The organism is Cohnella soli, assembly GCF_042655525.1.
Classification (GTDB): domain Bacteria; phylum Bacillota; class Bacilli; order Paenibacillales; family Paenibacillaceae; genus Cohnella; species Cohnella soli.
In genome coordinates, this window is record NZ_JBHSMI010000067.1 from 863,867 (window position 1) to 921,537 (window position 57,671).

Below are 57,671 nucleotides of genomic sequence, written 5' to 3' on the forward strand. Positions count from 1 at the left end.
TTATACTGCGCAAGAAAATCAAAAGGCTGCTCCAGCCTTTCCGGCCGGGTATTCGAGGCTTCGCCATTCTTGCCGATGCCCGCGGCAACCACTTCTTTCAGTTGCTCTGTCCGCTTGCGTTCCGCCGCGGTCAACTCCCGGTAACGAACCGACTCCGTCCACGGTTTGAGGCTGCCCAATTTGATCCACAGAAAGTCGTCTTCCTTCAACGTAAAAGACAGCCGTTCCTCCGTCCAACCAAGCAACTGCAGCAGCTGTGCAACCGGTAGCAGATGCCAGTTGTCGCGGATAATCGTTATATAACCTCTTTCCTGCCACTTCGCTTCGATGTTGACCGCCGGTTCCGCAAGCCCGAGCGCAGCTGCCGCCTCCCGAATTTGCGCAACCGTGGCACCGAGCACTTCAGCGATTTTGCCAACCGGCACCAAACCCCAATTCCGCCAAATAACGGCCTGGTAACGCACCGGAAAATGCGGCAGCGCCAGCGCCGGATTATCCCGATTTTCCTGCAGTTCGAGTATCATCTCGCACACTCCATCAGTATTATCTTAATGCAGCTTCTCCAAGCGCGATTTCGAGCCCGCTCCCGCACGAAGCGACAATTGCGTCGGCAACCTCTATCCCGTGCACGGCGTCGTCGAACGAAATGACTGACGGCGCTTCGCCCTTGACCAGACAACGGCAAATATAAGTCAGCTGCTCGCGCAGGCTGCCTACCGTTTGCCCGTGCAGCTTCGCGTGAATGTTCGTATCTGGCGTCAGCCTGCCGCTGCCGTCCCACATTTGCAAACCGGAATTGCTCGTCTCGAAATGAGCAATCCCATTGCGCCCGATCACCTCGATTGCATCGGCGATTTCGACGCCGACAGCGTCCGGCGTCATCCAACTGCTCTGCAGTACCGCGATCGCCCCGTTCTCGAATTCAAGGTTCGCCCAAAGCACTTCCGGCGTACTGTTGCCGGAGAAAGATTTTCCGTAAGCTTTAACTTTCGTCACCCGACAACCTGCATACCAGATCGCCAAGTCGATGTCGTGGATCATCAGCTCGAAAACCGTGTGCACGCGTTTAAACGTTTCAAACAAAAATTGCTCCCGTGCACGCTTCATGAACATGCTGACCGGCTCGCCGACCCGGCCGCCTGCTGCGGTCGCTTCTTTAATCGCCGCGTAGCGGGGGTCGAACCGGAGCAAATGGCCGGGCAGCAGCAGCTTTCCGCTGGCTGCGGCGGCCGCCTGCATGTCCCGCGCTTCCGCCGGCTTGGTCGTCACCGGCTTCTCGACGAGCACATGCTTGCCCGATTGCAGCGCTTTCAAAGTCGGCGCCAAGTGCTGACTTTCGAATGTAACGACACTGATTAAATCGATGTCTTCATGCTGCAGCAGATCGTCCGCGTTGGCATACAGTTCTTTAACGCCATATTCCCGGCCGGCACGCGCAAGCCGCTCGGGCGAGCTGTCGCAAATCGCGACGACTTCCGCTTGCCCGAGAGCGCTGAACGTCTCCAAATGGCACATCCCCCATCTGCCGAGACCGAGAATACCCACTTTCACTTTGTCCATCTTTTCCTCTCCCCCTCTATAAATTCGGCGGCACATCAAGCCGTTCAAAACAGCCGTGCGCTTTTTCAATGTAAGTCCAGGCGTCGTTCAGAACAAACGTCCCATGGCCGGGAAACAAGCTATCAATGCGGAGCGCATGCAGCTTGGCCATCGTATCCGCATACTCGGGAATGATGGAATCCCACGTATTCTGGATAACGACTTTCCCGCCTGCGAACACCGAATCTCCGCCAAACAGCAGCTTCCGCCCATCCCGCTCGATCAAGAAAGAAATGTGTCCCCTCGCATGTCCCGGCGTCTCCACTACCTTCAGCACGATGTCGCCGACAACGATTTCATCGTTTTTATTGACACCCCTGGCAACCGGACAAGCCGGATATTCATAGTCTGGAGGGTATACTCCCGCCCGAATCGCCGCCGGTACACTGAATTTCTCGAGATCCCCGGCCGCAAGCCACTGCGCCACTTGCTTGGAAGCGATTACACAAAGATTGTACCGCCGATGAAAAAAAGCCGCCCCGGCCGCGTGATCGCCATGCCCGTGCGTCAGCAGCAATAACTTGAGCTGTCCCGGATCGATCCCTGCCCGTTCGATGTTCCCCACGATCCGCTCCGGATTTACGCCGCCCCCGGCGTCGATTAATGCGTATTCCCCGTTCCCGCCATCTACGACGTAGACGTTGCAGTCCATAGGATCGCTGATCTGCGCCCCATGTTTGCCGCTGCCGACCATGTATATGCCTTCGTCCAGTTGGATCATGACGGGATGTAGGCGATGCATTCAATTTCGACTCTCATGCCGGGAGGAAACTTGACGATTTCAAACGTGCTTCTTGCAGGCGGTTCATCTTGAAAAAAGGCACCGTAAGCAATGTTATATGTTTGGAAGTCATTCAGTTCATCGATAAATGACGTCATCTTCACGACATGGTCCAATGAAGTGCCAGCAGCCAGGAGTATTTCCTGGATATACTCCAGTACGATTCTCGTCTGACGCTCCATATCGCCGGGGAATAACACATCCCCTGTTTCGAGATCAAACGGACAAGTTCCCGCCACGTACACCATGTCACCCAGCTTAACCGCCTGAGAATAAGCGCCACTCGGCTTTGGTGCTTTATCCGTATAAATGATTTCTTTTTTCATCGTACTTTCACTCCTTCTGGCCGGCCGTATAGCTGCACGCTAATTGATAATAAAATTCTGCTGCCTGCACCACTTCCGATACTGGAACATATTCTTCGGCGGAGTGCGCCTGTTCGATGGACCCCGGTCCGAATACGATCGCGGGAATTCCTTTCCAGTCTTGAAGCTTGCTGGCGTTGCTGCCGTATGTTACGCCACGCAGTGACTTGTTCATTCCGAGTCGACTCGCCACTGACTGCGCCGCTTGAACAACCTCAGCATCATGCGGCGTATTCAAAGCCGGATCAAGCAGCAACGGATTCACGGTTAGCTCCAGGTGCGGCAAATCCGTCTTCATTCGTCGCTCAAAGTCGGCCAGAACCGCTTCCGCTGATTCTCCCGGCACGATCCGCCGATCGACGCGAATATCGCACGTCTCCGGCACGATGTTGATTTGGCTGCCGCCGCCAATCGTACTCACCACGATCGTGGGCTTTCCGCACAGCGGGCTGTCGATTCCGTCCAGCCCCGGCTCCACCGTCTCCCGCACATGGCGTACGACGTCCATCATCGCATAGATGGCGTTGTCGCCCTTATGCGGAACGGAGCTATGCGCCGACTTGCCGTGCGTCCGCACCGCGAACCGCGTGCAGCCCTTATGTTCCACGACGATGCCAAGCTCCGTCGGCTCGCCGACGACGGCGCCCGATATCGGCATATTCAGCGACATGAACGCCGTCAGTCCGATAAATGCATGCTCCTCGTCTACGGAAGCGCAAAACACAAGATCGGCGTTCAGCCGCTCCGGATGCTGCGCGCAGCGCTCCATCATGTGGATCATGCCCGCCAAAGCACCCTTCGTGTCGCAAGCGCCTCGGCCATACAGCCGCCCTTCACGGTAAGTCGGCACCAGCGCGTCTCGCATGCTGCCGATCGACACCGTGTCCATATGAGCCTCGAACAGCAACGCCGACTCCGGTTTTCCGACACGCAATTCCGCGATAATGTTGTCGCGGCCGTCCGCGACAGGCTGCCGGGTAACCTGCAGTCCCGCGCGAAGCAGCCGCGCTTCGATGTAATCGGCAACGTCCCGTTCGCCACGGGCATCAGCGCCGTAATGCGGATTGACGCTTTGAATGCGCACCAGGTCGTCCAGTATCCGCACGGCAGGGTGCGCCGCCCCCCTAGCTTCCATTCCTCTCACTCCTATAGCCAGTTGATGTCGTCGTAAATCCAGTCCTTTGCTTCAGGTAATTCCCTGAACTCGTTGAACGAACGAAGAATATGCATGCGCATGATCTTCTCGGCATGATCCGGATCTCGGCGTACGAGCGCATCGATTAACTCCGCATGCTGGTCGACTTCCTTCTGCTTCGTCGATACCCGGCCGAGGATGCGTCCGGCGAGCGAAATATGGAACGTAATAGAATCGTAGCTTGCGCTTAAACGGGAATGATTCGACAGCCGAATAATGCTCTGGTGCAAATGTATGGATTCCTGAAGCAACGACTCTACGTCTTCGTCGACCATCTTTCGTTTCATTTCGTCAAAAAACCGCACAAGTTCCTCGATCTCCTCGTCGGCAGCATGCTGGACGGCCAGACGAATGGCCAGCCCCTCCAGCATGGATCGAAGGGAATATACTTCGAAAATGTCTTTCATGTCGAATGTCCGCACCATTGGGCCCTTGTTCGGTACGATCGTAATAATGCCTTCGCCGGACAGCTGCCGGATCGCCTCGCGAACCGGCGTCTGGCTAATGCCGAGTTCCTTCGCGACCTTCGTCTCCACGATCCGATCGCCGGGATTCAGCATTCCGTCAAGAATTTGCTGCTTGATATATTCCACCAAATCGACGCTCATGCTCTGCTTTTCCATAAAGGTCTGTCTAGTTATTGGTTCTTTCATGGCTATACCAGCTTTCCATCGCGTAATTAATTCCATATCTGTATAATACCTTATATAGAAAAGAGAGTATAGGATGTTCACACGATGGCCAATTAACGAAAGCATCCCGGTTAAGGCTTCAGCATAATTTTCCCGCTCGTTACCTTACCCGCGGCCAATTGCTTGAACGCCTGAAAACCTTCGGTAAGCGGGCGAACTTCCGTCCATCCCGACTCTGTGACTTTTCCTGCCGTCAGCAATTCGACCGCATCCTGAAAATCCTGTCTTGTATAGCAAAACGATCCCAATATTTCAATTTCGTTGCGGATCGCATAGTTGATCGGCAGTGTCGTATCATCAATGCCGAGGCCGATATTCATGAACGTTCCGCCGGGATTGAGCAGCTTTACAGCCATCTCTCTAGTCGGCTGGAAGCCGGCTGCATCGATCACGACATCGATTCCCTTCGAGCCGAACGCTTGCTTCGCCCGATCCGCCAAGTTGTTCTCGCGCGCATTCGCCGTCTCGTCAATGCCGACGCTCCGGCACATGTTTAATCTTTCCTCGTTTGTATCAATAATCATGATTTTGGACGCACCAAGCAGCGCAGCGACCTTTGCGCAAAGCAATCCGATGCCCCCGGCTCCGAAAACAGCTACGCTCGCAAAGGGATGCCGCTCCATCGCCCTGCGCGTCGCCCGCAGCGAGCAAGCAAGCGGCTCCGCGAGCGCGGCTCGGAATGCGCTTATCGACTCGGGCACTTCGATGACCGCCGAAGCCGGAACGACCGCATATTCCGCAAATGCGCCCGGCCGGTGAATGCCGATAATTTGCCGAATCTCGCACAATTGCGTTAAGCCTTTGCGGCATCGGTCGCACTGACCGCAGAAGAGCAACGGATTGACGACGACTTTTTTACCGATTAACGCGTTATTATCCGAACAACCCGCCGACTCTACTATGCCGCAAAACTCGTGACCCATGATTAGCGGAGGCTTGCGCAGGCTGTTATGTCCCAGATACCCTTCGATTTCCGATCCGCAAATGCCAACCGCCTCAATACGTACAAGCACTTCGCCCGCCAAGGGAACCGGAAACTCCCGGTCTTCCCAATCCATTTGTTCCGCCGCATTCCATACTAACGCCTTCATCTCAATACCCCCTATTCCACGAATAATCTCCTCAATCTACAACGATGCTTTGATTCCTATTCCAATATATCTCCAAAGCATCAAACAGCTTATCGATATCTTCCTCATCGTTAAACAAATGAACGGACACCCGAAACCGGCCGTCCCCGCCCCACACGTATACGTTATGTTCGCATAAATGATTGGCAATCGCTTCACCATCTTCGAAAACGACGCTGATGTTGCCCGCCCTCTGGTCCGGCTCCGTTGGCGTCATCACCTCGTAGCCGCATGCTTGAAGCCGTTCAATCACCTTGCCGCCAAGCTCTAAAATATGTTTTTCAATCCGGTCAATTCCATGCTCAAGCAGCAATCCCGTAGAGAAGTTCGCCGCGTAAACCGTCGGGTAGCTCGGATAGCCGAGTTCGAACCTGCGGGCATCTTCATGAAAAGTGAAAGATTCAAAGCGGTTCGGTCCAAACATATCGGAAACGCTTCTCCAGCCAACCGAACGCGGTTTAAAGTCCGCGACCCTCGAGGGATTGACAGCTAGCACGCCCATGCCGTGCGTTGACAGCAGCCACTTGTAAGAACTGCATACAACGAAGTCGGCGTTGTTCATGTCAACCGGTATTGCGCCGAGCGACTGTGTTGCATCCAGAAAAAGCAGTGTCGGAGTGTGTTTGAGCCGCTCATACAAAGCGCGGTAATCCAGACGAGCACCGGTCAAGTAGCTTACATGACTGGTCAATACCATTCTTGTTCGCTCATCCACCTGCGACATAATGTCATCCACCGTAATTCTCCACTTCGTATGGCGCACGACGCGGACTTCCAGACCTATTTGCTTCTGCAGCACCATCGGAAGAACACCAGAGGGAAATTCCAAATCATTGATTACAACATTATCGCCTTCATCAAAGTCCAAAGAATGCGCGATCATGGAAATGACTTCCGATGAATTGGACAGCAACGCGATATCGGAAGGCACGCCGTTTAACAAGCTCGCCAAATTCAACTTGCACGCCTGCTCGATTTCGGCATTTCTTTCGCGCCCGTGGGGCCCCTTTGCCCGTGCGTTAAAGTATTCTGTCACGGCTTCCAAACAGCCCTTGTGTGGCGGTACTTCCGCGCCGCTATATAACCACGTACAGTCTTCCAATCCGATAAAGCGATTTTTATCGATAAGTGCTTTCATTGGTCGTCTCGTCTCCTTCTCCCTATCCTTTAACCATTATCTTCTCTAGTATCATTATTCTTTAACGCTTCCGATGACGATGCCCTGAATGAAGTACTTTTGCAGGAACGGATACACTACCAATATAGGAAGCGATCCCAAAAAAATTTGCGCGGCTTTCAATGTCCGGTCATTGATTTCGGCCAGCATTTTAATCTCCTGTTCCGAGATGGATGTAAAATTTTTCTGGATGACGACCGTTTGCAAATAGCTTTGCATCGGATAATGATCCGGCGAGTTCATCAAGATCAGTCCGTCGAACCATGAATTCCAATGCCCTACGACGGTAAACAAAATTAACGTGGCCAACGCGGGCATGGACAAAGGAACGAATATACGGAACAATGTCGTAAAATGGCCAGCCCCGTCGATGAATGAAGCTTCTTCCAACTCCTTGGGCAAATTGCGAAAAAAGTTCAACAACAAAATGATATTAAACACCGGGACTGCGCTTGGAATAATCAAAGCCCATACCGTATCCAGCAAGCCCGTTGCCCGAATAGTCATATACCAGGGAATAAGGCCGCCGCTGAACAAAATCGAAACGAACAGCACCCACACATAAATCGTACGCCATTTGAAGCTCGTTACTTCCTTGGATAACGGATATGCCATCAGAATCGTCAGGAACATATTGATTACCGTTCCGATCGCAACGCGCTCTATCGTGATCCAGAAAGAATCAATAAATTCTTTTTTGGCGAGCACAAATTCATAGGACTTGAGCGTGATACCGACCGGCCACAGCTTGACGACGCCAGCCGAAGCTTCCGTATTGCTGCTAAGCGACACGGCGAACACATGAATAAGCGGCAGCAAGCAGAGTAGAGAAATGCCTATTAGAAAGGTGTAGTTGCACACATTGAATATTTTTCGGCTTAAAGAGGCTCTGTGAGGCAAAACCTAACCCTCCTAAAAAATACGATATTTGGCGAATCGATATGCAAGGTAGTAAGTCATGGATATTAAAATGCACGCCACGACCGAACTTAACAAACCTACCGCGGTAGCTGGTCCGTATTGCGCATCGATAAGCCCCATCCGGTAAACGAACGTATCGATAATGTCTCCACTTTCATACACTTGCGGACTATATAAATTAAATACCTGATCGAATCCGGCATTTAAAATACTGCCTAAGCTGAGCGTTGCCATTAACACGATAATCGGTCTCATGCCAGGTAGAGTGACGTGCCACGTCTGCTTGATCCGGCTCGCGCCGTCGATAACGGCCGCTTCATACAAGGTAGGGTTGATGCTCGTCAAAGCTGCCAAATAAATGATCGTACTGAAACCAAATTCTTTCCATAAATGAGACAGAACAAGAACGTAAGGGAACCACTGATTGTCACCCAGAAAGTAAATCGGTTTGATTCCGAACATACCCAGGAAATAGTTGACGATTCCGCTTGATGGCGACAATATATCGATTAGGATGCCGCCAAGGATGACCCACGACAGAAAATGCGGCAAATAAATCAATGTCTGAATGCCGCGTTTGATGGATTTATGCACGATTTCATTAAGCAATAACGCAATTGTGATAGGCGCGATGAGCCCAGTAATAATTTTAAACGATGCGATAAACAGCGTATTCTTGAACACTTGCAGCGTGTCCGGTAAGCTCCAAAAAAATTTAAAGTTATCCAGCCCGATCCATTGCGAGTCAAAAAAACCTTTGGCGGGAATGTACTTCTGAAACGCGATGACGATGCCGAACATCGGGCCGTAACTGTAAATAAGGACAATGATCAACCCTGGCCACAGCATAAGATGCAAGGGGAAACTGGATGTTCTGCTTTTCAATCTAACCCCACCTTCAGCAATGATGATCGGCGAGGGAAAAACAGGGAAGGGCAAACGCATTGGTACCGCTTCCCGCAGTTCCCACGACCAAACCGATTAATTATTGTTTGCCTTCCATTCGTTTACTTGCTTCGTAACCTCTTCGCCGCCGAATTTGTTCCAATTGCCGACGAAGGTTTCGAATCCGTCGATCGGCGTTTTGCCCATAATGATTTTCGTGATCGTCTCGATTTCCAGTTTGGACAACGTCGGACCCTTATCCACCGATGCCGATACGGCCGCGCCGTAGAACGCATTTGTTTGGTACAGGTTGTTTTTGCGATATTCGTTCGCCTGTCCGAGCGATCCTTCCACGCCATACACTTTGTTCCAACCCCACAATGTACGATCGCCGTTTAGCGCGGATTGCACTTTCTCAACAATCGATTTGTCACCGGCGCTAATGTTCGAGGTATCTCCCGACTTTAATGCTCCCGAAACTCTTAGCCATTGATCGGAATTTCCGAACGACTTGCTTGCGATAATCGCATTCATTTGCCATATTTCCGAGCCGTCTTCTCCAACACTCATCTCCGATATGACCTTCGGATCGATGCTTTCGTTAAGCGTGAGGTAATAATCCAGCATCTTAAGCATGGCTTCAGGATGCTTGGCACCTTTCTTGACAACCCAATAACCGAATGACGGATTTACACCAAGCTCCGCCTGAAATTTAGCTGGCTCGGAGTCAACGGACACGATCGGATAAAATTGCCATTCGGCTTTCGGGTCTTTGTCCGCGCTCGTTTGAAGCGGGTACATAGGCGCCCAGAACGGGTTGTAGAGCATTCCGATCTTGCCGCTCGCGATATCTTCCCCAACCTTGTCGAACGCTTTGGAGCCGAACTCCGGATCGATTTGGCCTTTTTTGAACATTTCCTGCAATACGCCTAATGCCTGTTTCATTTGTGGTTGAATCGAGCTGTATACGAGTTGGCCGTTGGCGTCTTCCAACCAGATACCTTTATAGGCATGGAAGCCGTTCAGAAAGCCATTGATAGCGGCATAATCTTTATCCAGCGCTAATCCGAACGTATCGTTTTTGTTATTGCCGTCCGGATCCTGCGTCGTGAACGCTTCGGCAATCGCCAATACGTCCTGCATCGTTTTCGGGGCGGGCAAGTTCAGCTTCTTCAGCCAGTCGGAGCGGATCCAGATCATTTCGGCCGCTTCCCTTGTAGGAAAAGTGTAAGGGACAGCCATCAGTTTCCCGTCGAACGTTGCGGACTTCATAACAACATCTCCCGCATCGTCCATAACAGATTTCACGCGGTCGGTAGCGTATTTATTGTATACTTCGGTCAAATCCTCTATCAGATCGGCATCGCGCAGCTGCTTGAACTGCTCTTGGTCGACTTTGAAGAAATCGGGCAGATCGCCGGATGCGATCGTCAGGTTCATCTTCTGTTTATACTGAGCCTGATCGACCTCCCATAAGTATTTCAGTTTAATTCCGAATTCCTTTTCATAAGCCCTTGTCCAAGGATTGTTTTCAAGACTGTCGCCGTCTTTATATTTAACGGTAGGTTTTTTGTCCGTTACGGTCGTAATCGTGGCTATCGGATCGTACTTGCCGTCCTTTGTTCCGTCGTCCGACGCGGATTGCGAAGGGTCAGCGCTTTGAGTCTGCGTTGCCGACTGCGTTGGTGGCTGAGATGCATTGCTTGTCTCTTCTTTTTTGCTGCAAGCCGCCAGAACTACGGTAACTAATAATAGGAACGTGAATGTCACTGCCATCGAGCGTTTCATAGAACGTTTCATTGAGTTGCCCTCCCTGTTTTGTACATTCGATTTTTGAATTCCCATCTTTCGTTTGGTAATACTCCCCCTTGTTTTGTATTATATATAATATATGATATTTAATTTATCAGTGTGGAATCATCTTGTCAACATCTAATTACAACGCTTTCAATGAAAAAAATTCATCCCACACACCGACGAAATTGTACACGTCCAATACCGGGTGGCATTCGTCCTCTATTGCCCATAACATTGCTCTAGTGTCTTCCCACATGCGCCGCGATTGCTCATCTTCTCCTTTATATAGCTGCTCCAAAATTCGGGTCATTTCCGTCCAAATTTCCGCATGCAGCTTAAGGTAACGCCATGAAGAATCATGACATCGATTAGCCTGACGAGCATTTTTTCCGATTACAGGCTCGAACTCGCGAATAAGCGAATATATTTCGTCGAAAACGGACGAGAGTGCAGATTCTTTCCGGACGGCGGCCGCATTTTCCAAATGGAGGTCGAAATATAGCTTTGACAGCTCTGCTGAATAATTCAAAACAAGCCGTCCATCTTCTCCATATGCCGCAGCAAAATAATCTTCGGCAATCTCCCCGAACTCCAACTCTTTATTCCATAAAGTCCGAGCCATTACGTTCATGCCAAGTCCGGATGGAAAAAACGACCGTTGAACCTGGCAGCTAACAAATCCGTCCAGACCGAGCCGATTCAGCCCGCGAATATCCTCATACACGATTCGCGCGATATGGACATAGCCGGGATCCCGTTGATGCGCCCACATATAATGGTAGTCGAAATCGAAGCTGTCGCCGGGAAAATCCTTTTTCCAGGCTTGAAGAAAACTAACGTTCCCTTCTGCGGTTAACGGCAGCTCCACCCGATTTCTGACGAACGGCGGTATTGCGGGAACGCTGCCCATCGTCTCGAATGATTGTCGGTACGTTCGCGTAATCGGGGAGAATTGCAGTACGAAGCGGTCTGGTCTCATGATCTTCTCGCGCTTGGGCGGCCACAGCAGCTCATGATAAATAAGAAAGGCAATACGGGTTTCCAATCCTCGAGCCGTCAAAGCTTGGTCGAGCTCGTTCATTAACAGAACATACAAATCGGACGGCGCCGAGAGGACGCACGTCTCGCATTCGCATTGATTGTTGAAGCCGTCCGAAAGCCACACATGCAGCAGATCCACCTCAGGATTCTCGGAAGCATACAGTACAATTTCCTCGATCATTTTACCGCGTGCTTCGACATTCGAATAACAGAGCTCCGTATTTATGGGAATGTCTTGCCACAGTTGGCGTTTGCCGTCCACTTGAGCGAAATACCGGGTAATTTCGGAGCTAACTTCATGCTCCCACTTTTCCCAACTTAACCCTTGGATGCCAAAGGGAGTGCAAGTCCATCCGTGTCCGACGGCTTGATAGATCATTCCTCTTTTTCGAATCTCGCGCTTCGCAGCCGCAGCGAATCTTCTTGCTGTTTCCACGTTAAAATCCCCGGAAGGACTTTTCAGCGGATTGTTCAAATGCTTGTACCATCTTTCGAAGAAAAAGTAAGCTTCCCTGAACTGTATAAAATAACTGTTGAAGCCGACTTTCGCCATCCAGTCAATCATGTCGGTCACATGCTTTACGCTTACCGCTCCTTCTATACAGACGCCTCTGTACTTATAGGCGGCGGCTTCTTGTACTTTAACCGTGCAATGCTCAACGTCTCTTTTCGGTACAATCTCACCGTCTACGCCCGGCCTTACCCATCTACAGCCGATTTCGGTTAAAAAACGGTATACCGACATCAGCACGCTTCGCGGATTTGTTCCGCTAATCGATCCTTTTCCGCATGAAACGTCGATCCAGACTGCGTCATCGTCCGTTTGTCCAGAAACGAATCGCGGAGCATTGGGAAGATCAGCCGACAGACCGATCCATATCCCTTCATTTCTTTCGTTGCAGAACTCTTCTTTTTGAACGATCCATCCACTAGCTGTTATCGCTTTCAAATATTGGACCAATTCATGCGCGGCAAAGAGAATCGTCTCGTTGTCGTGTGCAATGACGTGAACGCAGCCCCTATGAAGCAGATCAGCATTTTTGCTCATGTAACCTCTCCTTATTTTTTATATTATGGATTATATATAATTTTATTTTACTGTCAACACCTGACCTATTCGTATTGACAAATCGAAATTTATGCAGTTAAAATCGTTTTGTATTATATATAATATAAAATATATTATGCGCACATGAGGAGGCGATGCCTATTGCTGGCTTTTTTAGGACCTCAACCCTATTTGTTTTGTAAGCGTTTTCCTTTTTTTGTATTCATGCTGACTATTTCAAGAATGGAGTGAGTGTATGCACGTTCACCGATTTTGGCGCAAACTCTTTATGGTCTCATTTTCGCTGTGCCTGATTTCATCAACTTTCGGAGCTTGGACTGGCGGCAAGCTGGCCTTAGCGGAAGAACGCGTGAAATACAACGCAGCGTCCGTTTCCCAACTTTCCGACGTGTCCGGCCACTGGGCTGAAGATCAAATACTTGACTGGTATAATAAAGACTTTATTAAAGGGTATCAGGATCGAACGTTCAGGCCGAACAACAAGCTCTCACGAGGCGAAATGATGGCGCTCGTAAACCGTGCTTTCGGATTCGAGGGAGAAGCGCCGATTTCTTACAGCGACGTTGAGAACGGCAGTTGGATTTACTCCGAAGTGGCCAAAGCGGTAAAAGCGCAATACGTGACAGGCGACTCGAACGGGAAGATGAACCCACAGCGCGATGTTACACGCGAGGAGGTTGCAGTCATGATTGCCCGGCTGCTGAATCTGGATGGCAGCGAACAGCCTGCGGAGCAATTTAGCGATGTCGGCACCTTTTCTTTATGGAGTAAAGCGCAAATCTTCGCAGTAGCTCATAAGAAAATCATGGTCGGTTTTAAAGACGACAGCTTCCGGCCGAAAAATACGATCACACGCGCGGAAATCATCGTCGCCCTGGATAGGGCTTTAAAATACAGAAACGATCACTTTGCCGCGAACGGAGGAACTTATGGCCCTTCGACTGGCATTCAAACGATCGAAGGAGACTTCACGGTCGACGCCGAGGGCGTCACGCTTCAAAATATGGTGATCATAGGCAACTTAATGTTGTCGGAAAAAATCGGCGAAGGGGACGTTTATTTGAAGAACGTCGAAGTTCGCGGACATACGGACATTAGGGGTGGCGGCGAGAACAGCGTCCATCTCGACGATTGCATCATGCCCACAGTGACGATAAATAAAAAGAACGGAACTGTACGTATCGTTCTTGCGGGAAAAACGAGTATCGCAAAATTGACTGCCCTTACGCCAGCGATCTTGGACCTGAGCGCCACTGCCTCCATCTCCTCCCTTTTCGCCGAAGCTTTGATTAAAGCGCTTGGCCAAGGTACGATTGAAAGCGCAGTTTTAGGGGAGAAGGCGAAAGGTTCTGTTTTCGAAAAGCAACCTGGCAAAATAAGCGGACCTGGAGCGCCTGCCGCCGGTCAACCGATTGGTTCCGGAGGATCCGGCAATCCTGCTGTCCCTGGAACGGTATCTGTCATTGCGAACGGACAAACGAATGCCGTAATCGTAATTGCCGATGACGCATCAGCAAAAATAAGTGCTGCGGCAAACACTTTAGTTGAGTATGTCCAAAAGTCGACAGGCGCGCAGTTGTCCGTCCAGACGGAAACGCAGTACGACCAAAGTACCGGCAAAGAAGGAATGATCCCGATTTATATCGGTAAAGCCGCGCCTGGTCAAGAAAACAATGCCGCTAGCATGCTTGACGGGATGTTGGACGACGGCTTCGTCATTCTTCCCCGTCAGAAAGATATTACGATACTTGGAGCAAAGGAAACCGGCACGGAATTTGGCGTTTACGAATTTCTGGAGCGTTACGTCGGCGTCCGCTGGCTTTTGCCTGGCGAGTACGGCGATGACGTTCCGCAATCGGCCACCTTGGCTATTCCGATTACGAACGTGAAGCAACAGCCTGCTTTCCATTCCCGCGCGATGTGGCCGCTTCAATACGTGAACGAAGGCGGCAACGACCCTGCGCAGTACGAGTGGGGCGTTCGCAACCGGCTGCGCGTTCAAAACCCTGGATTTGAGCATTATTTGTGGTGGATGTTTCTGCCTACCATAAACTATGAGGATCATCCAGACTTCTATCCGCATGACGAAGAAGGCAATCCACTCATCCCGTCCTATTATTACGGCTGGCAGCCTTGCTTCAGCAATGAAGCTACTGTGGATTTCGCTGTCGACTGGATTAAGAATTATTTCCGCGACAATCCAAACGCATCGTCGATTTCGCTTGCTGTCAGCGACAATGGAGGCTTTTGCGAAGCGCTGCCGCATCATCCGAACTATACGGATAAATTAAATTCTCTTGGGCTGCCGGATATGTCCGATATTTATTACGGCTGGGTTAATAAAGTCGTCGAGCGAGTACTGGAGCAATACCCTGACAAGTGGTTTGGGCTTCTCGCATATCAGGAAGTTTACGATCCTCCTTCCTTCGCGCTCAACGAACGCGTCGTGCCTTACCTGACGAAGGACAGACTCGCCTGGAGCGATCCCGAGGTGCGTGCGCACGATCAGACGGTCGTAGATAAATGGCTACAAAAAGCGTCATATATCGGATTTTACGATTACAATTACGGAACACCGTATGTGCTTCCACGTATTTACAATCACTTAATGGCTGACAACTACCGGTACGCGATCGACAATAATGTCATCGCCAGCTACGGAGAACTGTTTCCGAACTGGGGCGAAGCACCAAAAATATGGCTGATGACGAAGCTGCTCTGGGATCCAGAACAGGACGTCGACGTCTTGCTTGACGATTGGTATAAACGGGCCGTCGGTCCTGAAGCCGCTCCATACTTAAAAGCCTATTACGACCATTGGGAAGATTTCTGGGAAAACAGAATCAAAGAAACGGATTGGTTTCAAGGCCGGAAAAATATCGTTTATTTTATGTACAACTCTGCAGCCTATTTATCGGCGGTAACGGACGAGGAAATCGCCCAGAGCAGAAGTTGGCTGGAATCGGCCGTAGCAAAGGCGCAGACGAACGACCAGAAAGCACGGGCCAATCTTCTGCTCAAGGCGTTCGAATATTATGAAGCTTCGGCATTAAGTTATCCGAAAGCTGTTGGAGCGCTATCTGATACGAATGCTGCATTGAAACTGCTGGAATATTCGCTTGATTTCGAGCCGAAAATGGCCTATGCCAAAAAACGCATCGAGCTTGTCGAGCAGTACAAAACCGATAACTTGCTGAGACATCAATGGGATCCGCGGAGTGAAAGCACATTGCTATGGTCCGGCCTGAACGCTAACGCTTTCTGGAGGCTTGCGGATTATATTAAAGCCTACGAAGAAGATGGAGGGCCGGTCAGACAACGACTGAGTGAACTAGCTGCTCCCAGTCAGCCTGATATGTCTAGGAATTATGCTAAACTGCTGCTAAGAGCCGTTGATGAAGGTCCGATCAATTTGAATCCTTCCTTCGAAGACGCCGGCAATCCAGACGACCCCAAAGTGACGGCCAAAGATTGGGGAGCGGACATCGTGAATTTCGGCAAATTCGAGCGGAAAGAGTTCGCCCCGCAATCGGAAGAAGTCAATTCGGGCACTGCAAGCATTCATGTTCATAACTTCTATTACGGCGATATTAACCAAATTGTCGACGCCAAGACCGGATTGGTCATCTCGCGGCTCAAATATTTCGTAACCGAAGATACGAGAACGGTCGGCGATATTTGGATCGAGTTGAATCTGCTGGACGAAAACGGGCAGAAGCTGACCACGATCAAAAGTGAGCGGCAGCCCTTCTACTTGTCTCTGGGTAGATGGGAGAACATTCAAATCATGGATAAAATCCCGGCCCGCGTAAACGGCATCCCCGTCAAAAAGGTGCAAATGGCGGCAATCGTGAACGGTTTCTTCGAGGGCGGCACGATGTACCTTGACGATTACGAACTGTATCAGGCTAGCGAAGCTTTCGGACTCCCGCTGTTGTCCTCGGCGCAAGCGGAGGAAGGCACAATCGACATTGTGTTTAACGAAGCGCCGGATCAAGCGCCAACCGCCGCCGATTTCTCGGTGCTGCAAAAAGACGGTATCGCTACGACTGAAGTTGAAGCAGCTTTGGTATCATGGAACGCCTCCTCGCTCACGGCAAAGTTGTCCATTCCCGCTCTTGATAGCAAACCTTGGGTACAGAGGGTGACGTACAGTGTGTCCTATCGGGATATCGATACGATATCCACCAACGATATCGCGATTGATCGGTTACCTGGTTACACGACCGTCAGCAACGATCCGTCCTTCGAACAATGGAATGCTTCAACCGGACTTCCCCAGCATTGGTGGTATTCCGCCGAAGGGATATCCCGTTCCGAAACGATAAAGCGCTCGGGACAATCCGCCGTAATGGCACAGTACCGCTACGCGGGTGGCATCGTTCAGGATCTGTCCGCATTGGAGCCGGGAAATTATATCGCAGTACTACATTACAAGACCTCCGCCGCTTCGAACGGCAAATTGCAGTGGGTCATTACGCCCAAGAATGGGGCAACGCCGCTTACTGCGCTCGTCTCGTCACCAAGCCGGGGCTCGGATTCCAACGGCGACTGGAAAACGCATACTTTCGAGTTTAATTTGGCCTCCGACTACAACGGCCAAACGATGACAGACACGCAATTGCTCGTTCTGCTGTCAGATTTCAATGCGGGCGACATCATTTACCTGGATGACGCGGAGTTGATCCGCGTAGATGATGCTCCGGTTGATCAGCCGTCGGTCTCTTCGGTTCATGCGGAAGAAGGCTTCCTTAACATCGTCTTTAGCGGGGCGCCCGCTCAGGCTCCGACGGATGCCGATTTCACGGTGCGGCTGGTTAACGACGGTCAACCGTCCGATGTCGACCACTCTCTCGTGTCATGGGATGCGAATTCCTTAACGGCGAAGCTTGAGGTTCCCGGTATTTCGAAGCAGCCATGGGTACAACAAACAACATACGAAATTGTTTACCAGTCCCAGGAGTCGGTCTCTTCCAATACCGTAGCCATTCCGCGATCGGACGGATATACTGCCGTCAGCATCGATCCGTCCTTTGAACAATGGAATGCTTCAACCGGTCTTCCCGAGCATTGGTGGTATTCCGCCGAAGGAATATCCCGTTCCGAAACGATAAAACGTTCGGGACAATCCGCCATAGTGGCGCAGTACCGCTATGCAGGCGGCATCGTTCAGGATTTGCCTGCGCTTGCGCCGGGACGTTACATCGCGGTGTTCCATTACAACACGTCCGCCACTTCGAACGGCAAGGTGCAATGGGTCGTCACGCCCAAGAACGGTTCCACGCCGCTGACCGCTCTCGTTTCCAATCCGAGCCAAGGTTCGGCATCCAGAGGAAACTGGACGACTCACAGCTTTGAATTCGAAATTACCTCCGACTATAACGGTCAATCGATGACAGATACGCAATTGCTCATCCTGTTATCGGATTTCAATTCAGGCGACACGATCTACTTCGATGACGCGGAAATTATTAAAGTAAACTGAATGGAATCGGTGGGATCCCCCTCCCACCGGTCTTTTTTACATTTAATATTCAGAATTGCAAAAATATTCGGAAGAGGATGTGTCGATTATGCTCAAAAGAGGATTTATAACGAGAGCCATTGCGTCCCTATTGCTCCTAATTTCGCTCTTACCCCAACAATCGTTTGCATACGTCAATAACGATTTCAAAATCGGTGTGTATTGGCCGCCGGTCGAAGCTCTTACGAACGCGACACAATACGATTATTTGCAGGAAGCGAATATCAATTGGATTATCAATACCGCTTCTACGGGTTTACTTTCCGAAGCCATTAACCAAACGATGCTGGATTTGGCTAAAGACAGAGACATGAAAGTCATCGTTTCCGATAGTCGGTTCAACGATATTTTTCTGAATACGGCGACCGATGCGCAAATCGATGCCATGGCCGACACGTATAAAAATCATCCTGCTCTGGGCGGCTACTACATCATGGATGAACCCCATGCCAATCAAATTCCATACGTCGTCAACGCCAACAGCCGATTTTTGCTCAAAAAACCGGACGCCGTCAATTTCATCAATATGCTTCCGATCAATCCGACTTCTGTCGAGAAGGAAGTCTCCCCTACGCTTGCGCTGGCCCAGAATACGACAGGCAACGGCTATTTCGTTACAAGCACCAATCCGCTCGGACAAACGTTCATGACGCCTTCGGACGTGACGTATATTGATACGATCGAAATCAATTTGGATGTGTATCAATGGGGAAGCGGCGAGGCGCTCACGTTGAAATTATGGAACTCCCCTTCCAAGACAGCTTTGATCGCATCCAGCACGCTAACCGAAAGCACCGACACGTACCCGAAATTTCCGGTCCGGGCTGCTGTTTCGGCAAACACGGCATACTACTGGGAATTAACGCACAATGGCGGCGGCGACAATACGATCGGCTGGGTCAGTTCCTCCTCGACGGATGTGTATTCGAACGGTTCGGGTTATGTGAATGGCTCCCCCGTAACCGGCGATTTTTATTTTCGTTTATACAAAGCGTCGCAGAAAGCTCCCTATCCGATCATGAGCCAATTCGAGACGGGATCGGGATATTTCGTTTCGAGCGCAAACCGGTTAGGGCAAACCTTCTTTACGCCCGCGGAATTTACCTTCGTCGATATGATCGAATTAAACATCGATAGCAGTCAATGGGGAAACGGCGAAACGCTGACGCTAACGTTATGGAGTTCGCCGGCCAGAACAACACAGATCGCTTCGGCTTCTTTAACGGCAACCAACAACGGCTATTACCCCAGGTTCCCCATTAAAGCTGCAGTAACGCCGCTTACGTCCTATTATTGGGAGCTAACGCACAACGGGGGCGGTGACAATTCTGTTGGATGGGTAACGGCATCGCCGCAAAATGCATTATATGGAGACGCATACGAAAATGGGGCGATCAAAAACAACGACTTTTATTTCAGCCTATATTCTACTCGGTCTCCTTTATTGATACCGTCGTTTGACGAAAGCGGCAAGCTTGCTCAAGCCGACTCCCTTGTCGCGCTAACGCAAGCACAAGCGGGCTCCGGCAGCTTCGTGACGAGCGCGAATTCCGTCGGGCAATCGTTCACCGTCCCTGCCGATTGCTCATATATCGACTCCATCGAACTGTATCTGGATCCGACAAGTTGGAACACCGGTGAAGCTCTTACGCTCGTCCTATGGGATTCGCCAGCCAAAACAACAAGAATATCATCCTATACATTGACGGAACCCCGCGAAGGACAGTTTCCGCGGTTTTTGGTCAACACAAGCGTTGTGCCCAACACCACTTATTACTGGGAGTTGTACCATAACGGGGGCGGCAACAATTCGATCGGTTGGGTAACCCGCTCCACTACCGATGTCTATGCGGGGGGAAGCGGATACGAAGGCGGCAAAGTCAAATCCTACGATTTTTGGTTCAATGTATACAAGGACCGCCTATCTACAGACAAATCAGTCAACCAGACAACAAGCGGCACCGGCTCCTTCGTCACATTAACCAACAAATTGGGTCAAACGTTCAAAACACCTGCCACACTGGATCGTGTTTTGCAGTATATTGAATTGCAAATCGATTCCTCATCCGCACAATGGTCAACGGATGAGTATCTGACATTAACGGTTTATGACAGCACGTCGAAACAGCACATATTGGGGAAATCCACATTAAACCGTTCTTTCAACAGCGACCGCCCAAGATTCTACGTATGGGCCGATCTGAAGCCGAATACAACCTATTACTTTGAGCTGACCCATAACGGCGGCGGGAACAATTCAATCGGCTGGGTAGGCCATTCGAGCGCCAACGTGTACAGCGACGGAAACGCTTATGTTAACGGAGCTGCGCAAGGCAACGACCTTTATTTCCGTGCGGTATTCAGTTCGCGATATCAGGACTATTTGCAAGCACTGGTCGACGGGGCGGGAGCAGCAGATTTGGGCTACTTGACCTTCGACCACTATCCTTTTATTTATAGTACAGGGTTGAGCACCGGCTACTACCGCAACAGAGAGTTGATCCGCTCCATGGGACTAAAAAAAGGGGTGAACACAGCCTCCTTCGTGCAATCGTTCGGCATCTACGGTAGCTACAAGCGCCCGGATGCCAATGAGCTAAGGTTTAACGTGTATAGCAGTCTCGCCTATGGAAACAAAGCGCTGTTCTGGTTTACGTGGTGGTCGCCGACGAATCAAGGACAGATTAAGTTCGATACCAGCATCATCGGCCCGAACGGCGTCCCGACGGATTTATTCATCCCGGTAAAAAACTTGAACGCGGAAGTAAAAACTTGGGGACCGACGCTGATGGGCTTAACATCGCAAGCCGTCTATCATTCAGGCATCGTGGAAGCAGGCTGCCAGAGCGTGCCGTCGACATTTTTCTGGCAGCCGGGCAATGGCTCAAACAACTTGATCGTCTCCTACTTCAAGAACGCGAGCAACCGAAAATATATAATGGTAGTCAACAAATCACTGGATACAACCAAGACATTTACTTTTATCTTAAATCAGAATCCCGTGACCGTAACCGAAGTATCAAAGTCAACGGGGCTGGAAGTAAGCACGAACTACAATGCGACTACTGGAATGCTCTCGCAGCAGTTGCTGCCCGGCGAAGGCAGACTGTATGCCCTCCCAAACGGATACTAATTTAGAAAAAGGCGATGACGGATCCCGACTACGTCATCGCCTTTTTTCATGGCCCCCCATTCTTGACATTCGACTCTCCGATATGATGAATGCGTAAGCTGATCCTGTAGAAAGATATGGGTCCCGAATGAATATATTGGGACCATCGCCGGCCCTAGTAGCGAGCCGTCAACATTTTTTTGCGGGTATAGCCTGACAGGTACTTTTGTCGATGCGCTTCTACGCAAAGATTTCGCCATGCGTGCTTCCCCGTAGAGCATGAACTCCGACTTGGCAAGTTAAGCCTCCGTCGATATTCTCCTGTTGAGGTCGCTGGCTGTGGATGGATACGACTTCTGGGTAAACACCTGAATCACTAAATCACTTCGCTGATTTGCCCGGCTTGGACAAGAATACGCTGATTTCGTACAACAGCACGAGCGGTACAGCAACAAGCAGGTCGGATACAACGTCTGGCGGAGTAACCGTCACGCCGATAATAATCAGAATAAACCAGGCTATTTTCCGCATTCTGACAAGCAACTCCGGACTCAGAATACCTATGCGGCTCAGGAACAATATGACGAGCGGGAACTCGAACAGTAACGAGATCGGCAGCAATATATTAAACAAGAACGAGAAATATTGCATTACGCCGTATGTCTGCTCAAGACCCAAATTAAATGTGACTTTCTCAGTGAACAAGAATGCCATCGGGAAAACGACGAAATAGGAAAACATCAAACCGACGAGGAACATGGCAAACGCCCAAGGGACGAATACAAGTGTCGCTTTCTGCTCTTTCTCCCCAAGCGCCGGCTTCACGAACAACCACAACTGGAACATCGCGAATGGAATTGCGGCGATGAAAGAGATCAGGAAAGCAAATTTCATATACAGCCCGATGGCATCCCATGGAGAGAACGCGTGCAGATCCAAGTTTTTCACCGGTGCCGCTTCAATTAAATAATCGAATAGTCGTTGAGAGCCGAATAAACCTCCGACCAGGCCGAGCACAAATACGATCAAGCAATAAATAATTCGTTTGCGCAATTCACCAAGATGCTCCGTAAGCGGCATCCATTCATCCTTGCGTTGCGCGCTTTGGTTTTCAGCCATCTATCGTCTTTTGCCTCCTCGCGACAATGGGGCCGCCTCTTTCGCGAATATATACTTCGCATCAAGAGGCCGGCCCCATTAGGTGTTTTTTCGTTTATTCCGGCAGATGCCGTTCCGCTTTCTGCAGATCCGGTTGTTCCGGAGAAACGTCGACCCGGCTTGCCGGCTTCGGATCGTCCATCAAATCGTTGGCGCCTTTCTTGAATTCGCGCAACGTGCGGCCGAACGCTTTGCCAAGCTCAGGGAGCTTGTTCGGCCCAAATAACAGCAGCGCGATCAACACGAGCAATATCATACCGGATGCACCAATACCAGCCATCGTATTACCTCCGTTTTCGTTAAGTTTATACAAGCCCTGCTTCGGAAGCGATCACACAACCGTGCCCGTGGCGTCAATCCATTCCGAGCCGTTCCACCAGATCGGCTTGCCGCCGGGATCGAGCATCGTGTCCAGGTACATCACCCCCGCGTCGAATGCGTACATCAACGGGCGGGCGAACGATGTCCCTTTCTGCACGACATGGCTGTACGATTGCCAAACACCAGGGCTACCGGCTGTCACGCATATATAGGAAATCGAAGGCTTGCCGTTATCCCCGACGAAGGTAATATCCCCGACTTGCGCATCGGTGCCGTTCAGCACCCGCTGCCGCCCCCCGTTCACTCTCCGGTATACGGTTGCGAAATCGCCGGCCACATATTCGACCACGGCGCCCTCGGCATACAAATTCAACGAGACGTGCTCGCCCTTATAGTAAAAATTCGTACTGAAATGGTTATGGCCGATCCGCATCACGCGCCCCGCGCCTTTGCTTTTGATATTCAGTATGGCTGCGGCGTGACTGGTCAGTTCGTTTCCTTCGAACACCCCGTCAATCATATAAACTTCCTTCTCGGCGAATTGAACATCCGATTGTATCGTAATCACATTATGCCGCACCGTGTTTATGCCGAGGCCGACCAGATTGAAGCCGAAGCAATCAGCGCTGGCCGAATCCTGACGGGAGACGGACATCGTATTATGCTCAAAAAAGAATCTGCCTTCCATATCGACATATAAGCCGCCCGTACCCGAAAACTCGTTATGCCGCAAGATAATATTGTCCAGCCTCTTAGCCACCCCGAACGGATTGATGCGAACCGTCGCACTGTTGAACGGCAGATCCGTCGTTTTGACGATATTGTTCTGGAAAATAAAGTTCGTCAAGTCGTTCCCCATCAAAAACAGGCACGCCCTGTTTGTCGTAATCACGTTGCTTTCGATAATAATATCGGAGGCAACTCCGTCCGCGTAGATCGCGCCGTTCGTATTTCCTTCCTCCATGACGCAACCGGAAATGACCACATGGGAAGTTCGGATAAAGTTTAATGAACCCCGTTCGTTATTTTGAAACTGGCAATTGCTGACGATCATATTTCTCTGCGAATGGGTGTCCGTCTCAAAATCGATACCATGCCCGAATGAACCGCCATTCGTATTCGTAATCTTACACTGCGTAATCGTCACATCATCGCAGCGGGCGATGGATATGCCCTGCCTGGTGTTGTTGTCCATGCGGCAGCCTTCGATCAGAGCCTGCTGCGAACCATAATAGTCGACATAAGACGCTATAATTAACAGCCCGTCCGTCCCCCAGCCGGTGCAGACAACGTCCTTGACGACTATGCGATAAACGCCCCGGAATATTAACCCGCAGCAAGCGCCGTCCCCGGTCGCCTGGCTATACGGCACCCGAGCGCCCTCCATAGTCAACCCATAGACGGCAATATCGCAGCACTCGCCCGGCGTGTCGTTCCCTCCGCGGAACTGCATAGGGCCTTCCTGATTGGCGGGAAGGCCTCCGGCCGTCCACGACGGGTTCTTCACCTGCTTGATTACAGCGCCGTAACCCATAATCGTCAGACGCTTCACGTTGACAAATTCGACCGACATGCGCCACTCGTAATCGCCGGTATCCGACGGGGTATACGCATACACGCCGGGCGGAAACACGACAGTGCAATTCCCGCCTCTGGCGTTGACGAACTTAGCCAACCGCTTGAAGGCAGCCGCATTGTTCGTCACCCCGTCTCCCTTACCGCCAAACCACAGAAAGCTGAACGTATTGTCGACAATCCGCTTGAACCTTCCACCGTTCGCCGAAACGATCACCGTAGCCCCATCGTCCGCAGAGACCGTGTCGGACGGATCATACTTGAAGAGACCTTCCATTCCGGTATCTTTCACAAAATAGACAAACTCGGCGGAAGGCTGCGTGTTCGCTCTTAATCCGGCTATCGTTGTCGTCTCAACCGAATCCATCTTCATCAAGTCTTTTACTTTCGAACGGTTATCCGCCGGATCCGCATAGGCTTTCATAGATGTCCCGTTTATCAGCCCCGATGAAGCGAGTGCCACCCCCGCCATCCCTAACGAGGCGAGCAATTTCCGTCTGCTGATCATCCCTTTTTCCTGCTCCATATTTTGCGGCTCGGTTGATTCCATACTTTTTTCCCCCAACATCGTTCATTCCTCCTACGTATGATTTAGTAAGCTCTGAACCTTTCGAAGCGCTTACATTTCCCTGCATTCGTTAAGGAATACACTTCAAAAGCCTTTTGGCGTTTAAGCCCAATATTCGCTCTTTGACCGAGTCGGGAATATCGGCGTACAGCACGTTGCCAATCTCTGAATACAGGCCCAAGAACGTCATATCGCTGGAAAATAGCAATTTGTCCGGGTCCGTCCGCTCCGTAAACTGCTTCAGGGTGCATCTGGAGGAAATCAAACTGCCCGTCAAATCGAGATATACATTGTCGTATCGATTAGCGAGCTGCAGCGAGGTCGTAATTGCCGGTTCCACGCCGCCGAGATGGGCAAGAAGCAGCTTCATATTTCTGTAGCGGGCGGGAATTTCCGCGAACAGAGACGGGTCCGAATTCGCCCCCCAGGCATGCGCCAGCACAAGCAATCCTCTCTCGTCGGCAAATTCCCACATCGGCGCGTACTTTTCTTGGTCAATCCGGTAATCATTCACCTCCGGATGCACCTTCAAGCCGATAAACCGGTCGGATGCGGACAAGCATTGTTCGGCTATACGCAAGCTTTTATCACTCAAATACGGAATGTAGGTCGCCCAGCCGAGCAGGTTGCTGTTCGTCTTCAACATCTCCGCCAAATCCAGGTTTGCTTCCAGTTCATCCGTATACAGCCCGCGCATCATTGAAATCGCCGCATAATCGACCCCGACCCTATTCATCGATCTTTGGAAGTGGATCAATTGCTCGTTTTCATCCGCGTACGGAATGAACGGATTCGGCGAGCATCCGAGATGGCAATGGGTGTCGATAACCAAAATATCGCGCAGCGGCAGCCCTTCCTCCGCATATTCACTGAACCGCACTGCGATCACCTCCACCGCTAATCAACCGCTCCGCATTCAGACAGGCGATGTTGTCTCTGTCCTCATGCGATAGGTCGGAGTAAGACAGCATCGTAATCGCCGGGCCTGGGCTGTTGAACGGCATATTGGAGCCGAACAGCAGCCGCTTCGAGCCGAACAGCCGAACCGCCTCCTCGTACGCCAGCCAGTTGTTGAGTGTCGAAAATTCGATATGCATGTTCTCAAATTGTTCCAAATAGCCGTATAATGACATGTTGCGACGGTACAGCGCTTCTACCAGCACGATGTTGACGTTCGGATAGTCCCGGCATAATCGCACAAAGCTTTCGGCCCCTCCCGCCGCATCCGTCAGTTCGCCTGCGCTCAGCAGCATCGTCATGTTCTGGCGCAAGGCGATCTCGAACATCGCGTCCGTATGAGCGTCATTCAGCGAATAGCCGTGCAAGCTCGGATACAGCTTCGCAAAGCGAATATCCTCCCTTTGCAACTGCTGCTCCAATGCCTCCCATCCTCCGCTGTATTTGTAATGAGGAGATAAAATAAAGCAAGGAATCAGGCAATCGTGCTGCTTCGCAAGACGAAGCAGCTTCTCGTTACCCTGAATTGGATTATAAAACCGGGCGTCCGCATGATAGACGACCGCCTTCTCAATCTGATGAAAAGCCATTGCCTCCAGAAAACTTTGCGCGCCCTGGATGGCCAAATCCTGCTTCACGTACATGCCGATCATCGCGTTAACATCGATTTTTCGCATCAGTTCACCCACCTCATTAGCGCGTGCATCAATCGACTGTATGACCCGCGATCACATCCCGGTAATAATGCCAGCTCTTCTTCCGGGTTCTCCGCTGCGTCTCGTAATCGATCTGCACAAGACCGAAACGGTACCGATAGCCGGATGTCGCCTCGTACGTGTCGGTATACGACCAGTAGTAGTAACCATGTACGTTGCAACCGCTCCCGATCGCCCTGTGCAGCTCACGCAGGTGTTCCCGCATATACGCGATGCGGTCATCGTCGTCAATCTGTAATTCCGGCGGCTTGTCCACGGAATCATGAGCAAACCCGTTCTCGGTCAGGTACATCTTCGGATTGCCGTACCGATCCTTCATATAGCGCAGCGAATCGAACAAACCTTGCGGATAGACTTGAAATCCATAATCGCTTTGCGCATAGAAATTCTCCACCGATGTCGACGATAGAAATGCCTCTGCCTCATAGCGGCAACGAGCCGGCGTGTAATAATTCAGCCCAATCATATCCATCGGCTCGAACCGTTCGCGCAATTGCTCCGCACTGCCGTCCGGCAGATGTGGACCAATCTCCGCTGCTTGCAGCAAGGACTCCGGGTAGCTGCCCTCTAGCAGCGGCTGCAACCACCAGCCGCATACGAAGTCGAACTGCCGGTTCGCCGCATCCCGATCCTCTGCCGACAAGGTGTCCGGATATACGGGGACGAATGCGACTACCGCGCCAATCTCGCCGTCTAGCCGAAGCGAGCGATACAGCTTGACCGCTTCGTAGTGCATCAGCAACATATGATGTCCAGCGAGCAGAGCGCCCTTCATATCCCGCTCATAGGGCGGATATATTCCGTTCAAGTATGATGTGAATGCCATCACTGACGGCTCGTTCATCGTACTCCACAGCTTGACGCGATCGCCGTAGCGCCTGAAGCAAATCTCCGCGTAACGACGAAAAATATCGACGATGTCCGGATTTTTAAATCCACCCCGCTCAGCCAGTGCCTGGGGCAAATCCCAATGATACAGATCAACGAAAGGCTCGATGCCGTTCTGGAGCAAGCAATCGATGACTTTGTCATAATAGTCCAGCCCCGCTTCGTTTACCTCCCCCGTCCCTTCCGGTAGAATCCGCGACCAGGAAAGCGACAGGCGAAACGACCGCAAGCCCAGTTCCTTCATCGAGGCAATATCTTCGGGATACCGGTGATAAAAGTCGGCAGCCGTTTCGGGTGTATCCCCATTCCAGAAGCGGTCTGGGTAATCGCGGGCCGCGACATCCCAGATGCTTGCCTCGCGACCGCCCTCCGTCACGCCGCCTTCGATTTGAAAAGCCGACGTAGCTGCTCCCCACATGAAGCGGGAAGGAAATGAAAAATGGATCATCTCTTACCTCCTAACCTTTCACTGAACCAATCATGACTCCTTTAATGAAGAAACGCTGCAGAAATGGATAAATCAGCACGATCGGCAAAATCACGATAATAATGACCGCATATTTGATCGATAGCGACTCGAGCACCCGGTCGAACCCGGTCAACGAGCCGAGCAGCGTCATATTGTCCTCCTGAATCAGCAACTTCATTAAATAGATCTGTAGCGGCTGAAGCTTAGGACTGGTTAAATAAATCATCGCCGGGAAATAGCTGTTCCACTGGGCAACCGCATAGAATAATGCGAGCACCGCCAGGATCGGCTTGGATAGCGGAACAGCGATTTTCCACATGATCTGCGCATCGTTAGCGCCATCAATGTACGCCGATTCATACAAACTTTCCGGTATTTCATGAAAGAATGTTCGAGCCATAATAATCAAAAATGCGCTTGCAGCCGAAGGAAGGATGATTGCCCAACGTGTATCGAACAGGCCGAGATATTGTATGAGCAAATATTCGGGAATCAGTCCGCCGCCGAAAAACATCGTAAACGCAATCAGCATCATAATGACATGGCGGCTGGCAAACGTCCTGCGCGACAGCGTGAACCCCGCCAATACCGTCATCGTGACATTCACAGCCGTGCCGACGACCGTATAAATGATCGTATTGTAGTAGGACAGGAACAAACCCGGGTTGCTGAACGCCCGTTTGTACGCTTCCAGTGAAAATCCTTTCGGGAACAGCCACACCGACATTTTGGCCACTTCCTGCGGGTCGCTGACCGACAAGCTGAATACATAGATGAACGGGTACAACGTAATGATCAAGGCTCCCAACATGACAAGCGCAATGAGCGCATCCTCGACCCGTTCCTTTAGCGATTGGTGATATGCACGCATGAAGCAGCTCTCCTTACCACAAGGATACCTCAGTAACTTTTCTGCTGAGCCTGTTGAAGAGGACGAGCAGCATGAAATTGATGACGCTGTTGAACAGCGATACCGCAGCGGCAAAGCTGAAGTCGGAATCAAGCAATCCTTTGCGATACACATAGGTAGAGATGACATCGGCCGTCTCGTATGTGGATGGATTGTACAGCAAAATAATTTTTTCAAACCCGACGCTAAGCAGGGAGCCGAAGTTCAGCATCAGCAAAATCATGATCGTCGGAAAGATACCAGGCAACGTGATGTACCTCATCTTCTCCCAACGACTGGCTCCGTCCGTAACAGCCGCCTCGTACAGCTCCGGATTGATCGAAGCGATCGCGGCGATATAAATAATTGAATTCCAGCCAAATGACTGCCAGATGCCCGAACCGATATAGATCGTTCGAAACCATTCCGGCTCCGCGAGGAAATGGATCGGCGCAAGGCCCAACTGCTTGAGCAGCACGTTAACGATTCCTGTCGTGGGAGACACGAACGAGACGACAAGACCGCAGATCACGACAATCGAGATGAAATGCGGGAGATAACTGACCGTCTGTACGACTTTCTTGAATACACCCTGCTTCAATTCATTAAGCAGCAGCGCAAACAAAATCGGAATCGGGAACCCCCACAAGAGGCCGTACAGGCTAAGCTTTAACGTATTCGTCAACAGGCGGCCGAAGTAGATGGAATCAAAGAACTCCCGAAACCATAGGAGCCCCGTCCAAGGGCTCCCCCAGATGCCTTTGACTGGTGAATAATCTTTAAAGGCAATGATGATTCCGTACATCGGCGCGTAATGAAACACCGCATAGTAAACAAGCACAGGCGAGAGAAGCAGCCAGATGTACTTGTCCCTCTTCCATTTGGTCATCATCATTTTTGCGAAACGCGGTCATACTTTTGTTGTTCGATTTTGCTCCACTCGTCGATGCCCATGCTTTTCAGTTTTTCCTGATATTTGCCGAAGTTGTCGAGACTCTCTTTGCCCGTAATGAATTTTAACAACATCTCGTCCTTGTACGTCGTTATATCGCCCGACAGGCGGCTTTCTTTGCGCTGCTCTTCCGGTGAATCGATAATTTGCGGATATATTGGAATGACAAATTTCTGCAACTCTTTTGTTTGCGCCCATAGCTCTGGATTGGCAGCCGTCCAGTATGCCTCGAAAAAATCATTGCTCAGAATATGCGGTAACACCGATTCCGTCCCGACTGCTCTGCCTGGATCGACACCCGGCTCGGGATGCAAGAACGAATCCGTCAGCTTGATTTTTCCATTGTCCAGCGTGTAGGTCACGCCTTCGACGCCCGCTATCATATACCGCTGTCCTTCCTCGGACGCAAACACATAATCGAGCCACTTGATTGTCGCCACCGGATCCTTGACGCCCTTGTTAACCGCAACGAATACGCCGGTCAACGGATTGCCGAGTAAATAGCGCTCCCCGTCCTTGCCCGCAGGAGGCGCAATCCCGATCAACTTGGCGTCTGCGACGCCGCTTTGCTTCAATACGCCTTCCAGAATCGGAATATTGCCCATATGCTTGTAGAACGAGCCGACCAGATTATTATTGATATTCGCCGATTGCTTATCGTCCTGCGTCGTCGGGTAACCGGGGTCGAGCAGCCCTTCCTTATAGAGCGTGTTCAGGAACGCCAACAAATCCTTCATCTTGTCGTCCATCCACTCGTAGTTTACCTTGCCATTCGCATCCGCCCACCAGTCACGCCCCTCAAAAAGATGCAAACCGAACGCATTGCCGAACAACGGCAGCACACCGAGCGTACCGGCAACGGATAACGGAATTTCATCAGCTTTTTTGTTGCCGTTCGGATCCTTCTCCTTGAACGCCCGCAGCATGGTCAGCCATTCGTCGATCGTTTCCGGCGCTTTCAAATTCAGACGGTCCAGCCAATCTTTACGAATAATGATCGTCGTCATTTGCGGCGAGTAATTGAGCGTAGTCAAGCCGTAAATATGGCCGTCCGGCGATTTTAGACTCTTGACGATATTCGGGTCTTTCTCAAACAGTTTCTTAATATTCGGCGCATACTGGTCGATCAAATCTTCCAACGGCAGCAATAACCCTTCGGCCCCGTACTTGACCATATCGTTTGCCCCGTTCGGCATCTGGATCAAGTCCGGCAAGTCTTTGCCCGACGCCAGTTTCAGCTGCATGACTTGACCGAACTGATCCGGCGGGGTAACCTCCCATTGGAGCTTGACCCCGGTTTTTTGCTCGATCTGTTGAAATACCGGCAAATTATTCGCCAAGCTGCCGGGCGCATAGTAACTGTCCTGAATGCCTACACGCAGCGTAAGGGATCCCGGCGCAACGATTTGCGTACCGTTCTGCTTGTCATCCCCCTGCTTGCTAGCCTCGCTAGCACTTGCCTCAGCGCTTCCCGCCAGAGAAGAAGTGGGCTGCTGCGCATCCTTAGTCGAATTCGAACAACCCGCAAGTGCTAGCGATGCGAGGACTAACGTCGAAGCGACTGACGAAACCAACTGTCGTTTTTTCGTTCTTTTCTTCATTTTCGTTTGCAACGAGCAACACCTCTTTTGTGTGATAGTTATGCGACCGCCCTTGGCTTATTCGAGCCATTGTCGAAACCGTCGGGAACTGACCGCTTGACAACTACAGTACCGGTGGAAGCCGTATCTGTATACGCACACTTCCACGCCAAATCTGCGATTTTGCAGTTCATCCGCAAATAGGTGTATTCGATGGGGAAAAGCATATTGATTTTCCTGTGGTCGCGCAGCAAAATGAGGGGAGAACTGAAACAGAGGAAAGGAATCCGAGCTACCATGATGAACAAGTACCGTCTGTTTTCATTGCCCAAAAATTCCTTGCTTCTGCGCCTGCTGTCCGGCTTTCTCGGCATCATTGTGCTGCTGCTGTCGTTTAACGCTCTGTCCTTCTCCTTCTTTCAAACCAAAATTAAGAACGAAATCATCCATGCGAACCAATTGAATTTGAGCAAGACGACCGACAGTTATGAAAACCACCTGCAACTCATCGACAACATGCTGAGCAGCTTCTTTTTCGACGAAACTGTATCCGCTTTCAAAAATAACCCGTCGCCGATCGAGTACGAGTTATATTTCCGCATCCGCGACAAGCTAAACGCCTTGCTGACGAATCCGCTCCTTCACTTGAACAATATTTTGTTCTATTTCCAGAAGCCCGGCGTCGTCGTGGACGCATCCGGGTTTGACAACGCCGGAGAGGCCTTCTCCTCGCGTTACGTTAATATGGCGTATCCGCCGCAATTTTGGGAAATGCAATTTCTGAGGGATGATCGGCTTCGGCTGTTGCCAGCGGCGAACTTTTCCAGTATCAATCCGGATCGCACCAAACGGTCTGTCGGCAACCTACTGCCCGTCGTCATTAAGAACAAATTCGAGGATTTCTATATTATCGCCTTCCTGAACGCAGACAAGCTGTTTCAATCGTTTCAGGTGTCCGACCCTTCAACCTTCCACATGCAGGATAGCGATGGCGCTTTATTATACCACTATGGATCGCAAGGGCAGCAGATTGAGTTCGCCCAAGAAGATCTCGCGAAAGGCTACGTAAAGCATGGAAGCGACTATGCTTTTGTCAAAACGGGCGCGAAAACCGGCATCACATACGTGCAATCGATTCCCAACGGGAAAATCGCCTCCGAGGTAGCCCGGCTCAATGCGCTGCTGGTCGTACTGCTGATTGTGGCTATTGTGGCCGCCGTCCTCATCTCGATCATCCTCAGCATCCGGTTCAACACGCCGATCAAGGCAATTATCCAGTCGCTTAACAAGATGAACCCGGATATTGCGCTGGGCAGCAATATTAACGAATATGTGATGATCCGCGAGAAGTTTCAGCATTTGCTCCAGTCCAACCGCGACATCCACAGCGACCTGACGAACAAGAACAAGCTGCTGCGCAATTACGGTTACATTACGCATTTGAAAAGCATTTACTCCGACCAGAAGGAAATGACGAAGTTAACCGAAACGAAGAAGCCGTTCTATCTGGTTTTGTTCGATCTGACGTATACGCAGCAATTCAGTCATGTGCTTGGAATCGGGCAGGACCGAGCCTCCTATGCCATTAAGGAACTAGTGGCCCTTCATCTATCGGAGGAATTTGGTGAAGCTGTCACGCTGCAAGTCGAGAAGGAGCAAATCGTTTCACTGCTGTTCACCGACGAGAGCATTCAACAGGTGTGGCAAGCGCTGCATACGACGTTAAAACCTATGTTCGACTTCGATAAAGATTACTGCGTCCTGACCATCGCCGTATATCCTGAGAAAACCGATATGCTCGGCTTCCCCGAAGCCTACGAGCAAACGGTGGACATGCTGGGACAGCACAAGCTTACCCATGAGACGCAGATCATTACGGCATACGAACCGCAGACGATGAAGTACGTTTTTACAGCGGCAGAGGAGCAGGAGTTTTTCACCAACTTGCTCGCCGGCAACAAGAAGAACGCAATCGCTCTTGTTCGACGTATACTGGAGCATATGCGCAAAAGAGATTTAGGCGCCTTCCACTACAAACAATTTGCCGTGGAAGTAACAACGAAAGCGATTAAGGCGCTCATTTCCTACAATCTGGACATCTCCGCCGTTCTGAAGCATTTCTCCCCGGAGCAGCATATGAAAAAAGCAGTCTCTGTCGAGCAGTACGTCGAGTTTTTTGAACGACTGCTCACGCAAACTACCGATAGCATTCATCTGCACAAGTCGGTGGAAGACCCGATCGTCACCTTTGTCATGAACTATTTGAACGCCAATTATGATCTCGATGTTACACAAGAATCGGTTGCGGATAAACTCAATATTTCAAGCGGTCATCTGTCCGCTCATTTCAAGGAGAAAACCGGCACCCATTTCAGCGACTACTTGAACGACATCCGCATTGCCAACGCCAAAGATATGCTGAAGAACACCTCGTTCAAAATTCAGGAAATTGCCGAAAAAATCGGCTATCAGAACGTCAACTCTTTTATCCGCATGTTCAAAAAAGGAACGGGTGTCACACCCGGAGAATTCAGACGCTCCATCGTCGCCGAGTAAACGGCTTCAAGAGTTTTATCCCCTAACGCAAAGAAACCGTTCTTTGGTAAAATGGAAGGGCGACCCACCATTTACGAAGGAACGGTTTCTTTGTACATTCCATATATTTATGCCTACGCACAACCTCCAACCGGGAAGTCTCGTAGCCCGCTTTCAGCCTGCGCAATGAACATACATTATAAGATCACACCATCTTTGAAAATGGCAATTTCGCGAAACCCGTTTGTTTCATTATGCGTTCGTGCCTCTCCGGAAGCGATCGATAGGATCGTCTCCCACAACCCGTCAGCAAGCTCAGACATGTTTCTGCCTTCAAGAAGTTGTCCGGCGTCGTAATCGATCCAATGTTTCTTGCGCGCCGCAAGCTCGGCATTCGTCGAAATTTTGACCGTTGGCACCGGCCCGCCGAATGGCGTTCCTCTCCCTGTCGTGAAGAGCACGATGTGCGCGCCCGCTGCGGTCAGCGCCGTAACGGAAACGAGGTCATTGCCCGGTGCTTCGACCAGGTTCAATCCGTGTTTGACGACTCTGTCCCCGTAAGGCCGGACGTCGGCAACGGTCGCATGTCCGCCCTTCTGCGTGCAGCCGAGCGACTTCTCCTCTAGCGTGCTGATGCCTCCCTCCTTGTTGCCTGGCGACGGATTTTCATAAACTTCTTGGCCGTGCCGGATAAAATACTGTTTGAAATCGTTGATTAGCGAGACGATGCTGCCGAATACCGCTTCGTCCGCAGCGCGGTTCATCAAGATCGTCTCTGCCCCGAACATTTCCGGCACTTCCGTCAAGACCGCCGTCCCGCCTGCCCCGATCAGCCGGTCGGACACAGCGCCGACGAGCGGATTCGCCGTAATGCCGGATAGTCCATCCGAGCCCCCGCATTTCAGTCCAAGCTTTAGCTTGGATACCGGAACCGTCTGCCGCTTGAACGTTCGGGCATATTCAGCCAGTTCGGCGATCAGCGCGAGCCCTTCCTCCAACTCGTCTTCCGACTCTTGAGATTTCAGGAATTTAACTCGCCGCGGATCATAATCCCCGATTGCTTCCTTGAATCCCTCAATCTGATTGTTCTCGCACCCGAGCCCGACGACGAGCACGCCGGCCGCATTCGGATGGTGAACGAGGGAGGCGAGCAATTTCCGCGTATGCCGTAAATCATCGCCGAGTTGGGAGCAACCGAACGGATGGGCAAAATGAAACACGCCGTCCACGTCCCCTGCCACTGCATTTCCGTCCGCTGCGTTCGCTCTATTTGCAAACGCTGCTTCCCCTCTTTTGGCCAAAATTTCGCACGTTTTGTTAATGCAGCCGACCGTATTGAGAATCCAAATCTCATTGCGAATGCCGACTTCCCCGTTCGCTCTGACATACCCTTGGAACGTCCGGCCTGCATCTGCAGATAACCGGGACGACAGAGTCCCCGCCTCGTCAACCTCCATAGGTTCATAACGATACTCCGTGATACCTTGCAGTCCCGATGCCAAATTGTGCGTATGCACCCAATCTCCTGGTGTAATATCCTCCGTTGCCTTGCCGATCGAATAGCCAAACTTCAGCACATCCGCGCCCAGCGGCACGAAAGCCGTCGCGATTTTGTGTCCGCGCAGAACTTCTTTCTGGAGCGTTACCGACGCTCCGTCCTCCAATATGATCGCCTCTCCCTGTCCAAACGGTCGAAGCACAACGATCACTTGATCACTGGGAGACAATCGAACCCAATCGCTCATCGCTTTTTCCCTCCTTCCCACAATTCCCGTATGGCACATACGGCTTCAACTAGCCCATGCCAAGCTGCCAAATTCTCGCCCCACACGGAGTCGAGTGCCAATAATCGCGTAACGGTTACCGCCGTCTCCTCACGATTCAACTCCGCTTGCTCCCATAGGCTTGCGAGAACGCTGAGCAACTCCGAATCATCTTTCACCTTATACGTTTGCCCAAGCAAATCGCGGCCTTCGAACGAATCACCCGTCCGCCGGACGCGGTAATACCGCAGCAAACCGGCAAGTCCGGCGGCGAGTCGCTCCGGAACCGGTCTGCCCGAGGACGCGTAATGGCGCAGCGCCGGCAGCAACCGCGTCCTGAATTTGCTGAGACTGTTCATTGCGATGTCCGCAAGCCGATGTTCAATGTACGGATTGGCAAACCTCTCGAACACGGAGTTCCCGTAATCCATCAACTCGGTCCGCGGATACGGCAGCGTCAGCGTGATGTCTTCCAAGATGGCCGCACGTACAGTCGATCCGAACGTCGGATGCTCCATAAATTCCCGAACGTGGCCGATGCCGTGCAACAAGCCGAGCGGAGCCATCCACGTATGCGCCGCGTTCAGCATTCTGACTTTACGCTGCTGGAACGACGCCAAATCATTCGTCCACACGACGTTTAATCCTGCCTTACGAAGCGGCAATTCATCGTCGAGTCCCGCCTCCCCTTCTATCACCCAGAGATAATACGGCTCCGCGGTTGTCGTTAGTGCATCGTCGTAACCCCACGTGGAAAACCAGGTTTCGGCCTGATCCTCGTCCGGGAAGCCGGTAACAATTCGATCGACAAGCGTGTTCAAAAATCGGTTGCAATGGCGCACCCACTCGAGATACGTGTCCGGAAGTCCCCAGTCGGCGGCGTATCGGAGTACGGCGTCCCGAAGTGCGTCTCCGTTTCTCTCGAGTAGCTCGCAAGGAAGGAAAATGAGCCCTTTGTCTGCCGCACCACCGAATGCTACGTACCGCCGATAGAGCAAATAGGCGATTTTCCCCGGAAACGACTGCACGGGACCTTCGGTTAACGGCTCCGGCTTATACACCAGTCCCGCTTCCGTCGTATTCGAGAGAACGAATCGCAACTCGCTGCTCTCGACCAGTTCCCCCATCCGCTCCCACTCTTCGTAAGGACTGAATGCCTGAGAAAATACGGTAACAATGTCGCGCCGCTCGACTTTCTTTCCGTTTTCGATTCCCCGCACCACAAGCGTGTACAATCTGTCCTGCTCGTTCAATTGTTCGATTTTCCGTCTGCCCGACGGCCTCGGCTGCGTAACCGCAACACTGCCTTGTAAAAGCCCTTGTTCGCGACACACGTGGAGCATCCAATCCGCAAATCCTCTTAAGAAGTTGCCTTCCCCGATTTGCAGCACGGTGACAGGACTACCCGCCATCCGTTCGAATTGCTCCCGCTGCTCTAACGTCAACGTCTCCCGGTTTAGGTTTACCCTACCCATGTCAGCCCCCTACGTCGTTCTACCGTTTATTTTACGCGCATCATAAGTGATTTTAATGGCTTGTAATTGCATTTTTATACCCTGTATTGATAAAATGACAGCAACGATACCAACGAAGGGACGATCCGAATGAAGCCTTTCCGCAAACCGTTTGCCCTCGACCCGTTGTTTCCTTTCGAGATCGTCCACCGGGACCGAAAATCATCGACAAGCGAGTTGCCCGATCATCTGCACGACTTGTTCGAATTGGTTTACGTGCACGAAGGTTATGGCACTTTTTTTATCGACAACACCTTCTACGAAAAACGTCAAGGGGACTTGTTTCTCATTCCCGGCAATACGATTCACCGATCGTTCACGGACATCGAACAGCCCATCGTTTCGACGGCCGTCTTTTTCGCGCCGGCATTTGTTCGAATGGATGAATTAGGCGATGGCTATGTCCCGTTCGAATGCTTTGAATCCGCCCGTAAGAACAAACAGTTCAAGCTCGATCTCCCCGAGACGTTCGGACGGCAATTCAGTTCTACGCTCGACGAAATCGCGGAGGAGCTCAAGAACAGAAGGAAAGGCTTTCGGCAATCCGTGCGACTTCACCTGCAAAGCCTGCTTCTCGGCTTAAACCGATTGGTGTCCGCCGCTTCGGACGGCAACCGGGACAAAAGCGCCGGCCCAAAATGGTTGATGGACGCCTTGCGGGAAATCGACGATAATCCTGGCCAATCCGGCTGGCTGAACAGTCTCGCAGCCAAAGCGTGCGTCAGTCCCCACCATTTTTCCAGAACGTTCAAAAAGCTAACAGGTATGAATGTGACCGATTACGTCAACGCCAAACGACTCGTCCGCGCCAAGGAGCTGCTGCGGGCCACGGACGACAACGTCGAATCGATCGCGTTTGCCTGCGGATTTCAAAGCCTGCCCTATTTCTACCGGGCGTTCAAGTCGTTGACCGGTATGTCGCCGAGAGCGTACCGGACGGAAGGATCGCGTTCCCACTAAAATGAAATCGCCGGTATCCCTCCAACGGAGAGAGCCCGGCGATTTATTTCATTTCATGAATTGCTTTTTATTTACGGCATGGCTCGGCGGTACTCAATCAAACTAAACGATGTGAAACGTCGCAGCACTCACCCGGGCGTGCCTCGAACCTCGTTAAACTTCAACGCCCAGTTATTTATCCCTCTAATAACCAATTAAGATCCACGTTAAATCGTTTGCGAAGAGCAATTAACGAATCCGCAGAAGGTTTTGTTCGATTTCACTCAAACGACCTTGTGAAATTCCCAAACCCAATTAGACTAACCTAAAAAAAGAAACAACAGCAGCCATGGACAGAAAATAAAGTCCTAGACTGCTGCTGCTGCTTTATTGAACTAACGCCCCCAATAGTCCAATAACAAGACATTCTTATCTTGAATGTTGCTCTTGACTTGGAGTGTACTCCAAGTTGTATAGTGATCGTTAATCAAGTAAATATCACTTGTAGGGGGCGTAATCATGAGCACATCAAAAATAGTTTTGATCACTGGCGGAAACAAAGGTATTGGTCTTGAGACTGCTAGGCAACTGGGCAAACTAGGATTCACAATATTGCTCGGTTCAAGAGATGAAGCAAGAGGACAGGAAGCGACGGCTACCCTGACGGCTGAGAACATAAATGCAAAGGCAATTACCCTGGACATAACAGACTTGGATACAATACAATCCGCAGTAAAACAAATTGATGATCAGTATGGAGCGCTTGATGTTCTGATTAATAACGCTGGCGTGTGCTTGGAAAGTGGTCTTCCTCCGAGTCAACTGGAATTAACTGTTCTAAGGAATACTTATGAGACAAATGTTTTCGGCAGTTTTTCTGTCACTAAGGCAATGCTCCCTTTGATTAAAAAATCGCCTGCTGGCAGAATTGTAAACCTTTCAAGCGGCTTGGCTTCCTTGACCGAGTATGATATCCCGGAATCGGATGCCGAAAAATACGGAGTAAATTTGCTCGCCTACATGAGTTCGAAAACGGCTGTCAATGCACTAACAGTCTTGTTTGCCAAAGAATTAAAAGATACGCCGATCAAGATAAATTCAGCTGATCCAGGGTACACAGCTACGGATTTGAATGGGCATACGGGTTATCGTACCGTTGAACAGGGCGCTTCCATTGTCGTGAAACTCGCCACCCTTCTGGGCGATGGTCCGAACGGCGGTTTCTTTGATGAGAACGGAGTGATACCGTGGTAATACGTCAGGAGGTGCGGCAAAGTGATCGACATTCCCGAAACCGTAAGCACAATTAAACAGGCGGCTGAATTCACGGGGCTGTCTGAAGATACGATCCGCTATTACGAGAAAATCGGCTTACTTCCGTATGCCGATCGCACAGCAAGCGGACACAGAACGTACAGTAAACATCAATTGGATGGCATGGTCTTTTTAACGAGACTCAAAGCAACCGGAATGACACTGGAAGAAATGAAGCGTTTCCGTAAGCTTTACGAAAGGGGTGAAGCCTCACTCCCTCAGAGAATCTCCATTCTAATCGAACACAAGAATAGAATTCAGAACGAGATTGACAGATTACTGGAGACACAAAGGATGATTGATTACAAAATTGACAATTATAAAGAGGTCCTTGTAAATCCGGATTTAAACAAAAAGTGGAAATCCCCATTTGCCGATTGAGAGCTTTCTTATTGAACTCTTCTGCCCATTAATCAACGGGTGCCAGTCTACTTTATCTTCTTTAGATGTCCAGCGAAAATAAGGTTTTAGACTGAGAAGCTTGATTTAACGGGGGTTATGAAATTGAAGATCAGCTGCCTTCTAAATTTAAGTACTAGATTGGACAAAAAATCAAACAGAGGCGGACCAAGACTTGAAAAATAAAGTCTTAGACTACCGCTGTTGTCCTATAACTAACGTATCCATTCGCTTAATATGCTACGGTAATATATAGGAGCAACCTACTGCTACGCAGTTGTTAAACCTATAATAGTCGAAATAGATGCTAAAAAATTGTAGGCACCATGCCCCCGTCCATACGGATTGGAGAACCTTTAAATGCGGATGCGTAAGGACTGCATACGAATGCAGCCAACCTGCCTATTTCAAAAGGCTTGATAAACCGCTGTATTTCGGATTGGGGCAGGTTTTCAGCATAAAATTTTTTCTCTTTATCCGAAAATGCCATATCATCAGGAAACATACTTTCAATGATTTGATATACATTTTCGGATAGCGTTGGTCCTGGCATGATCGTATTGGATGTGACTTCCGTTCCTACCGTTAGTTTAGATAAGCTTTTTGACAGTGATAATAACATTGATTTGGTTATACAATACTGAGGCATTTGCCCTGAAGGCATAATCGCTTCTTCACTTGCAATAAAGATTATTCGGCCATAATTGTTTTTCAACATTTTAGGCAGATAAAATTTAGATAATCCATTAGCGGCAAGGACATTCGTTCGGAAATATTTTTCCCATACTTCATCGTCAACATCCTCATATGACATGATTTCATAAATACCCATATTGTTAACCAGAATATCGACACGGGAATATTTATCAAATAGAGCTTCTCTTTGCTGAATATCCACTATATCGGCTGTAGCATTCTGAGGAGAGGTAGACGGGAACTCCGATTTCAATTCATTTACTATTCGTTCTACCTCTTCATTATTCCGTCCATTAACGAGGACATTGACGCCTTCTCTGGCAAGTTCAATGGCAATTGCTTTCCCTATGCCTTTCGTCGATCCAGTTACTAAAGCTGTTTTGTTCCTTAATCCCATATCCATAACATATGTCTCCTTTGTTGTTATTCACGGCAAGCTGATTAGAAGCTATTAATTGGAATCCTTGTGCTTTGGATAGGGATTATATTACTTTGTCTGGACCGTTCGGTAACTAGCATACAACGCCAAAATTCTTGTTTAACCCGCCTAATAATAACCCGGAAAATGCTAGCCCTGCGTAGAGCGGGTTAGATTGGGGATTCTATGACGGCGGGTGTGCCTTGAAATATTCGGAACGCCAATTTGAAGGAGTATCGCCTTCCCAAAGGCGAAAGGCGCGGTAAAACGAATTCTGGTCTTCATATCCAATTAAGAAAGCCACTTCTTTTATATCGAACTTGGGGTCTGCTAAGTATTCTCGCGCCTGTTCATGCCGTGCCTGTGTCAGCAGCTGCTTGAATGTTGTCCCTTCGTTAATAAGACGGCGCTGTAGGGTACGATCGCTCATGCCCAACTCACTCGCCACAGCCCGAATGTCAAGGCGCCCTCCGGTTAGGCTGCGCTTCAAGATCCACTTTACCATCTCAGGGATTGAACGGCTGCTCTGTTCATCCAATGACCGGTCCAATACTGGAGTTAGGATTTCCAGTAACTCTTTGTTATACGAAATAAAGGGGCGGTCCAGATCTCTTCGACGCAGCGTCAATCGGTTATCGGTTGCGCCAATCCGAATAGGGCACCCGAAGTAAGCTTCAAGAGCCTTTACATCACCCATCGAGTGAGAAAACTCCACGGATCGTGCAGTTATAGGCTGACCAGTGCCCCGCCGCCCAAGTTCTAGTAGAAAGGCCAGCGTGGTTCCAACTAACACTGGTGGACCGGGTTGCTCGCTACGCAACCATTTCAATTCGATTGTACAGCGTTCGCCCTCTTCGGTTATACGCAAGCTTTCCGGAGGGCACAGCTGTTTGTAGCGAGCCATTCGGTTAAGGGCGTCGCGATAGTCACGAGCATGGTAGGTTGCTAAGACTGTCGGTGGGTATTGTGTCGTTTCAAAGAAGTTTACAAGCTTGATGATTCCGATGGCAGTGTCACCAACGAGATCGGAGTATGCTTGCCAGATTCTGAAATATTGGGCGGTAGTGACTACGGCTGGCTCTGTAATAATGGTGAGCGGCAGCCGCGCTTTGCGAGCTACGTCGTGTGGGGTAATCCCCATTTGTTGTACTCCCGCCCAAAATCCAGACGGGAATTTTATACGGTCAGATTTCATTGCATAGGGGTCTCCTTTAGTTGATCTCTAGCACCACTATAATACCAAATATCGGAATTAATCTGCCTATTAGCTTAATGACGCATCGATAGTCTTACACTTTACTTTCTGAGTCTAATACTTTATTTATCAGTCTATTTTCTAGAACAATTGGAATGGATCAACAAAGGTGAGCACAACATAATATTTTTTAATACCTGTACAGAGTCGTAGGGTAATAAGAAAACACCCCATCAAGGATGAGGTGCTTTCGGTCTAGCGGAACGGGCACTATTTCAGGAGGCAGAAGGCGCAGCTTACAGCCTCAGAAAATCATTCAGAAGAGCCGCGGGCAGCATCGCTTGCCCTTTGACTTTCTGCGGAGCCGCCGACAGAACGACTTCTTTGCCGTCTACCGTCGCTTTTTTAGCGCCTAGACGGAAAACGAGCGTATGCGTTTCGCGAAGGAGCAGAATGTCGTCGCTGTCATGCGACCAGAATACGCGCGCTCCGCCTTTGACCGCTTCGCCGAGCGAAACGAGCCTCGTTTCGTCCGCCTTGGCCGCGAGCATCTGCTGTTTCGTCGGGACGCCTTGGATATAACCGATAACGCCCGATTTTTTATTTTCGAAATTCTGATTGATGAGCTTTTCCACTTCCGGCTTCAAACTGTCGGCTACGATCATTTCGTCGCCCGGATGCTGGATGTTGCTCATGATATAGGAGAAACCGTTCAGGTTGTCCTGCGTCATTAAGCCTGTCGCTTCCGCGCCGGCCGGCAAGCTCAAGATACGGGACAGCTTCTTCGTATCGACGTTATAAGCCCATACGTAGTTGTTCGCGTGCAAGCCGCTGTCTTCGCCGATGAAGAGCGTGCGAAGCTCCTGCGAGAACGACAGGTTGTCCGGATTGGCGACTTTGTCGTCGGCGGCTTTGTTGCCTTTGGCGTCCGGAGTCGGGAGATCCTCGCCCCAAACCAGCCCTTTCATGAAGTACGGCACGTAGGCGCTCTCGATTTTGCCGCCGTCGCGGTCCTTCTTCTCTTCGCCCAAAGACAATTCGTAGGTCACGCCCGCGGAAATTTTATTCACTTGGATGTCGTCGGACGGATCGGCGCCTTTCGAATCTTTCTCCATCGCTTTTTCGAGGTAGGACATCGCGACGTACACTTTTTTGTCCTTGTTGTTGATGGCGACGCCTTCCATCTTGTTGAACTCCGCCGTCGCTCCGAGCACGGCTCCATAACGGCGGGACTCGAGGAATGCCGCCGCTTTCTCCATTCCCGGCTTCACTTTCAAGTACTCCGCTTTGTTGCCTTCGCTGGAGTACACTTTTACGGCCTTAAAGCCGTCCGCGGCGGCATCCGACGTTTCGAAAATGTCGCTGAATTTGGTGCCTTTGTCGATGATCGCTTTGATTTCGCTATCGGACGCTTGCCCGAGCTTAATCCATTGCAAGTCCGCGGAACCGCCGTTCTCCGCGCTCTTCTGGATCCACTTGGCCGCGTACAGCGTGCCAGCGGACAAATCCTTCGCCTTGTCGGCCACGTACATGAACAGCATCGTATTGCCGCCGTCGTCGCCGAAGAAGACGGTTCTCATATCCGGGGCGACGTTGCCGAGCTCATGGGAAAAACGGCCGAGGCTGTAATGCTTGACCACTTTCGTGGAATTGTCGGGCAGCACCGTGACTTCCGGCAAGAAGCCGTAAGCGTAAGGGTTTTCGGCTTTCGAAGAATCATAATAGCTCGAGAAGGAACCGACGAACGTTTTCGTTTTGTCCGCCTCGAAAGCGCGCGCGTCCGGCTCGTATTCTTCGCTTCCCAAGTGGGTGTTCCACGGGGTCAAAGATCCGTTGCACGGAATCCAAAGGCCGCCTACGCCGGAAAAGTCGATTTTCTTCAATTGAACCGGCGTCAGTTCGCCCGTCGTCTTATTCTGATCGAGGGTCGTCAGGCTCATGCTGGCCGGCACTTGGCCGTACGCGGATTTGCCCGAATTGTTCGCGGTAATGTACTCGTAATGCGTAACCAACGCCAGCGGATTGCCGCCTTTGCCCGTCGGCTTGGCGCCCGGAACGGCGAAGAGGCTGTTGGAATCCGGATCGTCGGAAACGTACGGCACGGATTGACCGGCTACGCTCGTGTCCATAATCGGGTTGCCTTTTGCGTCGATCGCGACGCCGGCAATCGTATTGCCGACTTTATCGGTCGTTTTGAACAACTTTTTGTACGAGAGAGGAAACGATTTGACCGTGCCGTCGGAATAGGTCACTTTGATCGAAGCCGTCGTATACAGATCCGCCATTTGAACAGCCGTCGCTGGCGCCGGCATACCGACGAACTCTACGGACTTGACGGAAACGCCTTTGCCGCCTTCCTTTTCGCCATTCGCCGATACCGCCCCCGGAATCGCGGCTGCGAGAACGGCAAATCCCAATACCGGCAGCAACGCTTTTTTGCTCCATTTTTTCCTCTTCATCATTCGAATCTCCCCTCGTCGATTGACTCTGTGATCCTCCTGTTAAGATAGAATAATAGAATTATGGCAGTGTTATGGAGAAGTCCGGATTCGGTAAAATCCAACGATTATCCGCCGGTAATTTCCGACATCAAGCAAAAACGTCTTCGGCGTCCTTCGACGCCGGAGAAGCTTTGCGCAGGGATCAGATGAGTATAAGGGGGATGGAAACTTTTACTTTCTGATCCATTAAGACCACTAGTTTGTCTTGTAGGAACTTGCTTAACGGTGCAGTTCCTTGTTTCTTTTTCTTTCCTTGCTTCTTTCGGCTTTTGGACACCGGTGACATCACGAGTCATCCTTTCCAGAACGGCTTACTCCCCGACATAGTCTACAATTTGGCTTACCGCAATCGCTGGTCTTCTCATGTATCGGCCTATATAGCCTAACTGTGCCTTCATGTTACCTTTTTGCTTCGGGGCATGCACATAGAAGCCTTCCCCATTATTCGAGTAGGCCTTTTGCAATCTTGCTTGTACTTGCTTTTTGTCTCGCTCATTCAAGTTTCGACGAATGAGCTTTAGCACAACCGTCTGCCACTGTTTACGAAGCATTTCAAATGGCACAAAATCGTAGGTCTTCCACTCACCATCTTTTTTCATGCCCCCCATTGTTACCAACATATGTACATGGGGATTGAAGTTTAGTCTTGAGCCGAACGTATGTAATCCGGCAATAATACCGGGGGTCACCTTATGCTTCTTCTCGAAAAAAGCCTTTACGACTCGTACGACTTCATCCATGAATTCCTTCAACAAGTGACGATGCTTTAAGAAGACGTCCCGTAATCCCTCGTCAATTGTCATCACTACATGACGATGATTAACCTGGAACACTTCTTCTTCCAACAGTCTGCTCCATTCTTCCGTCTCCCCACAGGAACAGGTTGTACAGAATCGGCCTTTGCAGCGATAGGGAACAACCCGTAGGTCATGACATCGCTCACAGACCAACAACTTAAATCCATTCTTTGGGTTCCCGCAATCACGAAACTTCGCCACTTCTTTAAGTACGTTTGCCCGTATCTTCCCCTCATGCTTTCGAACAAACTGCTCCCAATGGCCTCTTTCGTCGAACAAGATACGCTTGAGAATATTCGACTCCATGTTTCAACTGTACCAAACAACAAAAAGAGAGTGAAGACCTGCTTCACCCCCAAAAAGTTATAAATTCTATAATGTTTAAAAATACTCCCTGGTACAGTGCACCAGGGAGTTTTTAATCAACTTTATTGTAAATTAAACGACTTTATTGTTAATTAAACAACTTTATTGTTAAAGAACAACAAGAAGATTTCGAACCATCCACATCGTTACTCCACCGTCACACTTTTCGCCAAATTCCTTGGCTTATCAACGTCATGCCCCAATGCCAGCGAAGCGTAGTAGGAGATCAATTGAAGCGGAACGACCGACAGCGCCGGTGTCAGCAGCGGAAGCGTGCGAGGGATCGCAAAATGGCGATCGATCGACTTGCCCGCTTCCGCCTCATGGCCTTCGTTCAGAATGCCTAGGACGTTCGCGCCGCGCGCTTTCGTTTCTTTAATGTTGCTAAGCATTTTCTCGTACAGTTCTTCTTGCGTCAGCAGCGCAATGACAGGCGTACCTTCCTCAATCAGCGCCAGCGTGCCGTGCTTGAGTTCGCCTGCGGCATACGCTTCCGAATGAATGTACGAGATTTCCTTCAACTTCAGCGAGCCTTCCATCGCGACTGCGTAATCGACCCCGCGACCGATGAAGAACAAGCTGCTGTGGTGGGAGATCGACTCTGCCACTTCTTTGAGCGTCTCGGCTTGCGCGAGAATTTTCTCGACTTGCTCAGGCAGCGACTGCATCGCCGCCAGTACATGCGCGACCGCCGCCTCGTCCTGCTTGCCAGTCTCCTGCGCCCAGTACAGACCGAACAGGAAAAACGCTATCAGTTGAGACGTGTACGCCTTCGTAGACGCGACTGCAATTTCCGGGCCGGCCAGCGTAATAATGACGTCATCCGCCTCGCGTGCGACGGAGCTGCCGACGACGTTCGTGATCGCAAGCACACGCGCACCGCAGCGCTGCGCTTCGCGCAATGCCGCAAGCGTATCCGCCGTCTCGCCCGATTGGCTCACAACGATGACAAGCGTATCCGGCGTAATGATCGGCGAACGATAACGATACTCCGACGCAACGTCGGTCTCGACCGGAATGCGCACGAGACTTTCGATGACGTTCTTCCCGACGAGGCCAGCGTGAAGAGCTGTGCCGCAAGCGACGATATGCACACGGTTAATGCCCTTCAGTTGCTCCGCCGACATCTTCAGCTCCGGCAACGCCACGGAACGACCGTCATCGCTAATGCGTCCGCGCATTGTATCGCGATATGCCTTCGGCTGCTCGTGAATTTCCTTTAGCATGAAGTGGTCGAAGCCAGCTTTCTCCGCGGTCATCAAGTCCCAATCGACGTGGAAAATTTCCTTCGCGATCAGGTTGCCTTCGATCGTCAGCAGTTCGACGCCATCGCGCGTCAGAACGGCCATCTCGCCGTCGTTCAATATATAAATGTCACGCGTATGCTCAAGGATCGCCGGAATGTCCGACGCGATATATTTCTCGCCTTCGCCGACGCCGATAATCAAAGGACTCGCGTAGCGAACCGCCACCAGACGATCCGGCTCGTGTTCGGTCAGCACGCCGAGCGCGAAAGCTCCACGCATTTTTTTCACCGCGCGCTGTACAGCCTTGACGATATCCCCGTCATACTCGACCGCGATCAAGTGAGAGATGACTTCGGTGTCCGTCTCCGACAAGAACCGATGACCGGCAAGCATCAATTCTTCTTTCAATTCCAAATAATTCTCGATAATGCCGTTATGAACGACGGAAAATTTCGACGAATTGTCCGTATGCGGATGCGAGTTGACGTCCGAAGGTTTACCGTGTGTCGCCCACCGCGTATGGCCGATGCCAACCGTACCGCGCAGCGGATCGCCGCTCAGCCGATTTTCCAAGTTAGCCAGCCGACCTACTGTCTTCGTCACTTCCAAGCCTTGCTCCGTGAACACGGCGATGCCCGCCGAGTCGTATCCGCGATATTCGAGCTTCTTAAGCCCTTCCAGCAAAATAGGTTGAGATTGTCTGTTTCCGATATATCCAACGATTCCGCACATAATGATATAAGCCTCCGTTTTGGGTTCTCATTCGTCCGGAGAATCCAAAACAAAGCCGACAAGCGAAACAAGCTATATTTAAATAGAGGTTGCGTCCGCCAGCGGCCGTTCTGGCCCCGGACTTCCCGTAAAGTTATCCGTTATGTGCATCGTATCGGAATATTGGCCGCCCGGTCACCCGTTGCGTTTTGTCTTCCGATCGTCGACTTCGATGCGTAAGCCGGAGGGTCCCCGCCGAATGATTCGAACACCCCCACCTCGTCAACTTCCCTGTGCGGCATGGATGGTTGTCTGTCCAGGTCGCAGTCGAAACCGGTTTTCCGTTACCGATTCCGCGCGTCTCCCGACATCGCATGCCTAGGCGAAGTTCTGGCGCTTGTATAACTCGTTTAACCTCTACCCTGCCTTTCCGTTCCAAAATTCTATCCATTATCTTATGCTTTTTGAAAACCAGTTGCAACCTTTTCGCCCACTTTTAATCGCTTTTGAGAATAATCTAATGTTTAACCCCCGTCATTTCTAAATCGAAAAAACCTCACCCACTGCCCGACCGGCGAAGTGGAGTGAGGTTATTCACGCCATTAACTGTCTTTCGCTATGCTTACGCGAGTTCAACCTTTACAACATCCACGATCGCCGCGACATGGCGCTCGATCTCTTCCCGCTCCGGCCCTTCGGCCATAACGCGGATGAGCGCTTCCGTACCGGACGGGCGAACGAGCACGCGACCGTTGTCGCCAAGCGCTGTCTCTGCCGCCGCTACAGCTTCCGCGATCGCTTCATTGCCCGGGTAACGCGATTTATCCGCTACGCGCACGTTCACGAGCACTTGCGGATACTTACGCATCATCCGCTTCAACTCTCCGAGCTTTTTGCCGGACGCGACAATCGTATCAACGAGCTGTACGCCCGTCAGTATGCCGTCCCCTGTCGTGCTGTAATCGAGGAAGATGACGTGGCCGGATTGTTCGCCGCCTAAATTATATCCGCCGTTAACCATCTCTTCCATCACGTAACGGTCGCCGACCGCCGTCTTCGCGGTACTCAAACCAAGCTTACCTGCCGCTTTGAAAAACCCGATGTTCGCCATAACAGTCGTCACGACCGTGTCCTTCGCCAGCTTGCCAGCCCGGCGCATCGCGTCGCCGCAAATACACAGGATGTAGTCTCCGTCCACTTCCTCGCCGTTCTCATCGATCGCGATCAGCCGATCCGCATCTCCGTCGAAAGCAAGCCCAAGATCGGCGCCATGCTCCTTCACCTTCTCGGCAAGCATCTCCGGATGCGTGGAACCGACGCCGGCGTTAATGTTCAGCCCGTTCGGCTCCGCACCGTACGCAATCACTTCCGCGCCTAACGCGCGAAACACTTCCGGCGCAAGTTCGTATGCCGCACCGTGCGCACAGTCTAGCACGAGCTTCACGCCAGCGAACGAACCGCTTACCGTCGTCTTCAAGAATTCAATATATTTCGCTTTCGCTTCGAAATCCGTCGTCACCGAACCGATGCCGCCGCCAACCGGACGAGGCAGCGTATCTTCCTCTGCGTCCATGAGCCGCTCGATCTCCGCTTCCGTCTCGTCAAGCAACTTAAAGCCGTCTCCGCCGAAAAACTTAATGCCGTTATCCTGAACCGGGTTATGCGAAGCCGAGATCATGACGCCTGCATCCGCGCCCATCGTCCGGGTCAAATACGCTACCGCAGGCGTACTGACGACGCCTAACCTGATGACATCGGCGCCGATGGAAAGCAGCCCCGCCGTCAGCGCGCTCTCTAGCATCGCTCCTGAGATACGCGTATCAAGACCGATCAATACTTTAGGTCGCTCAGCGCGCCCTGCAAGAACAACGCCGCCGCAACGGCCAATCCGATAAGCCAGTTCAGCCGTTAACTCTGTGTTCGCGACGCCTCTGACGCCGTCCGTTCCGAAATATTTCCCCATACCCTAATCTCCTACTCCTTCGTCCTGTCACGCTCGCGGGATGTCATATGAGTGCCCGAGCGCGTTACGTCTTATTGGGCGACAGCCTCACCTGCATTATTGCCGGCCGAACCGCCGTCAGTGCCTTCTTCCGGTGTCGTACTTGCCGGTGATGCATCCACAATCTCAATGGTTACGTTCTTCGTTCCTCCGGCCAGTTCCATATACTTCTCCAGGTTCACGATTAGCGGAATGGTGTAGATGCCGATTCCACGCCCGCTCAAGTCGGCGATGACGTCGACATCTCCCGGACTAAGCCTGTCAAGCAGCGCAGGCGCGCCTTGAATCGTGATGTCGGCTTTGCCGCTCACGGGATCCGTAATCGTCGCTTTTAAGCCCTCTCCCAGGCCGCTTAGCGTGATAGGAAGTCCCTCAAGCGTCCTCGTCGCAGACAGCAGGATCTCCACGGTCACTTCCACTTTCTCCGGAGACACTTCGATCAGCGGCGGCGCAATAATGAGCGGAACGGTTATTTTGCCGGAAGCCGTCAAGTTATCCAACTGAATGTTTGCCTCGATGAATTCAATCTTGTCGAGCGCTTCCTGCGGCCCATACACGGTCACTTGCTCGATATCCGGCTTGAAGGACGCGATGCTAAGTCCTGGCTTCATATGCCCGACAAGCTTGAGCTGCAATGGCACCGTCTTAAACGGGTTCGTAATCGGTACCTCGACTTCAAGCACGGCGGGATCGATAACCGCATTGGGAAAAGAATTACCGTCCTTGTCGTAAGCGGCCAGCTTTACGCTTTTGCTCTTGATCGTCTCTTTCTCGCCTTCGACGGAGATCGCCGCGCCGACGTGATCGACTTTCTCAAGCTGGCTCACCGGCAACGTTACGTGAACCCGGTTACCGGGCTTCAGAATCGGCGTACCGACCTTGTAGCCTTTAGCAGGGGCCCCTTCCGTTCGGATGGCGACTTCGAACTCCTTCGTCTGCAGGGCTTCGATATCGACTACGACCATCGATGGAGACATCGATACCGCAGTAATCCCCGGCGGCAAATCTTCGATTAATGGCAGTGTATGCTGACCTTCGCCCACCGTTCGCAAATCGACCTTGAGGCGATAGTCGTTCGGCTTCGCCGCAGTTAGCGCGCTTCGCGTGCCTCTGACGGTCAGCTTGACTTTCTGCGGCTGAAGATTCAGCAGCACATAATTTTTCTCGTCCATGCCGTACGCCTGCACGACCACGTCTTCGATGACCTTCGTCTCGGTAAGCGTCGTCACGCTATTGGGTGAAGACTGTTCCGGATCGAAATGTACGACGGCCCACATCAGAATCGCCAGAGCAAGCGCGACAAGCTTGGAAATTGTCGGATGATTCAACCATTTATCCACGGTTGTCACCCTCTTTCCGCTTCCAGAACGCCTTCCACTCCGTCCCCTTCGACTTGAACTGCGGCCGCAATTCCTCGAACAGCTTCGAAATCAGCGATTCTTCCTTAATGTCGCGGACAATCTGGCCATTGATCGCGAGCGAGATCTGCCCCGTCTCTTCGGACACGATTACGCTGATCGCATCGCACACCTCGGTAATGCCAATACCCGCGCGATGCCTCGTGCCAAGTTCTTTACTGATGAACGGATTTTCCGCTAGCGGCAAGTAACAACCAGCAGCCATAATTGTATTGCCACGTACGATAACAGCTCCATCATGGAGCGGCGTATTCGGAATGAAAATATTGCAAAGGAGCTCCGAGCTTAGCTTCGACTCCATCTTGATACCCGATTCGATGTAATCGTTGAGGCCCGTATTGCGCTCGAATACGATAAGAGCCCCGATCTTGCGCGGCGCCAAGTAATTGAGCGATTTCATTACTTCATTGATGCGCTGGCTGACGTCCAGTTCCTCCGGCGAAGACCGGGTGAACAGCTTGCCCCGCCCGAGTTGCTCGAGCGCCCTCCTGAGTTCCGGTTGGAAAATAATCAGGACAGTCACGACACCAAACGTAAACATCTGGTTCATGAGCCATTTCAGCGTATACAAGTTCAGCCAAGTGCTGAGCGCCCACGTGATAACCAGCAGGAAAATACCTCTGAGCAGTTGGACGGCTCTTGTGCCGCGCACCATTTTAATCAGCATGTAAATAATGTAGCTGACGATAAGAATATCGATAATGTCTTTAATGGAATTTTTTAGTGTCAGCCCGGCAAAATAGTCCAAGACGCAACCCCCCGTCCCGGCGCTGGAATAGTTTACGACGAATATTGTCGAATTAGATCATGTACATCGATATTGCTTCCTTATTATCTTTCTCTACTTGCGTCAAGAAATCCTTTCATCGACACAAAAAAACCTCTCCATGACCCAGAGAGGTTTTACTGCGCATTCCGGATCGCTCTTCTTCCTTTGTCGTACTTCGTCGAATGTGACTATGAGCCGTAAGTGAGCGTCCCGAAAAACGAACTGACCTTGTACCAGAACCAGTCGACAGCGCGGTCGATCGTCTTGATCTGGCCGGCGATATGCGCCGTAGACGCAAGCGGCTTCAGCTCCCCATCGATAACGGTCAGATTGCCGTCGATGTCGCCTAATACTTGAACGTCCCCATTCGTCACCGTCAGATCGCCGACCACTTTCTGGCCTTCGGGAACGATGACCTTGTTCCCTTCGATAATGACGTGCGACAGGTCCGGACCGGATATGGACAACTCCCGGCTTTGATTCCACATCGACAAGAAACTCGACAGCATTACGACGACGAAGATCGCCGCAGCCGATACGGCTGGATGGCGCCCGAACCAGGACGTCCAGGCTCTCGCCGAACTCCGCTTGCGCGGCAGCGACTTCATGATTCTATCGCCAAGGTCTTCCGGCGTTTTCTCTATAGGCAGTGCTTTAACCAGCGCATCGGTACGTTCAAGCGAATCGAATCGGCTCTGGCAAGTCGGACAACCATTCAGATGCACCCGCAGCTCATTCGTATCTTCGCGGGACAGATCCCCATCCAAATAGTCATGCATGTACACGACGGCGACGTTGCACTTCATATCAGCCATCCCTTTCTCTACGGAACGTCAGTCCGCAATCGCTGCTTCTATACTGTACGCGCGGCTTAGCGCCGCGGTTTCATAAATTTGACGAAATGGACGGCCGGAAGATGTTTACAACTTATGCTCGAGCTTCTTACGGAGAAATTCCCGCCCCCGGTGCACCCTCGTCTTGATCGTCGTGACCGGCATATCAAGCACGTCCGAAATTTCCTGCAAACTCATGTCCTGCAAATACCGAAGTATCATAACCGATTTGTATTTCACCGGTAATGTCGCGATTGCTTCCTGGATCAGCTTCTGCGTCTCCGAAAGCAGCAATTCGCTCTCCGGAGTGCGATCGTCGCTAGGCAACATCGCATAACCATCGAGCCCTTCATGCTCCGAAGACTCCGCGTCGAGCGAGTAGACCGCCTTGCGTCTACGGAGTCGGTCGATGCACAGATTCGTCGCGATGCGGTAAATCCAGGTCGAGAACTTCTGATTCTCGTCGTAACGATCCAAATTTTTGTATACTCTCAGGAACGTCTCCTGCACGACGTCTTCCGCTTCCTGACGGTTGCTCGTCATCCGGTAAGCGAGATGGAACAGCTTGTCCTTATACAGGTCCACGATTTCCGCGAAAGCGCGCTGGTCCCCTTTGCGGGCTAATCGCGCCAATCGCGTCTCCACTGGCTTCAATGTGACTCCTCACCACCCTTCCCGGATACTGCTGTCTTCGAAGTTCTGTACTGCGCCGCCGCGATACCAACGACTATAATCACCACTCCAAGCGCCTGCCACGCCGTCAGCGGTTCGCCCAAGATGGCGAATGCACCGAGCACGGCCGCCGGAAGCTCCATCGCGCCAAGTAACGCGGACAGTCCGCTTCCAATTCGTGGAATGCCGAAATTAAAACAAAAGTAAGGGAATGCCGTTCCCAGAAAACCGAGTACCACGCCCCATACGAACAGCGAGCCGCCGATATCGGTCGTAACGATCGAATGTCCAGCATAGATGAGCATTACAAACACCATGGATGCTGTCGACATCATTGCCGACTTCGTCATCGGATCGATTCGCTCCGGAAGAAAACCCGATAAGAAGAAAAACAAGGCGTAGCTCACCGCCGACAGCAAGCCGTACAAGACGCCAACGCCGTCAATATGGCCCAGATCGCCTTCCAGCAAACCAACTGCCAGCACCGTACCTACCGCGATAAGCAGGGCAGATAGCCACTCGGGCTTGCTTGGCCACTTCCTCGCACGAATGCTTTCTAGCAGAATCGTAATCCACGTGTACTGAAAAAGCAAGACGATGGCCAGCGAAGCGTCCAATCGCGAAAGCGTTTCGTTATAGAAACTCGTCGTGAAGCTTAGGCCGACAATGCCGACCGCCGCGAGTGCAAGAAGTAGCTTAAAGCTCATTGCCCCGCTGTTTGGCGACGCCCCTCTTCTTTTCCATCGCGATACGATCAGTGCCAGCCAGAGCAGAGCGGTTCCGAATAATACTTGAGCTTGCGTAATGTCCCCTGAACTCCAGCCGTCTCGTACCGCAAGCTTAACGACAGGTGACAGAATGCCATAGCTGGCCGCTCCCATCAGCACGAACGCAATCGCCCATGCCCTTTTCCCGATTCGACTCATGAACAACCTGCCTTCTCGTCCGATCAATCATTTATACGCCTCTCTCACAGGCGCATGCCGATCTTACTTGCAGGAAAGGGCCCGGGGAGACCCGGACCCTTTCCTATAGCTTGCGGAGCCGTCAGGCTGCAACCGCAAAAGCCTAATCAGCCCGTATTGCGCAAGCCAGCGGCGATGCCGTTAATCGTAAGCAGCACTTCGCGGAGTAGCTCGGCGTCATCGCCATTCTCATCGCGAATGGCGCGAAGCTCCGCCAGCAACTGGACTTGCATATAGCTAAGCGGATCGACGTACGGATTCCGGAGACGAATCGACTCTTGAATAACGGGTACATTGTCCAGAATGTCGTCTTGCCCCGTAATCGCAAGTATCCATTCTTTCGTCTTCGCGTACTCTTCCTCGATCTGCGTGAAAATGCGGTTTTTGATCGTCTCGTCATGGATCATCTCCGAATACTGGCGAGCGATCGTCAAATCGGCTTTGCCCAGTGCCATCTGGAGGTTGTCGATGAGCGACTGGAAGAACGAATACTCGCGATACATCGTGCGAAGCGTCTCCAGCCGTCCGGCATCTCCGTCGACGTACTTGGCGAATGATGTGCCCGCAGCATACCAGGCTGGCAGCAAGTAACGACTCTGCGTCCATGCAAACACCCAAGGAATCGCACGAAGGTCTTCAAAGCGGTCACTGCCTTTACGCTTGGATGGACGGGAACCGATGTTCAGCTCTCCGACTTCCGGAAGCGGCGTCGACTCTTTGAAGAACGTCATGAAGTCCGGATCGCGGAAGATCAAATCCTGATACTTCGTCTGCGCGTCCACCGAGATGTCTTTCATAATGTCTTCCCATTGCGTCTCGAGCTGCTTCTCCTGCGCTGGGTAACGAGACAAGTACGCTCCCGTGATCAAGGCGCCAGTCGCTTGTTCCAAGCTGCGATAAGCGATGCCCTTCATCGAGTAACGCGAAGAAAGCACTTCGCCTTGCTCCGTAATTTTGATGCCTCCGCCGATTGTATGCGGCGGTTGCGCCAAAATACTCCGGTTCAGTGGCATTCCTCCGCGACCGAGCGCTCCGCCGCGGCCATGGAAAAACTTCAGTCGAACGTTATGCGCCTTGGCCGTGCTCGTCAGCTCGTTCAACGCCACGCGAAGCTCCCAGTTCGCCGTCACCATGCCGCCATCCTTGTTGCTGTCGGAGTAGCCGAGCATAATTTCGTGCAAGTCTCCCATTGCCGCCAAGCATTCGCGGTACACTGGCAAGTTAAACAGCGTCTCCATAATCGCAGGCGCTTCGTGCAAGTCGTCGATCGTCTCGAACAGAGGTGCAGCCTGCAGCGTGCTGACGATTGTGCCGTCCGTTTCTCTGTAGAACAAACCGGCTTCCTTCGCAAATACCATGACTTCGAGCAGGTCGCTCGCGCCCTGGGTCATGCTGATCAAGTAACTCGTAATGCAACCGGAGCCGAACTCCTGCTGCGCCCTCTTGATCGTACGGTATACTTCAATACACTCTGTGCTGGATTCGCTCAGCGTGATCGTCTCATTCAACAACGGCTTCGCTTCGGACAGCAATCCGTGCAGCAGGTCAATTTTCTCTTGCTCGGACAGATCCGCGTAACGATCCGTCACTCCCGCTTTCGCAAGCAGTTCCGTCATCGTATTTTCGTGCTCTTTACTATGCTGACGTACGTCGAGCGCGGCCAGATGGAAGCCGAACAGTTCTGCCTGACGTACGAAACGCTTCAAGTAAGCATCCGCTACGAAGTCCGCATAATGATGACGGAGACTACGATCGATAAGCTCGATATCAGCGATCAGTTCCGAAACGGTATGATACCGTTGTTTCGATCCTTTGAGCTCATCGTCCCTCATGTTAACGAGTTTCTGTTGCATATATCTAAGCTTGACGCGGTAAGGCTCTTTGTCGTTCGTCCAAGGCTCTACCGAGCGCAGTTCAACGTTGTCGGCGTCTTCGCGGATCGAAGCAAGCAGTTCGTCCGACACGTCGACGATCGTCGTACTGAAGCTGAGCTGACGGCCAAGGTTACGAATAATGTTCTCATATTTATAGATGACAAGGTTACGTTGCATTTGCAGCGTCTTCCACGTAATATCGGCCGTTACGGACGGGTTGCCATCACGATCGCCGCCGATCCAGGAACCGAAGCGCAAATACGTCGGCACGTGCCAGGATTGTTCCGGATAATACTTGCGGAGACAACGCTCCAGCTCCTCGTACACGTCGGGAAGCACTTCGAACAACGTTTCGTGGAAAAAGTACATGCCATTGCGCACTTCGTCGAGTACCGTCGGCTTGCGATCGCGCAATTCGTCGGACTGCCAAAGCGTCAACACTTCGTTCTGCAGCTTCTCGCGAAGCTTCTCGCGCTCACGATAGGTAAGCGTAGGATTGTCCAGTTCCATCACTTCTTCGGCGATGCGCTTGTGAATGTCGAGAACGTCTCGACGTGTCGCTTCCGTCGGATGGGCCGTCATCACAAGCTCAAGCGAAATATCCGTCAACAGATCGCGCACTTCGTCGATGGACAGATTCGTTTCCTTAAGCTTCTGAACGACGCTCTCAATCGATCCCGGCTGAACCGCTTCGCCCGCCGAGCGCTCGTAATCGCGTTTGCGACGAATACGATGGTTCTGTTCCGCGATGTTCACGAGTTGAAAATAAATCGCAAAGGCACGAATGACTTGATGCCGAATGTCCGGCTCCAATGTTTTTACCGTGCTAATGAATTCTTCATACAGTTCCGGTAAAAACTCGGCGCGCAGCGCCTTGCTCATCTCCCGGATCTTCTCAACATGTTCAAGCAGTTCCCGACCACCCTGATGCACGAGCACTTCACCTAGAATGTTGCCTAGAAAGCGCACGTCCCGACGCAACAGATGATTGGACGGAGAACGTTGGCTAACTGCCATTTCCGTCATCTCATTCACCCCAGACCTTGCTTTTCGAAGAAAAACCCTATCCTTTATCATACTACATCAATCGTCGAAAATCTTCTTTTTCATTAGGTATTCGCAAAAAAAGCTCTCCGAAAATTCGGAGAGCTGACAGTTAGGCCAATGTAAACGGTTGCTTATTCCAGACCGTGCTCAACACGGATTCTGTACAGTCCTTGAACGAGCAACTCAGAAGGCTCGCGGTTCAACAATTGATGTGCCATTAGCACGTGCAATGGCATCGCGCAGACGTTATTCCCGTCGCTGATCGATGGGAATCCGGCCTCTAAAACAGGGCCGTGCTCTTCGTTCAGAGCAAGTCCGGCGTACACTTCTTCAGG

Annotated in this window: 41 protein-coding genes and 1 pseudogene (2 of these 42 running past the window's edge); 6 read left to right on the forward strand and 36 right to left on the reverse strand. The window is 51.3% G+C overall.

Annotated features, from left to right (window positions below):
* From ACFPOF_RS33030 to ACFPOF_RS33085, 12 genes are all read right to left on the reverse strand, one after another.
* Nucleotides 1-524, reverse strand: partial view of a hypothetical protein gene (locus ACFPOF_RS33030; protein WP_378140370.1) — the 5' portion only. The gene continues 2,137 nt to the left of window position 1, outside the view; only the first 524 of its 2,661 coding nucleotides appear in the window; it begins with the start codon at nucleotides 522-524; its stop codon lies beyond the left edge, outside the window.
* A gap of 19 nt (nucleotides 525-543) precedes the next feature.
* Entirely contained in the window at nucleotides 544-1,560 is a 1,017-nt protein-coding gene (locus ACFPOF_RS33035) for a Gfo/Idh/MocA family protein (protein WP_378140372.1), read from the reverse strand.
* A gap of 16 nt (nucleotides 1,561-1,576) precedes the next feature.
* The gene (locus ACFPOF_RS33040) at nucleotides 1,577-2,341 is read right to left on the reverse strand and encodes an MBL fold metallo-hydrolase (RefSeq protein ID WP_378140374.1); all 765 of its coding nucleotides are present in this window, start codon (nucleotides 2,339-2,341) and stop codon (nucleotides 1,577-1,579) included.
* Nucleotides 2,317-2,706, reverse strand: a complete 390-nt coding sequence (locus tag ACFPOF_RS33045) for a RidA family protein (RefSeq protein WP_378140376.1) — start codon at nucleotides 2,704-2,706, stop codon at nucleotides 2,317-2,319. The genes ACFPOF_RS33040 and ACFPOF_RS33045 overlap by 25 nt, the downstream gene beginning before the upstream one ends.
* 7 nt (nucleotides 2,707-2,713) lie before the next feature.
* On the reverse strand, nucleotides 2,714-3,880 hold the full coding sequence (locus ACFPOF_RS33050) for a M20 family metallopeptidase (RefSeq protein WP_378140378.1): 1,167 nt from the start codon (nucleotides 3,878-3,880) through the stop codon (nucleotides 2,714-2,716).
* An 11-nt stretch (nucleotides 3,881-3,891) separates the two neighbouring features.
* Entirely contained in the window at nucleotides 3,892-4,548 is a 657-nt protein-coding gene (locus ACFPOF_RS33055; RefSeq protein ID WP_378140380.1) for a GntR family transcriptional regulator, read from the reverse strand.
* A 155-nt stretch (nucleotides 4,549-4,703) separates the two neighbouring features.
* Nucleotides 4,704-5,723 carry a zinc-dependent alcohol dehydrogenase gene (locus ACFPOF_RS33060; RefSeq protein WP_378140382.1) on the reverse strand — a complete coding sequence of 340 codons (1,020 nt, stop codon included), beginning with the start codon at nucleotides 5,721-5,723 and terminating at the stop codon, nucleotides 4,704-4,706.
* Nucleotides 5,724-5,754: 31 nt separating this feature from the next.
* A complete protein-coding gene (locus ACFPOF_RS33065) occupies nucleotides 5,755-6,900 on the reverse strand; it encodes an aminotransferase class V-fold PLP-dependent enzyme (RefSeq protein WP_378140384.1) in 1,146 nt (381 codons plus the stop codon).
* 54 nt (nucleotides 6,901-6,954) lie between these two features.
* On the reverse strand, nucleotides 6,955-7,839 hold the full coding sequence (locus tag ACFPOF_RS33070) for a carbohydrate ABC transporter permease (protein WP_378140386.1): 885 nt from the start codon (nucleotides 7,837-7,839) through the stop codon (nucleotides 6,955-6,957).
* Nucleotides 7,840-7,851: 12 nt separating this feature from the next.
* On the reverse strand, nucleotides 7,852-8,709 hold the full coding sequence (locus tag ACFPOF_RS33075) for an ABC transporter permease (protein WP_378140476.1): 858 nt from the start codon (nucleotides 8,707-8,709) through the stop codon (nucleotides 7,852-7,854).
* A gap of 132 nt (nucleotides 8,710-8,841) precedes the next feature.
* The gene (locus ACFPOF_RS33080; RefSeq protein ID WP_378140388.1) at nucleotides 8,842-10,545 is read right to left on the reverse strand and encodes an extracellular solute-binding protein; all 1,704 of its coding nucleotides are present in this window, start codon (nucleotides 10,543-10,545) and stop codon (nucleotides 8,842-8,844) included.
* A 136-nt stretch (nucleotides 10,546-10,681) separates the two neighbouring features.
* Complete coding sequence (locus ACFPOF_RS33085) at nucleotides 10,682-12,631, reverse strand: DUF4838 domain-containing protein (protein WP_378140390.1); 1,950 nt, start codon at nucleotides 12,629-12,631, stop codon at nucleotides 10,682-10,684.
* Between the two features lie 289 nt (nucleotides 12,632-12,920).
* On the opposite strand from ACFPOF_RS33085, the gene ACFPOF_RS33090 reads away from it, so the two are divergent.
* Together ACFPOF_RS33090 and ACFPOF_RS33095 are read left to right on the forward strand one after the other, a co-directional pair.
* Nucleotides 12,921-18,137 (forward strand): DUF4838 domain-containing protein, encoded by a 5,217-nt coding sequence (locus ACFPOF_RS33090; protein ID WP_378140392.1) that lies wholly within the window; start codon nucleotides 12,921-12,923, stop codon nucleotides 18,135-18,137.
* Nucleotides 18,138-18,225: 88 nt separating this feature from the next.
* Complete coding sequence (locus ACFPOF_RS33095; protein WP_378140394.1) at nucleotides 18,226-21,309, forward strand: glycoside hydrolase family 5 protein; 3,084 nt, start codon at nucleotides 18,226-18,228, stop codon at nucleotides 21,307-21,309.
* Nucleotides 21,310-21,669: 360 nt separating this feature from the next.
* Here the strand turns inward: ACFPOF_RS33095 and tatC are convergent, their stop codons facing one another.
* The 9 genes from tatC to ACFPOF_RS33140 all read right to left on the reverse strand — a co-directional run bounded on the left by tatC (nucleotide 21,670) and on the right by ACFPOF_RS33140 (nucleotide 31,394).
* Nucleotides 21,670-22,407 (reverse strand): twin-arginine translocase subunit TatC, encoded by a 738-nt coding sequence (gene tatC / locus ACFPOF_RS33100; RefSeq protein ID WP_378140395.1) that lies wholly within the window; start codon nucleotides 22,405-22,407, stop codon nucleotides 21,670-21,672.
* Between the two features lie 94 nt (nucleotides 22,408-22,501).
* On the reverse strand, nucleotides 22,502-22,726 hold the full coding sequence (gene tatA / locus ACFPOF_RS33105) for a twin-arginine translocase TatA/TatE family subunit (protein ID WP_378140397.1): 225 nt from the start codon (nucleotides 22,724-22,726) through the stop codon (nucleotides 22,502-22,504).
* Between the two features lie 51 nt (nucleotides 22,727-22,777).
* Nucleotides 22,778-24,910, reverse strand: a complete 2,133-nt coding sequence (locus ACFPOF_RS33110; RefSeq protein WP_378140399.1) for a right-handed parallel beta-helix repeat-containing protein — start codon at nucleotides 24,908-24,910, stop codon at nucleotides 22,778-22,780.
* 70 nt (nucleotides 24,911-24,980) lie between these two features.
* Nucleotides 24,981-25,790, reverse strand: a complete 810-nt coding sequence (locus ACFPOF_RS33115; protein ID WP_378140401.1) for an amidohydrolase family protein — start codon at nucleotides 25,788-25,790, stop codon at nucleotides 24,981-24,983.
* Nucleotides 25,777-26,544 carry an amidohydrolase family protein gene (locus ACFPOF_RS33120; protein ID WP_378140402.1) on the reverse strand — a complete coding sequence of 256 codons (768 nt, stop codon included), beginning with the start codon at nucleotides 26,542-26,544 and terminating at the stop codon, nucleotides 25,777-25,779. The genes ACFPOF_RS33115 and ACFPOF_RS33120 overlap by 14 nt, the downstream gene beginning before the upstream one ends.
* A gap of 28 nt (nucleotides 26,545-26,572) precedes the next feature.
* Nucleotides 26,573-27,919: a GH1 family beta-glucosidase gene (locus ACFPOF_RS33125; RefSeq protein WP_378140404.1), complete on the reverse strand. Its 1,347-nt coding sequence runs from the start codon at nucleotides 27,917-27,919 to the stop codon at nucleotides 26,573-26,575.
* Between the two features lie 10 nt (nucleotides 27,920-27,929).
* Complete coding sequence (locus ACFPOF_RS33130) at nucleotides 27,930-28,811, reverse strand: carbohydrate ABC transporter permease (protein WP_378140406.1); 882 nt, start codon at nucleotides 28,809-28,811, stop codon at nucleotides 27,930-27,932.
* A gap of 13 nt (nucleotides 28,812-28,824) precedes the next feature.
* The gene (locus ACFPOF_RS33135; protein WP_378140408.1) at nucleotides 28,825-29,724 is read right to left on the reverse strand and encodes an ABC transporter permease; all 900 of its coding nucleotides are present in this window, start codon (nucleotides 29,722-29,724) and stop codon (nucleotides 28,825-28,827) included.
* A complete protein-coding gene (locus ACFPOF_RS33140; protein WP_378140410.1) occupies nucleotides 29,721-31,394 on the reverse strand; it encodes an extracellular solute-binding protein in 1,674 nt (557 codons plus the stop codon). Before ACFPOF_RS33140 ends, ACFPOF_RS33135 begins: the two co-directional genes overlap by 4 nt.
* Nucleotides 31,395-31,658: 264 nt before the next feature.
* On the opposite strand from ACFPOF_RS33140, the gene ACFPOF_RS33145 reads away from it, so the two are divergent.
* The gene (locus ACFPOF_RS33145) at nucleotides 31,659-33,917 is read left to right on the forward strand and encodes a helix-turn-helix transcriptional regulator (RefSeq protein WP_378140412.1); all 2,259 of its coding nucleotides are present in this window, start codon (nucleotides 31,659-31,661) and stop codon (nucleotides 33,915-33,917) included.
* A 176-nt stretch (nucleotides 33,918-34,093) separates the two neighbouring features.
* Here the strand turns inward: ACFPOF_RS33145 and ACFPOF_RS33150 are convergent, their stop codons facing one another.
* Together ACFPOF_RS33150 and ACFPOF_RS33155 are read right to left on the reverse strand one after the other, a co-directional pair.
* On the reverse strand, nucleotides 34,094-35,641 hold the full coding sequence (locus ACFPOF_RS33150) for a UxaA family hydrolase (protein WP_378140413.1): 1,548 nt from the start codon (nucleotides 35,639-35,641) through the stop codon (nucleotides 34,094-34,096).
* A complete protein-coding gene (locus tag ACFPOF_RS33155) occupies nucleotides 35,638-37,134 on the reverse strand; it encodes a tagaturonate reductase (RefSeq protein ID WP_378140414.1) in 1,497 nt (498 codons plus the stop codon). Before ACFPOF_RS33155 ends, ACFPOF_RS33150 begins: the two co-directional genes overlap by 4 nt.
* A 129-nt stretch (nucleotides 37,135-37,263) precedes the next feature.
* On the opposite strand from ACFPOF_RS33155, the gene ACFPOF_RS33160 reads away from it, so the two are divergent.
* The 3 genes from ACFPOF_RS33160 (at nucleotide 37,264) to ACFPOF_RS33170 (ending at nucleotide 39,807) form a co-directional block, all read left to right on the forward strand.
* Nucleotides 37,264-38,133 carry an AraC family transcriptional regulator gene (locus ACFPOF_RS33160; protein ID WP_378140415.1) on the forward strand — a complete coding sequence of 290 codons (870 nt, stop codon included), beginning with the start codon at nucleotides 37,264-37,266 and terminating at the stop codon, nucleotides 38,131-38,133.
* A 498-nt stretch (nucleotides 38,134-38,631) separates the two neighbouring features.
* On the forward strand, nucleotides 38,632-39,366 hold the full coding sequence (locus tag ACFPOF_RS33165; RefSeq protein ID WP_378140416.1) for an SDR family oxidoreductase: 735 nt from the start codon (nucleotides 38,632-38,634) through the stop codon (nucleotides 39,364-39,366).
* Between the two features lie 21 nt (nucleotides 39,367-39,387).
* A complete protein-coding gene (locus ACFPOF_RS33170; RefSeq protein ID WP_378140417.1) occupies nucleotides 39,388-39,807 on the forward strand; it encodes a MerR family transcriptional regulator in 420 nt (139 codons plus the stop codon).
* Nucleotides 39,808-40,132: 325 nt separating this feature from the next.
* On the opposite strand, the gene ACFPOF_RS33175 is transcribed toward ACFPOF_RS33170, so the two are convergent.
* The 13 genes and pseudogenes from ACFPOF_RS33175 to ACFPOF_RS33235 all read right to left on the reverse strand — a co-directional run.
* Entirely contained in the window at nucleotides 40,133-40,924 is a 792-nt protein-coding gene (locus ACFPOF_RS33175; RefSeq protein WP_378140418.1) for an SDR family NAD(P)-dependent oxidoreductase, read from the reverse strand.
* A 199-nt stretch (nucleotides 40,925-41,123) separates the two neighbouring features.
* Nucleotides 41,124-42,134 carry an AraC family transcriptional regulator gene (locus ACFPOF_RS33180; RefSeq protein WP_378140419.1) on the reverse strand — a complete coding sequence of 337 codons (1,011 nt, stop codon included), beginning with the start codon at nucleotides 42,132-42,134 and terminating at the stop codon, nucleotides 41,124-41,126.
* A 296-nt stretch (nucleotides 42,135-42,430) separates the two neighbouring features.
* Nucleotides 42,431-44,596, reverse strand: coding sequence for an alkaline phosphatase PhoX (locus ACFPOF_RS33185; protein ID WP_378140421.1), 2,166 nt, complete (start codon nucleotides 44,594-44,596; stop codon nucleotides 42,431-42,433).
* A gap of 353 nt (nucleotides 44,597-44,949) precedes the next feature.
* A pseudogene (locus ACFPOF_RS33190) lies at nucleotides 44,950-45,738 on the reverse strand (IS91 family transposase); the annotation flags it as partial.
* 206 nt (nucleotides 45,739-45,944) lie between these two features.
* Nucleotides 45,945-47,777, reverse strand: a complete 1,833-nt coding sequence (gene glmS, locus ACFPOF_RS33195) for a glutamine--fructose-6-phosphate transaminase (isomerizing) (RefSeq protein ID WP_378140424.1) — start codon at nucleotides 47,775-47,777, stop codon at nucleotides 45,945-45,947.
* Between the two features lie 601 nt (nucleotides 47,778-48,378).
* Complete coding sequence (gene glmM, locus ACFPOF_RS33200) at nucleotides 48,379-49,719, reverse strand: phosphoglucosamine mutase (RefSeq protein WP_378140426.1); 1,341 nt, start codon at nucleotides 49,717-49,719, stop codon at nucleotides 48,379-48,381.
* A 71-nt stretch (nucleotides 49,720-49,790) separates the two neighbouring features.
* Nucleotides 49,791-51,098, reverse strand: coding sequence for a CdaR family protein (locus ACFPOF_RS33205; RefSeq protein ID WP_378140428.1), 1,308 nt, complete (start codon nucleotides 51,096-51,098; stop codon nucleotides 49,791-49,793).
* Nucleotides 51,091-51,924 (reverse strand): diadenylate cyclase CdaA, encoded by an 834-nt coding sequence (cdaA, locus tag ACFPOF_RS33210; RefSeq protein WP_378140430.1) that lies wholly within the window; start codon nucleotides 51,922-51,924, stop codon nucleotides 51,091-51,093. Before cdaA ends, ACFPOF_RS33205 begins: the two co-directional genes overlap by 8 nt.
* A 209-nt stretch (nucleotides 51,925-52,133) precedes the next feature.
* Nucleotides 52,134-52,751: a zf-HC2 domain-containing protein gene (locus ACFPOF_RS33215; RefSeq protein WP_378140432.1), complete on the reverse strand. Its 618-nt coding sequence runs from the start codon at nucleotides 52,749-52,751 to the stop codon at nucleotides 52,134-52,136.
* Nucleotides 52,752-52,865: 114 nt separating this feature from the next.
* Nucleotides 52,866-53,432, reverse strand: a complete 567-nt coding sequence (gene sigW / locus ACFPOF_RS33220) for an RNA polymerase sigma factor SigW (protein ID WP_378140434.1) — start codon at nucleotides 53,430-53,432, stop codon at nucleotides 52,866-52,868.
* On the reverse strand, nucleotides 53,429-54,376 hold the full coding sequence (locus tag ACFPOF_RS33225; protein WP_378140436.1) for an EamA family transporter: 948 nt from the start codon (nucleotides 54,374-54,376) through the stop codon (nucleotides 53,429-53,431). The genes sigW and ACFPOF_RS33225 overlap by 4 nt, the downstream gene beginning before the upstream one ends.
* A 146-nt stretch (nucleotides 54,377-54,522) precedes the next feature.
* Nucleotides 54,523-57,315, reverse strand: coding sequence for a phosphoenolpyruvate carboxylase (gene ppc, locus ACFPOF_RS33230; RefSeq protein WP_378140438.1), 2,793 nt, complete (start codon nucleotides 57,313-57,315; stop codon nucleotides 54,523-54,525).
* A gap of 152 nt (nucleotides 57,316-57,467) precedes the next feature.
* Nucleotides 57,468-57,671, reverse strand: partial view of a hypothetical protein gene (locus ACFPOF_RS33235; RefSeq protein ID WP_378140439.1) — the 3' portion only. It continues 420 nt past the right edge of the window; 204 of the gene's 624 nt are visible here — the last part of the coding sequence; its start codon lies beyond the right edge, outside the window — the gene reads right to left on this strand; its stop codon occupies nucleotides 57,468-57,470.

Excerpts from the sequence above, each read along its gene's own strand:
- ACFPOF_RS33165 (WP_378140416.1), top strand. The coding sequence starts at position 38,632 with ATGAGCACATCAAAAATAGTTTTGATCACTGGCGGAAACAAAGGTATT.
- ACFPOF_RS33155 (WP_378140414.1), bottom strand. The coding sequence starts at position 37,134 with ATGGGTAGGGTAAACCTAAACCGGGAGACGTTGACGTTAGAGCAGCGG.
- glmS (WP_378140424.1), bottom strand. The coding sequence starts at position 47,777 with ATGTGCGGAATCGTTGGATATATCGGAAACAGACAATCTCAACCTATT.
- ppc (WP_378140438.1), bottom strand. The coding sequence starts at position 57,315 with ATGACGGAAATGGCAGTTAGCCAACGTTCTCCGTCCAATCATCTGTTG.
- ACFPOF_RS33065 (WP_378140384.1), bottom strand. The coding sequence starts at position 6,900 with ATGAAAGCACTTATCGATAAAAATCGCTTTATCGGATTGGAAGACTGT.
- ACFPOF_RS33175 (WP_378140418.1), bottom strand. The coding sequence starts at position 40,924 with ATGGATATGGGATTAAGGAACAAAACAGCTTTAGTAACTGGATCGACG.
- glmM (WP_378140426.1), bottom strand. The coding sequence starts at position 49,719 with ATGGGGAAATATTTCGGAACGGACGGCGTCAGAGGCGTCGCGAACACA.
- ACFPOF_RS33085 (WP_378140390.1), bottom strand. The coding sequence starts at position 12,631 with ATGAGCAAAAATGCTGATCTGCTTCATAGGGGCTGCGTTCACGTCATT.
- ACFPOF_RS33150 (WP_378140413.1), bottom strand. The coding sequence starts at position 35,641 with ATGAGCGATTGGGTTCGATTGTCTCCCAGTGATCAAGTGATCGTTGTG.
- ACFPOF_RS33050 (WP_378140378.1), bottom strand. The coding sequence starts at position 3,880 with ATGGAAGCTAGGGGGGCGGCGCACCCTGCCGTGCGGATACTGGACGAC.
- ACFPOF_RS33215 (WP_378140432.1), bottom strand. The coding sequence starts at position 52,751 with ATGAAGTGCAACGTCGCCGTCGTGTACATGCATGACTATTTGGATGGG.
- ACFPOF_RS33035 (WP_378140372.1), bottom strand. The coding sequence starts at position 1,560 with ATGGACAAAGTGAAAGTGGGTATTCTCGGTCTCGGCAGATGGGGGATG.
- tatA (WP_378140397.1), bottom strand. The coding sequence starts at position 22,726 with ATGGCTGGTATTGGTGCATCCGGTATGATATTGCTCGTGTTGATCGCG.
- ACFPOF_RS33055 (WP_378140380.1), bottom strand. The coding sequence starts at position 4,548 with ATGAGCGTCGATTTGGTGGAATATATCAAGCAGCAAATTCTTGACGGA.
- ACFPOF_RS33130 (WP_378140406.1), bottom strand. The coding sequence starts at position 28,811 with ATGCGTGCATATCACCAATCGCTAAAGGAACGGGTCGAGGATGCGCTC.
- ACFPOF_RS33160 (WP_378140415.1), top strand. The coding sequence starts at position 37,264 with ATGAAGCCTTTCCGCAAACCGTTTGCCCTCGACCCGTTGTTTCCTTTC.
- ACFPOF_RS33125 (WP_378140404.1), bottom strand. The coding sequence starts at position 27,919 with ATGATCCATTTTTCATTTCCTTCCCGCTTCATGTGGGGAGCAGCTACG.
- tatC (WP_378140395.1), bottom strand. The coding sequence starts at position 22,407 with ATGGCTGAAAACCAAAGCGCGCAACGCAAGGATGAATGGATGCCGCTT.
- ACFPOF_RS33110 (WP_378140399.1), bottom strand. The coding sequence starts at position 24,910 with ATGTTGGGGGAAAAAAGTATGGAATCAACCGAGCCGCAAAATATGGAG.
- ACFPOF_RS33225 (WP_378140436.1), bottom strand. The coding sequence starts at position 54,376 with ATGAGTCGAATCGGGAAAAGGGCATGGGCGATTGCGTTCGTGCTGATG.
- ACFPOF_RS33060 (WP_378140382.1), bottom strand. The coding sequence starts at position 5,723 with ATGAAGGCGTTAGTATGGAATGCGGCGGAACAAATGGATTGGGAAGAC.
- ACFPOF_RS33180 (WP_378140419.1), bottom strand. The coding sequence starts at position 42,134 with ATGAAATCTGACCGTATAAAATTCCCGTCTGGATTTTGGGCGGGAGTA.
- ACFPOF_RS33185 (WP_378140421.1), bottom strand. The coding sequence starts at position 44,596 with ATGATGAAGAGGAAAAAATGGAGCAAAAAAGCGTTGCTGCCGGTATTG.
- ACFPOF_RS33075 (WP_378140476.1), bottom strand. The coding sequence starts at position 8,709 with ATGCTGTGGCCAGGGTTGATCATTGTCCTTATTTACAGTTACGGCCCG.
- ACFPOF_RS33090 (WP_378140392.1), top strand. The coding sequence starts at position 12,921 with ATGGTCTCATTTTCGCTGTGCCTGATTTCATCAACTTTCGGAGCTTGG.
- ACFPOF_RS33135 (WP_378140408.1), bottom strand. The coding sequence starts at position 29,724 with ATGATGATGACCAAATGGAAGAGGGACAAGTACATCTGGCTGCTTCTC.
- ACFPOF_RS33040 (WP_378140374.1), bottom strand. The coding sequence starts at position 2,341 with ATGCATCGCCTACATCCCGTCATGATCCAACTGGACGAAGGCATATAC.
- ACFPOF_RS33045 (WP_378140376.1), bottom strand. The coding sequence starts at position 2,706 with ATGAAAAAAGAAATCATTTATACGGATAAAGCACCAAAGCCGAGTGGC.
- ACFPOF_RS33120 (WP_378140402.1), bottom strand. The coding sequence starts at position 26,544 with ATGCGAAAAATCGATGTTAACGCGATGATCGGCATGTACGTGAAGCAG.
- ACFPOF_RS33095 (WP_378140394.1), top strand. The coding sequence starts at position 18,226 with ATGCTCAAAAGAGGATTTATAACGAGAGCCATTGCGTCCCTATTGCTC.
- ACFPOF_RS33080 (WP_378140388.1), bottom strand. The coding sequence starts at position 10,545 with ATGAAACGTTCTATGAAACGCTCGATGGCAGTGACATTCACGTTCCTA.
- ACFPOF_RS33145 (WP_378140412.1), top strand. The coding sequence starts at position 31,659 with ATGATGAACAAGTACCGTCTGTTTTCATTGCCCAAAAATTCCTTGCTT.